We start from the raw sequence: 57,671 nt of genomic DNA on the forward strand, positions 1-57,671 counted from the left end.
TTCGGGTTTCATAAAACAAAGGTAAGCAAAGGTAGCTAATTTTAAAACTTAACAACCAGAAATTTCCGCTGAGCCATTTTTATTTCCTTTTCCTAATAATCCGACAATAATATTTCTTTCTTTGTCTTTTTTAATATCCTGCAATCTCTTTGTCAATGTTTCCAAACGTGGTCCGGAACCGGATGACAGGTAGGGAGTGGATGGCAGATAAAGTATAGAAATATCTTTGTCCTGTATGTTTTTTTGGTCAGGCAACTGCATGGCTATGAAAATATAGTCAATGGCTAGCTGCCGATAGAGGGAGGCATGTGCTGCATGCCGACAATCCAGAAGCGTTAGGTCGGGCTTTAACCAACGGAAATCATCTGGATAAAGTACGCAGTTGCTTATTCCTTTATCATATAGTACAGGCGTAAAAGCAGGGTTTGAGGTGTAGGTATAGTATACCTCTTGTTTCTTTTCCCGCAATATCCCTGCTAATTTGATGGTTAGCAATAACTGGCTTTTGTCCGGTGCTATGTCAAGAAGGAAATTCAGCATATATTATTGCGTTAATATGGATTTGTTTAATGAACTTTTTGGACAAATTATATTCATAGAAATTGGAACTTTCATGTTCCAATTTCTAATGAATCAAGTTAGTGGTTTAAGTATACTTTAGTTGGGTTATGAAAACAGGTCTGTCACTCTTTAGTGAAATATCCCGTTAAATGTCCGGAAGGTGTACCTGTTATTTCTAGTTTATATTCTTCTGCAGGGAAATTTGCAATAGAAATTGTGATGTAAGCGCTCTGTACTTCAGGAATATCATTTTCATAAACGACGCCCCCTTTTGCCATATCTGTGATGCGGATGGTCATATCACGGTCGGGTGACGCGTTCTTGAGGGTAAGGAGATAGCCATCGGTAAATACAGTTATGGGGCAATTGGTAGCAGCACTTCTAATAGGATCATCCCATCTGCCATCCAATTCTACATCTTTAACAGGAGTTTCTGTTGTATTGGCTTGTACAGGCAAAATACCTATTAATGTAGTTATGATAATAACTATACTCCATATCTTTTTCTTTATACTTTTTAACTTCATGACTTTATGTTTGTTTTAATTGTTTTGTTTGGGGCAAAGTTAGAGGATAAATCTTAAAAACGTGCAGATATCATGTGGACAAATGGAAAAAGGTAATAAGTTAATAACTAGCTTATTACCTTTTTTTATAGGAGGGCGATATAGACAATTGTTTATTTTTAGTATTCCATAAGCCATAAATCAAGGCTTTGATTTTCGCCTAATGAACCTATTTCTTGTACGATGCGTTCTTTTAATCTTAATTTTCTTTTGGACACAGATGTGGGCGAGATGGCTAACATATTGGCGATGTCACCGTTGCTGAACCGTAGTTTTATCAAACAGCATATTTGTATATCACCGTCTGTTAAGGAAGGTATCTGATGACATAGTCTTTTAGTATAGTTATCGAATAATAAATCTATTTTTTCTTTTATTTCTTGCCATAGTTTGTTGTCTATATACTTTGTTGTTTTTAGCTTATTGAATAATTCTGTCTGCTTAATGAGTTGGTTACATAAAAAAGCCTCGCGTTTATGTAGATACTGGTTTTCTTTTGATAGATGTTCCATAGCTTCCAGTTCTTTCGATTTTTCTTTTAATGACTGGGCATAATTGCTTATATGATTTTGCAGGTTATTGTTCTCCAGTTTCAGCGTTTCATTCTGTTGTTGTATTTCTTGTCGTATTTTATTTTGTTCTTTCCATTGTTCTTTTATCTCTAGGCTTCCTTCCATTTGGATCGTAAGTTCTTCTATCCGCATTTTGTTGCGGTTTATCAATGTCTCATTTTCATGTATTTTCATAGTGAAATAACGAATTTTTTCTTCTTTCTCCGATATCTCTTGTTTTTGAGAAACTATTTTTCGTTGGTATAGATAGTTTGTTATTGCTATGATGAAAGACAAAATGATTAAGGCAATGAGCACATTGCGTATGATCCGGTCTTTCTTTATTTGTGACAGATTATTTTCATTGATTATTTTTTGCTGATCATATTTTTCTTGCATCTCTATTAATGCTTTATTGCGATCTGTTTTACCTATTGAATCTTGATAGAACCATAGCTTATTACTGTATTCTACTGCCTTTTTGTAATCTTTTTCTTCTTGACTAATATAATATAGTGCTTGATAGGCGCTACGGGCTGTATGGATATTAGGTGACAGGCAAGCTTGGTTTAGGTAAAAATATGCAGAATCGTACATTTTTAAATAGCGATAAGTATCTCCCAATGAAAATATTCTTTGATCAGTCTTTTTTATTTTAATACAATCTTTTGCATACTGAAGAGCCTTTTTATTTTCTCCTGTTTTAAGAAATAAAAAACTGGTTTCGTTCATGGCGCTTGCCAATATGGTAGGATAGTTATTCACTTGTCCTATTTTTATAGCTTTTTCATAATATTCTATCGCTTTATTATATTGTTTTTTCTGTGAAAATGCTCTGGCGATATATATGAAAGAGAAAGCTATGTATGTTTGGTTGTCGGATAGTTCGGCATTATGATGTGCTTTTTCAAAATATTCCATAGCATAATCATTTAGTTTTCGATACAGATACATTAGTCCTACCTCTGAATTGATAAGAAAGCCTAATTGATAATCATTTGTTTTCTCTATTTCAGTCGCTGCTTCTAGATAAAATGACAATGCATCTTCGGCATGATGACTTTCATGGCGCAAGATACCTTTATAATATAGCGCCAATGCCTTTCTTTGTGCATTATCATGTTTGGTGAAATAAGAGTAAGCGATATTTATTAAAGAATCGGATTGTTCAATTTGGTTTTTATATTGAGCTTGTGTCATCAATAATGCCCATGTGGCATATTGTTCATTTTCAGAAGGAATGTCAGGTTGTATGCCCTGTAATATATGCAGTGCGCTGTCGGGATATCTGTACATCATTGCTTCTGCCTTTGCCAATTCGGGTTGGAAGGCTGTGGGGTAGTTCTTGTTGTGTGTACAGGATATCAGACTGATAATTATGCTAATTATTAGCCCTGCATATTTGAAACTGCTCATAGTAATCATTTCTATATTATTGGCGATAGGAATCTTATGGGATATGTTGCGTAAGTGAATGAATTGGTTGATTTTATAGGAAAAGTTTGAAGATTGATGTTTTCTGATTTATCCTGCCATGGTATAATATAAAGGGATGTGCCTGAATTATTTTAAATACGGAATAAAAAATCAGGCATGTCCCTTCATTATAGCTGGGGTAACCCTTTGAATTGTCTGTATACCATTTTTAAAGTAGTTAAAATCCTAACTTTAATTTTACAAACTGTTTGATGAATTGTACTGTTCCATCAATCCCCAATACGGACGAATCAATGCATAAGTGATAAGTTTCGGCAGCTCCCCACGTTTTGTAACTATAATAATTATAGTAAGCCGACCGTTTTTTATCTGCTTTTTCCATCAATTCTTCAGCGGCTTCTGTAGAAATATGATGGATATGCATCAATCTTTCGATGCGTGCTTCTTTGGAAGCAGAAACGAATATATTAACGCAACGGGGATGGTCACGCAAAATGTAGTCGGCACATCTGCCGACAAACAGACACGATTGTTTTTCAGCCAGTTCACGTATTACGTCGCTTTGTATTTTGAACAAAGCGTCATTGCTCAGACAACTGCCATAGGGAATGGCTCCGTCGCTGATAAAAGGAAAACGTGTTCCGAACAGACCGCCGATAATGCTTTGAGAAGCTTTTTCATCTGCTTTTTCAAAGAATTCCTTGCATAGGCCGCTCTCTTCCGAAGCTAGTTTGATTAATTCTTTATCGTAAAAGGCGATACCAAACTCTTGGGCCAGTTTTTCGCCTATCTCTTTTCCTCCACTGCCTAGTTGGCGTCCTAGGTTGATAACATAATGCTCGTTCATAGTCGTTGTCTATTGATTATGTGGGCAAATATAAGGAAACTAATTTTTAATTCTTAATTTTCAACTTTTAATTTGTTACCGTGGGTCTTAAAAATCTTGAACTGGCGGTAAAGCATGATTCCTGCGACAACACTTGCCGCCAAGTCTGATATTGGCATACTCCACCAAATTCCTGCTGATCCCCAGCAAAGAGGGAGCAGGATGATGCTGGGAAGCAAGAATAATAATTGTCGGGTTAATGACAGGAAGATGGCTTTACCGGCCATGCCGATACTTTGAAAAAAATTGGACGTTACCATCTGAAACCCGATAATGGGAAAAAATATGACTACAATGCGTAAGCCGGTAGCTGATAGCTGTATCAGTCCCTCATGAGTGGTAAAAGCGGATACGGCCAATTCGGGCATCAGTTCACCTACTAGAAAACCGGTTGTTGTAACAGCGGTGGCGCCATAAATGGTAAGTTTTAATACCTGGTTTACACGATGATATTGTTGGGCGCCAAAGTTATAACCGGCTATGGGTTGCATTCCTTGATTCAGCCCCATCACAATCATGACGAACAGGAAAACAATCCGGTTTACAATACCAAATGCGCCAATAGCCAGATCGCCATCATATTCTTTCAAACCTTTGTTAATGAAAATTACAATGAAGCATGCTGCCAGATTCATCAGGAACGGAGACATACCGATAGCGATGGTGTTTTTTACGATTGTACCGCGCAGTTTGTAAATGCCTCGGCGGAGATGAAGCAACTCGTTCTTGTTGGTGAAGGTCTTGAATTGCCACACCAGTGAGATGATTTGGGCCAGAATGGTGGCAATGGCGGCACCCTGGATACCCCAATGGAATAGATAGATAAAGATAGGGTCAAGGATGGTATTGATAATTACTGTGGTGATGGTGGCTGTCATTGCTTTTTGTGGATGCCCCGAAGCGCGTAGTAAGGCATTCAGTCCCAAATACATGTGGGTTATAACATTGCCTAGCAGGATAATGACCATGTAGTCTCGTGCATAGGAGATGGTATCCGGGCTTGCCCCGAAGAAGTAGAGAATAGGATCAAGGAAAAGCAAGGTTAATATACTGAATCCTATACCTATAATAAAGTTCAGCGTAACTACGTTACCCAAAATGTTTTGGGCGGTAGCATAATCTTTCTGTCCTAATTTTACGGAAACTAATGTGGAGGCACCCACACCGACCAGTGAACCGAATGCAGCCGCCAGATTCATCAGCGGGAAGGTGATAGCCAGTCCTGAAATAGCCAAAGGGCCTACACCGTGACCGATGAAGATGCTGTCTACCATATTGTATAGGGAAGATGCCGTCATAGCGATAATGGCGGGTATTGCATATTGTAAAAGTAATTTTCCGATTGGTTGTGTTCCCAATTCTGTGGGGGTTCCTGTTTTTGCCATACTTTATTTTCTGTCTTTTTACCTGTTTAACCTGAATTCGGCTGCAAAGGTACACAAAAAATGAGTGTGAGGGAAAAGTTTGTTTATCTTTGCATTTAAAAAAATAAACGGAATAGAATTAATGAATAGTCAAAAAGGAATAGTGGGCTGCTTGCTATTGGCATGCACCTTACAAATGTCGGCACAAGTAAAAACGTATAAGTATCGTGTAAACTTTCGCGATAAGGCGGAAACAACCTATGCATTGGACAAGCCTTCGGCTTATTTGTCCGAACGTGCTTTGGAGCGTCGCATGAAACAGGGATTGCCCGTTGATTCTACAGATATTCCTGTGTGCCGGAGCTATATAGATATGCTGGTTGGAAAAGGAGCACAGCTTGTATCCAAAAGTAAATGGAACAATACAGTGGTAGTGCAGGTATCCGACACGTCGGTTATTGATAAAGTGGCGGCATTGCCTTTTGTGACAGCTGTCCGGAAAGTGTGGACAGCTCCCGACAGTATTCCTGCCCGCAATGCCAACCGTAAAAAAGAGGTGACCAATAGGGTGACAAAGAGTAATAACTATTATGGGGATGCGTGGCGGCAGATTGCTGTTCATCATGGGGACAGTCTTCACGCTGCAGGTTTTCGTGGGAAGGGGATGCAGATAGCGGTCATTGATGCAGGTTTTTATAATGCTGATGAAATCAGTGTTTTCAAAGGAATGGACTTGTTGGGAACACGCGATTTTGTAAATTCTCACTCGGATATTTATGCCGAGAACTATCACGGCATGAAAGTGTTGTCTTGTATGGCTGCCAATAAGCCGAATGTATTGGTCGGCACGGCTCCCGAAGCTTCATATTGGCTTCTCCGTAGTGAGGATGATGATACGGAACAGCCTGTGGAAGAGGATTATTGGGCGGAAGCTTTGGAATTTGCCGATAGTGTGGGAGTGGATGTGGTTAACACTTCATTGGGATATTATGAGTTTGATGATACGACCATGAATTACCGGTACCGTGATTTGGACGGGCATTATTCATTGATGTCTCATTCCGCTTCTTTGGCTGCCGATAAAGGATTGGTGTTGGTATGCAGTGCCGGAAATTCGGGGCGTGGCACATGGAAAAAAATCACACCTCCGGGAGATGCGGAAAATGTTATTACAGTGGGGGCGGCGGACCGGAATCTGGTTAATGCTGATTTCTCTTCTGTAGGAAATACTACAGATGGCCGTGTAAAACCGGATGTGATGGCGGTGGGAGTTGCTTCGGCCGTAGCGGGTAATGATGGAACGGTTTCTCATGCCAATGGTACTTCTTTCGCATCGCCTACATTGTGCGGGTTGGTAGCCTGTTTCTGGCAGGCTTGTCCCTGGCTTACTGCCAAGCAGGTGGTGGAGGCAGTGCGGAATGCAGGAGACCGTAAAGAGTATCCGGATAATATTTACGGTTATGGTGTGCCTGATATCTGGAAAGCTTGTCAAATAGAATTAGAGAAGAAAAAATAATGGAAGAACATCCTCTTTCTTTATATGAACTGAATGCGTTGGTTAAGCGTAGCATTCATGCTTGTCTGCCCGATACTTATTGGGTTCAGGCAGAGCTGAGTGATGTACGTTCCAATTATTCCGGTCATTGCTATTTGGAATTTGTACAGAAAGAGCCACGGGGGAATAATCTGATAGCTAAGGCAAGGGGGACTATTTGGAGCAATGTCTACCGTCTGCTGAAGCCTTATTTTGAAGAGGAAACCGGGCAGGCTTTTGTTGCAGGTATTAAAGTGATGGTGAAAGTGGCTGTGGAGTTTCATGAATTGTATGGTTACTCGCTTACTGTGCAGGATATAGATCCTACTTATACATTGGGGGATATGGCGCGTCGCCGTCGCGAAATCTTGAAGCAATTGGAAGAAGAAGGTGTGCTGACTTTGAATAAGGAACTGGAGATTCCTTTGCTGGCGCAACGCATAGCCGTTATTTCCTCGGCTACGGCTGCCGGTTATGGTGATTTTTGTAATCAACTGGAACAGAATCCCTATGGTTTTGTCTTTTATCCGCGTTTGTTTCCTGCTATTATGCAGGGGGAACGGGTAGAACAATCTGTCATTACCGCATTGGATGCTATCCATGCCTGTCGTGATGATTGGGATGTCGTGGTTATTATCCGTGGCGGAGGCGCCACGTCCGACCTTTCGGGGTTCGATACATATGAGTTGGCGGCTAATTGTGCTCAGTTTCCTATACCTATTATAACCGGTATAGGGCATGAGCGTGACGATACGGTGTTGGACTGTGTTTCTCATACTCGTGTCAAGACACCTACTGCTGCTGCCGAGTATCTTATAAATCATTTGCACGACACTGCCAAGGTTCTTGAAGATTATGCATCGGCTGTACTTCATACTATCTCTACCCGTATGGAACGGGAAAATACTCGGCTGAACCGGATGGTAGAACGTATTCCCATGCAGACGCGGATGAGGCTGAAAGAGGAACATTATCGCCAGGAACGAATCATGAAACATTTGGAAGTAGGCCTGCAATCCCGTCTGACAAAAGAAACCCATTGTTTAAAAATGATGGAAACTCGGTTGGGCATCGTTTCACAGCGTCGTCTGGTAAAGGAAAAGCATCGGCTCCAACTTTTGGAGCAGGAATTGAAGGCGGCATCTCCCGAAAATTTGTTGAAAAGGGGATATAGTATCACGCTGAAAAATGGCAAGGCGGTGATCGATGCTTCTGTATTGCAGCCGGGTGATGAACTTACCACCCGTTTTGCCAAAGGAGAAATAAAGAGTATAGTAACTAAAAAATAAAACGAAGTATGGCAGCAAAGAAACAAACCTATGAACAGGCTATGAAACGTCTGGAAGAAATCGTATCACGCATAGACAGTAATGAGTTGGACATAGACTGTTTAGGTGTGAACCTGAAAGAGGCACAGGAATTAATCAAGTTTTGCCGGGATAAACTTTATAAAGCCGATGAGGAGATAAAGAAAATGTTGGATAATAATGTTTCAATGTGACAATATGCTAATGTGCCAATTGGCTGCGCTATATTCTGCATGGCATATTTGTACCTTAGCACATTGACATATTGGCAAATTATAAAAGCTATAAATAAAAAAGCTGTTTTGATTGGAATTTGCAAATATAAAACGTAATTTTGCTCTCATTCGTAAATAATAACATAATTAAGATACACTATGAAAGAGATTGATTGGGCAAATCTGTCCTTCGGCTATATGAAGACAGACTATAATGTACGTTGCTACTATCGTGACGGTGCATGGGGAGAGTTGGAACTTTGTTCGGAAGAAACGTTGAATATTCACATGGCCGCCACTTGTCTGCACTATGGGCAAGAAGCGTTTGAAGGGTTGAAGGCTTATCGTGGAAAAGACGGTAAAATCCGTATTTTCCGTCCTGAAGCCAATGCGGAACGTTTGCAAAGTACTTGTGACGGTATTCTGATGCCGGAACTTCCTACAGAAAAGTTTGTGGCCGCTATAAAGAAGGTGGTGAAAGCCAACGAGCGTTTCATTCCTCCATACGAAAGTGGTGCGGCTCTTTATATTCGTCCGTTACTGATTGGTACAGGTGCTCAGGTGGGGGTTCACCCTGCCAATGAATATCTGTTTGTGGTATTCGTAACTCCGGTAGGTCCTTATTTCAAAGGTGGTTTTTCTACTAATCCTTATGTTATTATCCGTGAGTTCGACCGTGCCGCACCTTATGGAACCGGACGCTTTAAGGTGGGCGGCAACTATGCTGCCAGCCTGCGTGCCAATAAGAAAGCCCATGATTTGGGATATTCCTGCGAGTTCTATCTAGACGCCAAGGAAAAGAAGTACATTGACGAGTGTGGTGCGGCTAATTTCTTCGGCATCAAAAATAATACTTACATTACACCAAAATCATCTTCTATTCTGCCTTCTATAACGAATAAGAGTTTGATGCAGCTGGCCGAGGATTTGGGTATAAAGGTAGAATGTCGTCCGGTTCCTGAAGAAGAACTGGAAACCTTCGAGGAAGCGGGGGCTTGCGGTACGGCGGCTGTTATCAGTCCTATCCAGCGTATTGATGATTTGGAAAACAAGAAATCGTACATTATCTCTAAAGATGGAAAGCCGGGTCCTGTTTGTACAAAATTGTATAACAAACTGCGTGCTATCCAGTATGGTGATGAACCTGATACACATAATTGGGTGACAATTTTAGACTAATAGAAAAATAGATTCTTATGAAAACAAATTCAGAATTGAAGAATCGGGCAATCGATGCGTTGACCGGTAATTGGGGACTGGGTGCGGTTATTACCTTGGTCTATGGACTGGTGATGAATGCCCCTACGCTGCCCTATCGTATTATGGAGTCGGTGGCTTCGTCTTCCTTTAGTCTCATCGCTTTGTTGCTTTTGCCATTGGGCTTCGGCTATACCGTCCTTTTTTTGGATGTGATTCGTGGAATAAAGCTGGATTTTGCCCGTCTTTTCGATGGGTTTAAAGACTATGGACGGATATTGGGTACAATGCTGCTGACTACAGTCTATACGTTCCTGTGGACGTTGCTGCTTGTCATTCCGGGCATCATGAAGTCCTATTCATATGCCATGACGCTCTTTATTCTGAAAGATTATCCGGAGTTGCAGTACGATGCTGCCATAGAGAAAAGTATGGCGATGATGTCCGGTCATAAGATGAAGATGTTCTTGTTGGATTTGAGCTTCATTGGTTGGGCTATTTTGTGCTGTTTTACTTTGGGGATCGGTTTCTTGTTCCTGGCTCCTTATGTAGAAGCATCACATGCTGCTTTCTATGAAGATCTGAAGAAAGAATTGGGAGAGTCCGTTGAGGCAATTTCTGAATAATATAGAAAATAGAAAGATAAGAAAAATAGACCTGCAAGTGAATTGCGGGTCTATTTTTTTTCTCTTTCACAGGATATTCCTACCTTTGCCTGTGGAAACAAATTAATGATAGACTAATTTTCATGGGAAAAGGAAAACTGGAGAAATTTGCTGATATGCGGGAGTATCCGCACGTGTTTGAATACCCTTATTCGGTGGCCGATAACGTTACGTTCGATATGAAGGGGAATTGGAACCGTGACTTTTTTAAGAACGATAATCCGATAGTTCTGGAACTGGGATGCGGACGAGGTGAATATACCGTAGGGCTGGGTCGTATGTATTCCGATAAAAATTTTATCGGTGTAGATATAAAAGGGGCCCGTATGTGGACCGGTGCGACGGAAGCGCTGAAAGATGGCATGACGAATGTGGCTTTTTTGCGTACCAATATCGAAATCATCGACCGTTTTTTTGCTCCGGGTGAGGTGAGTGAGATATGGCTGACTTTCTCTGATCCGCAGATGAAGAAAGCGACTAAACGTCTTACTTCCACATACTTTATGGAACGTTATCGTAAGTTTTTGAAGCCGGACGGACTGATTCATTTGAAGACCGACAGTAATTTTATGTTTACTTACACCCGCTATATGGTAGAGGAAAACAAATTGCCGGTAGAGTTTATGACCGAAGATTTGTATCATTCCGGTTTGGTGGATGACATACTAGGCATCCGTACCTATTATGAACAACAATGGTTGGATCGTGGTTTGAATATAAAATATATGAAGTTCCGTCTGCCGCAAGAGAAGGAGTTGCATGAACCCGATGTGGAAATAGAATTGGATGAGTATCGCAGTTACAACCGCAGTAAACGAAGCGGGTTGAAAACAAGTAAATAATAACAGAATGATGACTTTATATCCGAAATTGATTTTGGACGCCTTGGCAACAGTGCGTTATCCCGGAACGGGAAAGAATTTGGTGGAAGCGGAGATGGTTGCCGATAATCTTCGCATTGACGGTATGTCGGTAAGCTTTTCGTTGATTTTTGAGAAACCGACCGATCCGTTTATGAAATCTATGATAAAGGCTGCCGAAACAGCTATTCATACTTATGTTTCACCTGATGTACAGGTAGCTATTGTGACAGAGAGCCGTCAGGCGGCGCGTCCCGAACCGGGTAAGCTGCTTCCATTGGTAAAAAATGTCATTGCTGTTTCATCCGGAAAAGGCGGGGTGGGCAAGTCTACTGTGGCGGCCAATCTAGCTGTGGCCCTAGCTAAACTGGGATATAAAGTAGGTTTGCTGGATGCTGATATTTTCGGTCCTTCTGTGCCTAAAATGTTCCAGGTGGAAGATGCCCGTCCTTATGCTGAGCAGATTGACGGTCGTGATTTGATTGTGCCGATTGAAAAATATGGTATCAAGTTGCTTTCTATCGGTTTCTTTGTCGACCCTGATCAAGCTACTTTATGGCGTGGAGGGATGGCTAGTAATGCTTTGAAACAACTGATTGGAGATGCCGCATGGGGAGAACTGGATTATTTCATATTGGATACGCCTCCGGGCACCAGTGATATTCATCTGACTTTGGTGCAGACTTTGGCTATTACGGGAGCTGTAATCGTCAGTACACCTCAGCAGGTGGCTTTGGCTGATGCGCGCAAGGGAATCAATATGTATACCAATGATAAAGTAAATGTTCCTATTTTGGGATTGGTGGAGAATATGTCATGGTTTACTCCTGCGGAACTTCCTGAAAATAAGTATTACCTTTTCGGAAAGGAGGGTTGCAAACAGCTGGCAGAGGAAATGAATGTGCCTTTGTTGGGACAAATTCCTATTGTGCAGAGTATCTGTGAAAATGGTGATAAAGGAACTCCGGCTGCTTTGAATGAGGACAGCATTACCGGGCGTGCATTTATAGAGTTAGCTGAAAATGTTGTGAAGCAGACTGAGAAGCGTAATGAGGAACAGGCACCGACACACATTGTGGAGATGAAGAAATGATTTAGGAATATATTTTTAAGATGAAAAGAGACTGTTCGGAACAGCCTCTTTTCTGTTTTTATGCTCTTTATTGCAGTTTGAAAGTTACAGGAACAGTGTATCTGCAACGTACTGCTTTGTCTTTTACAGTTGCCGGCTTCCATTTTGGCATGGATTTTACAACCCGTGCTGCTTCAGCATCCAGTTCGGGGGTAATGCTGCGTACTATGCTTACATGGTCTACCGAACCATCTTTTTCAATAACCATCTGTACGATTACTTTACCTTGTGCTCCTTCCTTTTGCGCTGTTACGGGATATTTTATGTTGCGTGCCAAATATTGCAAGCAGGCTATCATACCTCCGGGGAATTCAGGCATATTGTCTGCTATCTGGTATACGGGGTGTTCTCCGACAAGAAGTAATCTCACCAGTTCCGGATTTTCCATATCTTTGATGGGGCAGAGTTCTTTTACCGTGAATTTTCCTTCTTGATAACCTTTATGGTTAATGGCAATGGTTTCGCCTACTCCTACTGTTAACTGAGCTTCTCCGTGAGCGTTTGTCGTGGCTTTGGCATTTGTTGAAGAAGAAATAAGTTCTACTCCTGCAAGTTGTTGGTTATCATTATTGGATATTTGTAACTTGATCCGTATTTGTTTGCCGGCTTTGATGTAGGCGGCAATATCATCATCGGTATCGAAAATGGCAGTGACATTCGGTTTGTTTGCTGAAAGTAGAAGTGATTGGTGGTTGGAACTTTTAGGAGAGGAAACGTCTAGGGAAACATACTTGGGAGTCGTCATATCCACTTCTATGGTAGCCTTTCCTTCTGCATTGGTCTTGAAAGTTTTTACTTCATTACCCGGTTTGATTTGCAGAGTAATATTAGGCTGAGGCTTACCTTCACTATTGGTTACGGTAATAGTGAAAGTCACCAGACCTTGTACTGTTGTGTTGACAAAAGATGCCACTTCTTCCCTTTCGGGGCGTGGGGTGCTTTCTTCCGTGGAATAGATTAACCTTTCGGCTGTCCGTGCCACGGTTTCAATGTTGCTGACCAAGAGTAGAGCAGCAGTCAGCGGTGCAAACAAGGCATATTTGATATGCCCTGTGGTGCGGGTTCTTTTTTTGTTCATCATTTTAATTCTGTTTTTTAAGTGTGATAAGTTGAAATTATTATATAAACCGGTTTGTCTGTTTTGGTTGGCTAATCCCAAAAGGTGATATTGATATGCTTTCTTATTTGTGCCGGATTCCATTACTTTATGATCGGCAAGGTATTCCAAATTGAGTCTGATCTCTGTTTTCAGCAGCCATGCAAAAGGATTCATCCAGCAAATGATATTTACTATTTCACTGATAATGACATCTATGGAATGCCATTGGCGGACGTGGGTCTGTTCGTGCGTCAGGATTTCTTGTTTTTCATCTTCTTTCAGTCCGGGCAGATAGATGAAAATCCATTGCCAGAAAGAGAATGGATTGGCAGGTTCTGATAGACTGCGTATGGATATTTGGTCTACATTTATACTCTTGCTTTTTAAGACAAGGCGGAAAATACTGCTTAGTTGGATCATAAATCGTGCGGATAATAAAAGGATTCCAATCCAATAGACGAACTTTATTATATCAAGCAGGTCGGGTGTGGGAATAGCAACAGGAGCTGTGACTACTGTGGCAGTGGAAGTATTTGTTTCTGTCAGCATCATCAGTGCGTAGTAATCTGCCAGTTCATTGATGGCAGGTTGTTCTTTCACCCATGCTTGCATATCCATCAGCGGATAAAGAAAAGAGAGGGCAAGAAAACTCAGCAGTGCGATACGACGCCACTGGAAGAAAGTGTCGCGACAGCAGAACAGCTTGTAGAAAGCATAGAATAAGGCGATGCCTATATTTACTTTCAGCATGTAGATGAGTTCGGGTGCTGTAGTTATCATAGTATTTGTGAATTTAGCAGGATTATTTATCTTCTTCTTTCTCTATCAAGTTGATAATGTCTTTCAAGTCGGCTGCGGAGATTTTTTGCTCTTTGGCGAAGAAAGATACCATTTCCTTGTATGAGCCAGCAAAATAGTTCCGGACCACACCACTTACAAATGTGCGTTTGTATTCGCTTTGTTTAACCACTGGGGTGTATTGATAAGTGTTGCCGAATCGTTTGGCCGTAACGTACCCTTTTCTTTTCAGGTTGTTCACTATGGATGCCACCGTAGTATAAGGCGGCTTGGGTTCGGGAAATTTAGCAACTATGTCTTTCACGAAACATTCTCCCATGCTCCAAATATGAAGCATCACTTCTTCTTCTTGTATCGTTAGCTTTTCCATAAGAAAATGAATTGATTACGATGTTTTCGCAAATCTACGAAAAAATCGTAATAAGCAAAAGGAATGGGAGTTAATTAGTGTGAATACAGATTGTGGGCAGATAAAAAAACAAAGTGAAGAATCCGGCTGTGATAGATTGAAGCGGACCCTTCACTTTGGCATGAAAATGACAGATGAAGTAAAGTTTATTTTTTGTGTAGAATATAATGGTCTGCTAACTCTCCTGTTATTGCCTGTTTGTCTTGATTGAGAGCGGTCAGGGTATTCTCACCGACTTTATAATATTGCTTATCCTCTCCATTAATTAAAGTTATGATATTACCTTCAACAGAGTAAGTTCCATATTCTTTGAAAGTAGCATCCTGCCGGTCAATATATTCTGATATCAACTCAAAAGTCTTGTCTTTTTTAATAGTCAGGGTCATGTTGATACCCGGACAGTCGGCAGCCGGAAAAGTTCCGGTGTAAGTACCGTCATAATCCAATGAGTTTTCTGCATTGTGCATATCCGTTGTTTCGGTGGAGGTTGCAGAATCGTTAGTGTTTTTGGAGTTGCTGTTACATGAAGTAATCAGCAGGCATACGCATGCCAGAATAAAAAGTTTTTTCATCATAAATAATTCATTTAGTTCTTAATTTATAAACAAATTCAGACGACATTTGTTCTGCGTCTTTTCTTAATCTCTTTTAATCTTTCGTATACATGTCTGCGGCTTAAGGTAATCTGACGACGGTATACGATGCAGGTGGTAAGGAAATAAACACCTGTTTGTATCCACAATACCCGGTACTCTGTCAGCACATCGGTCAGTGTGGCTCCCATATTGTTGATGCGTACAAAGCCGTTGATGCCGAAAGTGGAAGGGAACAGCCACGAAACCACCTCCCAGAATTTAGGAATGGCAGTACCTGGCCACGAAATGCCTGAGATAAATAGCAACGGTACTGAGGTAAATACATAAATCATCATACAGGCTTCCCGATGGTGAATAAAGATAGAACAAGTCATCGCGAAAAAGATGCATGCCAGTATATAGGGAAACATGAATGCCGCTAGGGTTCCGGCTTGAGCTATTTGTACCAGGCTGAACATTTTGGGAACAAGGCAGAGCATATAGGTAGCCATGACAGCATATATCATAAGGTAAGTCAGTGATTTGCCTAAAACAATGCGCAGCGTGCCATGATAATGGCGGCTCATGGGGATAAGGTCTCGAAAACGGTTGTTCTCACGAGCAGTTCCGGCAGATAGACCTACTCCTAGCAGTAAAGTTTGTTGGATAATCAGTATCAGTACGGCGGGTATCAGGAAGCTGGCAAAACCGTTCTGCGGATTGAAAATGGAAATATCCTCATACGCTATGGGAGACGTGCTCACTTCATCTTGTCGGATGGTTGTGTTGCCGGAGCGTTCTATCTTTATCTGTTTGTTCATTACCAGCGAGGCATTGGTGTTGGCTGTCAGCATGGCTTTGTAGTATAGCATACCGCTCATGTCACAGTAGATGGTGACATGGGTTTGAACTCCTTTAGTAATGTCGCGGCTGAAGCTTTCAGGAATATAGATGATGCCATACACTTTGCCGTTCTTCAATAAAGTTTTTGCTTCTTCCATATCACTGCAATGAGATACTATTTCCAAGTCGGCACCTGCATCTACCAGACGCAGGTATTCACGGCTGAGGCTGGAACGGTTGTTATCTACTACAGCAGCAGGGACTTCACGTACTGTTTCATTGGTATATATAAAGGTATAGAGAAGCGGATAGCCTAGTGGTACCAGAATGAAGAAGATAAGTACACCCTGATCCTTTACAACTGCTTTCAACTCTTGCCACCAGATGTAGAAAAGGTCCTTGGTTCCTTGTGAGATGATATCTTTGAGTTTATATGTTTTCATACCTGTTTGCCATTTTAGGGAATATATACATAATGTAATAGTACTGTGCGCAGTCTTTTCAGTATAAAGAAAGGCAACAGCATGAATAACATCAACGCGACTACTGAATGCCATGCGTAAATCAGCGGATATCCGTTAAGTGCCAAATCTACATAAATCAGGAAGTAGTGGCGTAACGGGAATAGATTGGCCAGTGCCTGTAATACAGGATTCATTGCCATAACCGGAAAACTCATACCCGATATGGAGAAAGAAATCACCCCCCATAGGGAGGCGGTGCTCAGTGCCAAGCGGACTGTTGTAAACAATCCGAACAGAAATACTCCGAAAGCCTGTGAAGCCAGTACTAGTAACAGACCGGCAAACAGCATGGGCAGTATACCGCTATTACAGGGATAGTGCAGGAAACCGTATAGATAAACATTATAGAAGGTGGCCATGACAAAGAAAACTACAGTCTGGGGCAGCAATTTGCCGGTCAGGGCTACGGTGATGGAATTGTCTGCCATGCCCATCCATTCTTTTTGGGTGTTGGTTTTCATTTCACTTCCAATGGTATAGACGGTGGTCATAAAGATAAGCAGCATCAGGATACCCGGTATGATGGTGTTACTCAAATATACAGAGTAATTGAGCCATGGATTGTTTAATACATGAGAGTCGATGACTATGGGCTGCAGGAATGCCATGGCCTGGTCTTCTGTAGCTCCTTTGGCATATAAGGTGGCACGGCCGATGGCTCCACCCGCCAGCTCGGACATGGTGCGCTGGTCTTTATAGAGTAATGAACCTGCTACCAGATAGGAGTAGTTGGTATAAAAGGAAACCTTGGGTTGACGGCTTGCTAATGCCTTCTCGGTAGTTCCTTTTGGAATATAGTAGAAAGCATAGATCTTTCCTTGCTGCATGGCTTTGCGGGCATCCGCGAAACTGGGGTAATGTGCTATGATTTTAGTCTGCTGAAAAGCGTCCAGATTACGGATGATGCTGCGTGTGGTAGCTGTGTTGTCCAAATCGACCACACCTGCCGGCATATCCGTAGGGAGTCCGTTCCACATTAATGTAGTGAAGAAGAGATAACAGAACAAGGGAGCTATGATCATGCAGAACAGATATAGCGGTCTTGTGGCGATGCGGAACACTTCACGCCGGGCTATGCGGAATATACGGTTATGGACAGTATTGTTCATTGTTTGTTATTTCTCGATGATGGCACTCATTCCCGGACGCAATCCGTCTGTTCTCTCTACAGGAACAGCTTTCACCTCGAAGGTCTTCAGGTCGAATTGTCCCGTAGTCTTGGTTGCTTTCCAGGCAGCATATGTACCCAGATCTTTCATATAAGTAACCTTGAATTTTATTTCTTTGTCAAAGGCAGGAATAAATGCGCTAATCTCATTTCCTACGGTAAAGTCTTTTAGGAAATCTTCGCGTACATTAAATGTTACCCACATGTCATTCAAGCGGGCCACGTTCATAATGGGGGCACCGGTACCTACCAGTTCGCCTGCTTTGGGAAAAATTTCGGTCACTTCTCCATCAGCTGACGCGGTCAGTATCGTTTCGTCTATGTAGGAGGAAACTTCGGCTACAGCACCTTTGGCACGTTCTACTTGGGCTGCGGCTGCTGCTTTGTCTTCACGTTGTGCACCGTTCTTTGCCATTTCGTATTGGGAGCGTGCTGCTTTTTCTGTAGCGGTCATGGCATCAAATTGTGCTTTGGCTTCATCACGTTTTTGCGCGGACATTACGCCTTGTTCAAAGAGCCGGTTGACACGGTTGTATGACTTTTCAGCAATTTCTACTCCGGCTTTGGCTTTCTGCCACATTTCGTAGGCAGCTTGCAGTTGCTCTTGGCGGGTACCTCGTTGTGCTTTTTCATTCAAGGCTTGTGCTGCTTGTTCGGCAGCTTGTGCTTGAGAAAGTTTGGCTTTTACATCGGGGGCTTCAAGGATAGCCAGTGTGTCACCGGCTTTTACTTTGTCTCCTTCCTTTACACGAAATTCCAGAATGCGTCCCGGCACTTTGCTGGATACACGGTATTCGTCGGCTTCTGCTTGCCCCTGAATGATTTCCGGACCTTTACCCAGTGTAAAGAAACCTATCAGTGACACTATGACAATGACTGCTGTCAGTGAAATAAATGCCAGCAAAATATTGCTGTGTTGTGATCTTTCTGCCATATCTTTTCGTTTTTAATCTTTAATTTTTATTTAAGCACTCCCATTGATTTGCGCAAATAGACTTCAGTCAGTTTTACATCAATCTGAGCGTCTATTTTGTCCGACTGGGCAGATAACCAAGCGGTTTGCGCTTCCAATACGTTACTGGTAGGAATGACTCCTTCCATGAATCCCAGTTTGGCATAGCGCAGATTCTCGTCTGCTTTTTCCAGATTTTTTTCAGCCATACTCAGGCGTTTGGCTGCTTCATTTACTTTATAGCTGGCTTGGCTTACCTGCAATTCTACCTTTTCTTTTGCATCTGCCAGTTGGTAGCGGGCAATGTTTGCTTCCGCCTTGGCAGCTTTTACCTTATACATTCCTTCGCCCCAGTTCCATATTGGAATTTGTACCATAGCGCCAACAGCCCACATGCCGCGGAATTTGCGTTCAAAGCCGTTTACTAATGAGGGATTGGTTACCATGTAGTTGGCGGTCAGAGCTACTGTAGGAAGAAATCCCGCGCGGGTGATATTGACTTTTTGGTCATAAATTTTATTAGCTAGATCCAAACTTCGTAATTCTTCGCGATTTGCCAAAGCGGTGGCTACATTATCACCTACATGATATTCAAGGAGAGTTAAGCTTTCTACGTCTTCATCTGCTAAACGTATTTCATCATTTAAAGGCAGACCGCATAATTGGCATAGTACCATTTTAGATAGGCTTAATCCGTTGTCTATTTGTGTGAGCTTCATTTCGGCTTCATTCACTTTTACTTTTACACTTAGTCCGTCGGCTTTGGTGGCGACACCTTCGGTTATCATTTTATCTACATCACTGTCCAGTTGGCTGACCAGTTGCAGATAGCTTTGGGCTAGTTTTTTCTTGTTTATCAGTGAGATGACTTGCCAGTAAGCTTGGTCGGTACTCAAAATGATATCCTGCATACCGGTGGCGTGCTGTGATTCGGCCAGTTGTTCAGCGTATTTGGTGATTTTATTGTAGGCAACGATTTTTCCTCCCATGAAGATGGGTTGGGTAAGGGTCACAGCTCCTGCATACATATTGCGTGTGTCGGTGCGCAGCGCATCTACCAAACCTTGTCCTACCTTGTTCAGTGCATTTCCAATACCTGGGATGAGGGGAGCAAGTGGTTGCAGTATTTGTGCGAGTTCGGGATTGGAAGCTGCCAGTTGTTGGAAAGTTTCCTGTATGGAGCCTTGGGCGGTAGTCCCTATCTGACTGATAGCTCCCTTTTGTTCGTCACTTAATAAAGAGATTTCTTTCTGAGTGCGCATATAGGTTCCTATAGCCGCAATCTTAGGAAGATAATTGGTAAAAGCCGCTTTCTTTTCATAATGTGCAGCTGTTATCTTTTCAGCTGAAATGCGCAACTCTTTATTGTTGGATAATGCTAAAGCACGACAACTATCTAAGGTGAGTGTGCTTTGGGCTGAAATACTATCTAAAACACCGATAAATAGGATAAAAGCTGCAATCTTTTTCATTATAGTGTTCTTGTTTTGTTGTTTTTAAGTTGTTTATGCAACAAAAATAAGACAAATCTTCAAGAAAGCCATATTCTGGATGTTATTTTAAAATATTTTTATAATTCTGCAATCTGTATGTTTACTGCTTTTGCTTGGTGGAGAAAAAAACAGCCGGTTCGTTTCCAACCGGCTGTTTTTTTATTAAATATATTGGAGGGGAGAATGTTCCTTGTTATTTCATGCTGAAAGCTTGTTGTCCTATCATGGTTCCATCAGCGAAAATATAAACATGATAAGTTCCGGCAGGCAAATATTCCTCTACGTCCCAATATACGGTTACATTTTGTTCTTCTCCGGTGTATTCTATGTATTTCTTGATGGAATAAACCAAATTACGGTTTTCGTATGGGAATGTGTTTGAAGCGTTTTTGGTTAGTATGTCATTGTCTGGTTTGGCAATACGTATATATAAAGTACGTTCACCTGTTTTGGCGGTAATATTCTTGACAATGGTGAACGAGATGGCTATCTTTTTCACATCTTTTACTTTCTTGGCTGTTTTACCACGTTTATTTCTAGGCTCTACGCTAATTCCTGTGGCATCCAATTGGGCTGCCAAGGTGACCTTTTCATTCAGATTCTTTTTCTCTTGCGATAAATTATTGATTTGACGGGTTGCCTGCGTATATTTTTGTTTTACTTCTTGGTTTTCTTCAGCTAGTGCTTGGTTGAGTTTGTTCAGTGAATCTATTTGGATAACATAGGTGCGTAGTACGGCACGTACTGTTTTCAGTTCTTTCTTCAAACGCATGATCTCAGCTGCGTTACTGGTCTTTACTTGTCGTAATTCTTCTAGCAGCCGCTGTGTTTTCAGCTTCTCACTCTCCAGCTTTTCGCGCAAGGAATCATTGTTTATCTGTATCTGAAGTTCATCATATTGGGTGGCGAAAGTGGTATATTCGTTTTCCATTTCCAGTTTTTCCACAGCGAAGAGTTCGCTCATTTCCTTATTCTCTTTTGCTTGATGAAAAGCATAAAAAGAAACTCCGCCGATAATCACAACCAGCAGAATAATGACAATAATCAGTTTTTTGCTCTTATCCATAGTGTTACATTGAATTTTGGACAAAAGTACAATAATTTATGTAGACTGCTCGAAAAATATTATGGAAATTTTTCTTTAATTCGGAATATCATTGTAACTTTGCGGTGCTTTTAAGAAGGCGATTTTATTATCAACTTTAAACAAAATATAGAGATTATGTCAAAAGTAACCGTAGTAGGCGCAGGTAACGTAGGTGCTACATGTGCAAATGTTCTTGCTTTTAACGAAGTAGCAGACGAAGTAGTAATGCTGGACGTTAAAGAAGGCGTATCAGAAGGTAAGGCAATGGATATGATGCAGACAGCTCAGTTGTTGGGCTTCGACACAAACATTGTAGGTTGCACTAACGATTATGAAAAAACAGCTAACTCTGACGTTGTGGTTATCACTTCAGGTATTCCCCGTAAGCCGGGTATGACCCGTGAAGAACTGATCGGTGTTAATGCAGGCATCGTTAAGTCAGTTGCTCAGAATATCTTAAAGTACTCTCCTAATGCTATCATCGTAGTTATCTCTAACCCGATGGATACTATGACTTATTTGTCATTGAAAGCTTTGGGCTTGCCTAAGAATAGAATCATCGGTATGGGTGGTGCTTTGGATAGCTCACGTTTCAAATATTTCTTGTCTCAAGCCTTGGGTTGCAACGCTAATGAAGTGGAAGGTATGGTTATCGGTGGTCACGGTGATACTACTATGATTCCTTTGACTCGTTTTGCTACTTACAAAGGTATGCCTGTTTCTAACTTCTTGTCTGAAGAAAAATTGCAGGAAGTTGCTGCTGCTACTATGGTAGGCGGTGCTACTCTGACTAAGTTGCTGGGTACTTCTGCATGGTATGCTCCGGGTGCAGCTGGTGCATTTGTTGTTGAATCTATCATCCACAACCAGGGTAAGATGGTTCCTTGTTCAGTTTATTTGGAAGGTGAATACGGTGAATCAGATATTTGCTGTGGTGTGCCTGTAATCTTGGGTAAGAACGGTATTGAAAAGATTGTTGAATTGCCTTTGAACGAAGAAGAAAAAGCTAAATTTGCTGCAAGTGCTGCTGCTGTTCGCAAGACTAACGCTGCTTTGCATGAAGTAGGTGCTCTTTAATAAGAACAAGCTATAATTTTATATAAAAAGCCGTTTTTTCAGTGAAATGAGAAAGCGGCTTTTAATTTGTACAGAATCCCTGAAAAAGTAAGTTCACTTACTTTTTCAGGGATTCTGAAATGAAAACGGCAGGAAGATTTTCTCCTCCATCAGTCCATCGGGTAAAGGGGTAACCGGGATAAAGGGTAGGAGCTGTTTCATCTATCCATTGGTTGAGAAGCCGGTAGATGGGAATGTCTTCCTTATTCATAAAAGTACCTGTGTATTGGGCATTTTTAGACAACTGATTACCATCGTCATTTTTTCCGATAAAGGTTATTTTTGCATTATCATAGTAGTTGTGGATAAAGAAAGAGTTGGCAGCTATACCTGCGAATAATCCTTTGGTCGTAATTAGATCTATGTTATAGACATAACAATTTTCAATGTGCGCTCCATCCGAAGCTTTCCCGCATATTCCACCATTGTAACTCTCTCTGTTCTTTATTATGTTGTTGGCAGAATAGCAGTTTGCTATCAAACCTTGGGCCTGGCTGGAACCTGCTATTCCACCGGCTGGTCCTGCTTTTATTTTTGAATTTGCGTCATAAATGATTTGGGTGTTGGTAACATAGCAATTGGTGATTTCCCCTGTTGAAGTTCCTGCTATGCCTCCTGTATTGGCTGATTGGTTCGTTTTGGTTGGATTGGCTGCAATTTGGCACTCCTTAACGCAACAATTTAGTATTTTGCCTTTATTGCGTCCGACTAAAATACTTGTACCTTCTGCTGTGCTCTTGCTTTTTGATGTGATAGATACTTTGCTGGATTCTATATGGAGATTTTTAACTATGCCGGTGATATTGACGGCTCCGAATACACCTGTGGTGCCATTGCTGGAATTGATAGGTATATTGTAAAGGGTGTGATTTTGTCCGTCAAAGGTTTGGGAAAAGTAATAGTTTGTTTGGGCGTATCCTATTTGTTTTAACTCAGTACAATCCACATCTTTAAAATCAATGTCATTCAATAGATAATAAGTGGTTATTCCATTCATCGTTTCTCCGAAATCGTCCAATGTTTTTCCTTTGTATTGGGTAAATGTATTGCTATTGATAAGTTGACTGAATGCAATCCAATCTTCGGCAGTCATAATTCCCGGAGTTTTTTCAGATATTTTTAAGTGATAAGTATATTCTTTGTTACCGGTAAAAGACTTTGTTTCTAGTTGTGTTGTATATTTCTTTCCATTTGTTACCATATTTATGGCGATGACCATGTTTCCGACAGGAGGGACTATAAACGAATAATTTCCGGAAGGAGAAACTTGGGCAATAGTAGTCGTATGTGTTCCGTTATCCGCTAGAACTATTTCAGCGGATTTTGGGATAATAGAGGAAACAGCAGGACATGTTACCTCTATTTTCTGAAAATAGGTTTGTAAATTTCCCTCCAAATGCAGTGTCAGAAGAGAAAATAAATGTTTGAACTGTAAATGGATGGAATTTCCGGCCGGAAATTCATCCTTGACATACAGTATGTCTTCCAACGAATTGTTTTTATAAAGATTTTCTTGGACATAGTCCAAATCGGGATAGACAGGATATACTGCCGTAACATTTGTTTTTCCTGTTAGGTCACTCCAGCTAAATTCATTTTCTGCTTTCCATTGGTTGTCCATATAAGTCAGAATTCTGTTGTCTATCTGAAGACTGCCGGAAGCATTCAGCAGGATTTGATTGCCGGAGTTAAAAGTGGAAACAGGGGAGCTTTCTGTGAAAGCTGCTTGGTATGTATTGCCTGTGAGTACTACCTCGATATCGGTCCCTGTATAAACAAGATTGTCGGTGCAGCTTTGCAAAGCCAGGACCGACAATCCTATTATTAATGAGTTATATTTCAACTGAATAATGTATTAATGAAAATTGCTTTATGGTTCAGGTATTGTGAATTCCCTGTCAGCAAAGAGTTCCATTAGGCCGGATATCTGTTTGAGTCGTAAAAGTTCGTCGGCATCCATGCCAATATTCTTTTTTATCCATTCGTCACTCATTCCGGCTTTGGTCAGTTCTGCCACGATATCTACCATCAGTTCAATGCTGTGAGTGCCGCGGGCGCGGTTGTGGCGGATAGTGCTTGCCATTCTGTTTGAAAGGTCTTTTTCTATAACGACCACGGGAAGTAAACCTTTTTCTCGTTCAAACACACGTTTTGAAGTTTTAAGCACACAATAACGATGATATCCGTCTACCAGTTCATATATATCTTCATCGGGAATATAATAACATACACAAGGCATAGTATAGCCATCTTCCCAAATGCTTAATTCCAGCAATTTCATTTCAGGAGCGGCTACGTGGTTTGGATTATAACTGTTGGCACGTACCTTTTCCACCGGTACTCTGTGCACGTGATACACAGGACTTTCGAATTCTTCTTTCATTTGATAATGTTTTTATATTTCTGCATCACTCTGTCTCTTCTTAACTTTTCTTTTTTAGTTAGGGCAAATCCCATATATTTACATACATGGTCATTTTTCAGAATGCAAATACACATACGTTTATAAGTGGGGATTTCTTTAAACTCTGCGATGTCTATATCGTCTAGATAATCCATTTGGACAGGAAGTTTGTCTGTCTTGTAGTTTGTTTTCTTTTGTACGTAGAATTTTATGCCCAAATCAGTTAATTTACGTATGGTTGATAAATCCAGGCATCCTCCCTTGTATTTCCAGAACTCCCGGCTTACTCTTAGTTTTTCCAAGTAAGACTGTTTGGTTTCTTCGGGTAACGTATCTAACAGGAAATACATATACTCTTTCCATGTGTAGCCTTCTGGTAATTTGATGTTTTGCCATCCCATGGCACGGGTTCCACCATAGATTCCGGTAAAGTTTACTCCGTTTACTCGGCCTAACATTCTCCCCCAAGTATTAGGATCGATGGCTTTGTATAATTTCAAGGTTTCCTGTGCTGTGCTGAGGAACGGACTGGCTACACGTTGTCTGTCCAAAGGTACTCCGGCTTTATAATAAAGTTCGTACATTTGGTTGAATGGCCATTTGAAACGGGCGTATGCTGTCCATATATCTTCGGTAGTCCAGTCATAGATAGGGTAGGCATTGTATAAATCGTATCCTAGTCTGCGGGTCCACATCAGGTTGTGATAGCTGTTCAGGCGATTGTTACCGTGAATAGTTCTCCATCGGTCCAGGCTCTCTTGAGTTCGGATGCCGACCAGGCAGCAAGTGCGTACTGCATCATGCTTTTTATGGTACCACGATGCAAATGAATTCTGGAAAGTGTAGTCCCACATTTCCTCATTGTAGAATGGGAAATCTTCTTTCTTATAACAGTTTTTAGGCATAGGCCTTACCCAGTGGGCGTGCATACTTTCGTCCCAAGGGCGCCAATAGGTTTGAAACATAGAAGCACAAGTCACTACTTTGAAAGGGACACAGACATGGTAGATTTCCAATATATCCTGATTTTCTCTGAACGTCTGTTCCACATACTCTGTAGTCATTTGATACTGTGCTTCATAGTCCATGTGGTATACTCCGATTTTCCTGTCCAGATTATGCTCTCTGATATATTGAATACATAAGTTGAGCAAGACACCGCTATCTTTTCCTCCAGAAAAAGAAACATAGATATTATCAAATTCGTTGAATAAGAATTTGAGTCTCTTTTGAACGAGTTGATAAACATTTTCCCCTTTAGTTCTTTTATTGTTCATTTTTGTTCGTGTTGTAAATCATTTTAATATAATTAGTCCAACGGTGTTCGGTTTGAAAACCACAGTTGGAAAAAATAGCTTCGTGTTTGGTTTGAACAATTGCATATAAATTGTTTTTAGGCTTTACTGCTCCCAACAATTCAACCAGCACTTCCTGATCATCGTTATGGACATAGTAGTTGTTAATGACATAACCGCCACTTTTCTGCTCTACAGGGACAAAACCGGTTACGTCATTATCTTCGACGGCAATGTACCATTGAAAACGTTCGGTCGTTTTGAAGGGATAATTGTTATTAGCCCTTAGGACTTTAGGATTCATAGCCAATGGTCCAATTAAATTAAATAATTGAGGTTCAAGGCCATCTAGTTGTAATATTTCCATAACTTAATTTTTACATACGTTTACTTGAAGCTACAAATGTATAAAAAAGATTGGATATACCATAAAAAAACGCTGCCATACCTTCACAGGCGGGCAGCGCAAGCTACAATACAAAATACAAATACAACTAAACGAGATATTTTTATGCTAATAGAATGCCTTTAAACAATTCCTTGAGCCATCATGGCATGGGCTACTTTCATAAAGCCTGCAATATTTGCTCCTTTCACATAGTTGATATATCCATCAGGTTCAGTACCATATTTCACACATTGTTCATGAATACCATACATAATTTGATGTAACTTATCATCTACTTCTTGTGCACTCCAACTCATATGCATTGCATTTTGGCTCATTTCCAAACCTGAAGTAGCTACACCTCCGGCATTTACGGCTTTACCCGGTGCATACATTAGTTTATTTTCAATAAACGCATCAATTGCTTCCGGGGTACAACCCATATTAGAAATTTCTCCAATGCAAAGAACGGAATTTTTTATTAAATTACAAGCATCTTCGCCATTTAATTCGTTTTGAGTCGCACACGGAAGCGCAATATCTACTTTAACTTCCCACGGACGACGTCCGGCAACGAATGTTGAGTTAGGATATTTCTCTGCGTATGGAGCTACGATATCATTGCCTGACGCACGTAATTCCAACATGTAATCAATTTTATCACCACTTACACCGTCCGGATCATAGATATAGCCGTCGGGTCCGGAGATTGTGACTACTTTTGCACCTAATTCAGTTGCTTTAGTCACGGCCCCCCAAGCTACATTACCGAAACCGGAAACAGCTACCGTTTTGCCTTTAATATCAATTCCTTTTGCTTTCAGCATTTGGTTTACGAAGTAAAGACCACCAAAACCGGTTGCTTCAGGACGAATCAACGAACCTCCAAATTCCAAGCCTTTGCCAGTGAAGGTACCTGTAAATTCACGGGTTAACTTTTTATACATACCGAACATGTATCCTACTTCACGGCCACCTACACCGATGTCACCGGCAGGAACATCCATATCAGGACCTACGTGGCGCCACAATTCAAGCATGAATGCTTGGCAGAAACGCATGATCTCAGCATCGCTCTTACCACGTGGTGAGAAATCGGAACCACCTTTACCACCGCCCATAGGCAATGTGGTCAGTGCATTTTTGAATGTTTGCTCAAATCCTAAGAATTTCAAAATGGAGAGGTTTACAGAAGCATGAAAACGGATACCGCCTTTGTACGGGCCGATCGCATTATTGAATTGAACGCGGTAACCTAAGTTTACCTGTACTTTTCCTTTATCATCTACCCAAGGCACCTTAAATGTAAAGATACGGTCGGGCTCTACCAATCTCTCAATCAAGGACGCTTTCTCAAATTCCGGATGTTGATTGTATATATCCTCAATAGAAAGCAGGACTTCTTTTACAGCCTGCAAGTACTCTGATTCACCAGGGTGTTTTGCCTCCAGGGAGGTCATGATTTGATTAATATCCATAACTATTATGCATTTAAGGTTTTGACAAAATGAAAATCATTTCTGATGCAAAGGTATGTTTTTTGGTGAATTGGCAAAATATTTTTGGCTAAATTTTAGTTTGGTGGTGATAAAAAGTTAATCGTTGTGGTAAGACCTCTCTACCCAAAAGTTCTTTTTTATTGCGAATAAGTTGCATAAAACAATATTATTGACGTATTTTGCTATTACATTATCCATGTAAATCAAATAACCATGCTCAGCAAGTTAAAATTAAATCAGTTGTATTTCAAGGATACTTCGTTTGTAAACCTCATGACCAAACGGATTTTTAATGTTCTTTTGGTAGCAAATCCGTATGATGCTTTTATGTTGGAGGATGACGGGCGTATAGATGAGAAGATATTTAATGAATATATGAACCTCAGTCTTCGCTATCCGCCACGTTTCACACAAGTTTCTACTGAGGAAGCTGCCTGGAAGCAATTGGAGAACACTACATTTGATCTGGTGATTTGTATGCCCGGATCTGATAACAGTGATACATTTGAGATTGCACGCAGCATAAAAGAACAATACCCTCATATTCCGCTGGTGGTACTGACCCCGTTCTCGCATGGTATTACGGCACGTATGGAGCATGAGGATCTGAGCATCTTTGAATATGTGTTCTGCTGGTTGGGGAATACGGACCTGTTAGTGTCTATCATCAAGCTGATAGAAGATAAGATGAATTTGGAACATGATATTAAAGAGGTGGGAGTGCAGATGATTTTATTGGTGGAAGATTCCATCCGGTTCTATTCTTCCGTGTTGCCTAACTTATATAAATTTGTGTTGAAGCAAAGTCAGGAATTTGCCACAGAGGCTTTGAATGCTCACCAGCGTACATTGCGTATGAGGGGACGTCCCAAAATTGTATTGGCACGTACTTACGAGGAGGCGATGGATTTATATAATAAATATCAGAATAATGTATTAGGTGTGATTACGGATGCACGTTACCCGCGTGGTGGTGTGGTGGATCCAATGGCAGGTATTAAGTTGCTGGCGGAGGTACGTTCCAGGGATCCGTTTGTTCCTCTTATTTTACAGTCGGCCGAGGTAGACAACAAGGTGTATGCTTCCCGGTATGGTGCTAGCTTTGTGGATAAGAATTCCAAGAAGATGAATATAGACTTGCGTGAAATTGTGTCTGATGATTTTGGTTTCGGGGATTTCATTTTCCGTAATCCCGATACATTGGAAGAAGTGGCCCGTGTTCATAATTTGAAGGAATTACAGAATGTTATTTTTGCTATTCCTAAAGAATCTCTCCTTTACCATATCAGTCGTAATCACGTATCCCGCTGGCTGTATTCTCGTGCCATGTTTCCACCTGCCGAGTTCTTAAAGCAGATAACTTGGGAGTCTTTGCAGGATATTGATGCTCATCGCCGTATAATCTTTGAGGCTATTGTGAAGTACCGTAAGATGAAGAATCAAGGTGTGGTGGCTGTGTTCCAACGTGATCGTTTTGACCGTTATTCTAATTTTGCCCGTATCGGTGAGGGGTCATTGGGGGGAAAAGGACGTGGTCTGGCTTTTATAGACAATATGGTAAAGCGCCACGTGGAATTTGATGAGTTTGAAAATGCGACGGTGGTCATTCCTAAAACGGTGGTGCTTTGTACGGATATCTTTGATGAATTCATGGATGCCAATAGCCTATATCAAGTAGCATTGAGTGATGCGGATGATGACACGATATTGAAAGCTTTTCTTCGTGCCAAGTTGCCCGACCGTCTGGTGGAAGATTTCTTTGCTTTCTTTGATGTGGTGAAATCGCCTATAGCCATCCGTTCTTCTAGCTTGCTGGAAGATTCTCATTATCAGCCTTTTGCTGGGATATATTCTACTTATATGATTCCTTATTTAGATGATAAATATGAGATGCTCCGTATGTTGAGCGATGCCATAAAAGGGGTGTATGCTTCTGTTTTTTTCAGAGACAGCAAGGCGTATATGCAGGCAACCAGCAATGTGATAGACCAGGAGAAGATGGCTGTTATTTTACAACAGGTGGTCGGCACACAGTATGGTGACCGTTTCTATCCTTCTATTTCGGGGGTGGCACGTTCGCTCAACTATTACCCCATAGGAGATGAAAAAGCCGAAGAGGGAACTGTAAGTCTTGCTTTGGGGTTGGGTAAATATATTGTAGACGGAGGTCTGACTCTGAGGGTGTGTCCTTATCATCCTAACCAAGTGTTGCAGACCAGTGAGATGGAAATTGCTCTTCGTGAAACGCAGACTCAGTTTTATGCGCTTGATTTGAAGAATACGGGGCATAACTTTTCTTTGGATGACGGCTTTAATTTGTTGAAGCTTCCGGTGAAAGAAGCTGATAATGATGGAGCCTTAACTTTCATTGCTTCCACGTATGATCCGTATGATATGATTATCCGTGACGGAATTTATCCGGGAGGCCGGAAAGTGATAACATTTGCCAATGTGTTGCAACACGATGTATTTCCTTTGCCCCGTATTTTGCAGTTGGTACAGGAATACGGGCAAAGTGAGATGAGGCGTCCTGTTGAGATAGAGTTTGCTGTGACATTGAACCAGCAAAAGAAGAATGGTACTTTCTATTTATTGCAGATTCGTCCGATGGTCGATGTGAAAGCCAATCTTGAGGAGGATTTGAACCTTATTAAGGATGAGGATGTTCTTTTAAAGAGTAATAATTCACTGGGGCATGGCATTATGGAGGACATTCAGGATGTGATTTATGTGAAGACAGATGGTTATACTGCTTCCAATAATCCGACCATTGCTTATGAAATAGAAAAGATGAACCGTAAATTCTTGGATGAAGGGAAACATTATATATTGGTAGGTCCGGGACGCTGGGGAAGCAGCGATTCGTGGCTGGGCATTCCTGTGAAGTGGCCCCATATTTCGGCTGCACGTGTCATTGTGGAGGCGGGGCTGACTAATTATCGTGTGGACCCTAGTCAGGGAACTCACTTCTTTCAGAATCTGACTTCTTTCGGAGTCGGTTATTTCACAATTAATGCCTATATGAAGGATGGTATCTATAACCAAGAGGTACTGGATACCCGGCCGGCTATTGAAGAAACCAGGTTCATCCGTCATGTGCGGTTTGATAAACCATTGATAGTGAAGATGGATGGAAAGAAGAAGCTGGGGGTAGTGATGTTGCCGGAATAATGTTCTAAATTACGTAAAATGTGTCCTAAATTTCGATAAAAATAGTTATACGCTTAACTTTTTATTATATTTGCACGATTTTTCGAGTATAAATTAAATTAACTAAACAATGAAAAAGAATCTTTTTTATTATTTGTTCGCAGTGATTTGTTCTGTGGCATTATTCACATCGTGTAGTGACGATGATGATAAAATTGTTAGCCCTGTTGGTGAAACGACATTTACTGATGCCAATGGATTGCAATTGACTTATAGTGGGGCTACAATGTTAGGTAAAAAAGTAACCTTTTCCCCAAACGCGGCGGATGCTACTAAAGCAACTTTGACTTTGGCAGGCGAATTGGATTTGTCATCTATGATCAACCGTTCAACTGGAGCTTCACCTCAGGCTCCTGGTGTAATTCCAGGTGAAATTACTACTGTATTAAATGTTGAAAATATAGTAATTGATGGAGATAAAGTGAAGTTTAAAGGTACTGATGAAAAAAATGGTCGTACAATTAATTATGATGGTGAAGCAACATCCAGTTTCTTGAAGTTGAATTTAACAGTTTCATTGCCTGCAAATGCATTGGCCGGAACTGCTTTTACTACGATTGAAGATGGAGGTTTGGGATCTCTTTACTATAAATGGGATGCAGCTGAATTTCCTTATTTTGGTGGAACTTGGGATATAAATTCAGCAATTGGTTTGATTATATCATTTACTCAAATTGATGGAAAAACTATTCCCGCAATGCTAGCAGGAATTTTACATAAAATTACTTTTCTTCCAGATGGAAATATTCAGGCTGAATATAAAGATGAGTTGACAGATGCAGAATGGAAAACTTCAGATCTGAACATTGCAACGTATACTGTGGACGGTGATAAGATTTATTTATACTTGAATCCCTCTCAGATAGCTGCAAGTGTAAATCGTTCCATCGGGGTTGATGATATTTTAGGTAATTTAATTCCGGCTGTATTACCTATGTTAAGCAATGGTATTCCTTTGTCTTATTCGGTAGATTCAGATGGCAATGTAACAGCTTATTTGGATACAGCTACATTATTACCTATATTAAAGTTAGTGGCTCCTATGTTTGAAGACGAGGAATTTGTTAATAGCTTGATTCAAATGTTAACAGAGCAAGCTGGTGATATGGGATATTTAGTAGGTATGTTGAAACCTGTTTTAGTTGCAATGCCTCAAATCATTGAAACGACTGAAGTTGTTCAATTTGGTCTTAAATTAGCACCTGTGAAATAAAGAAGTTGAAAAATGACAAAAGCGAAAATCTCAGTATGAAGAATTTTCGCTTTTTTAAATTTTATAGGGATATTCAGTAAATGTCCCTATAAAATAAGATGGCATATGAAGATGATAGGGTATGCCCACTTCATATGCCATTCTTATTGCTATTTTTCTGTGCTTTCTCACATAATTCTATCCGACAGGATATGACGTTCCGGAAGAAGTCTGATGACCTCTTCTGATTCTGTGAGTAAAATCATATCATGCAGCTTTAGCTGTTTTGTTCCTGATTTTTTCTATCATCAGTACGGCATTTGCCGTATGTATTCCAAAGAAAATCCACAGTATTTCCGTCTTCCTGTTTCTGGCTTTTATCCTGGAGAGCGAGTAATGTTGTTTCTGAGTACCTTTCTCAATAACTCATCCTTTGCCGCCCTTCCCTTACGCACAAAGGAAGTAGATATCCCATATTTCGTGCAGAACTTTCTGTTGGCATTATTGGCGTATATGGAACCTGCGGCCACACATCTTACCCTCACATTCATGAGTTTCTGCTGCATACGGATACAGTCCTTAAGCCGTATACCCTCATTGAAAGTCTTGAAGGAGATGTGTTCGATAAACGATATGCCGTCTATCTGTATGTTGCCAGCCTTTGCTTCGAATTCAACAGATTTGGTTTCTTTGCCTCTTACAATGGGGCGTATATAATGACGGTCAATGCTGAAGATACAGTCACTAACCTTCTTTCCTTCAAACATTTCCTTTTTCTGTACAAGAACCTTTCTGATGATGGAAAGACGCTTTTGGTAATCCTGTGTATACTGGAGTGAGATTCCGTACTCCTTATGGATTTCATCCCACTGTATGAGGAGTTTTTCAAGAAGTCTGATCATACGGCGCTTGAGCATCCTTGTCCTTGAAGCCTTCCTTTTTCTTTTCTTGCAGTAGGACAGATAGGACGCTGACACATTCTTGTATTTGTTACGGGGACGTCTTATGCCAAGCTCCCCGCAATGTTTGCAGATATATTTGTAGGCCATTCGAGGCTTTCCCAAAGGGAGTTCATGTCTGTAGGAAAACGCGCATGTGGCTCTCGTAGTATGTGACATCAGTTATACAGACGTGAAGGTTTTCAAGATGAGGTTTCCAGTGTGAAGCCAGGACCTCCTGAAGGGAATCAATCTCAAGACGGGATGCTATCTCATTACGGATGGCACTGACTATCTTGAAGTTGGTTATGGGAAAAGACGGGTCTATCATGATTCCGCAGAACATCTGGTAGTGTATGTTACCGTTGAGATATTCCACTAGCTGTCTGTCGGAGAATCCGGTGTAGGCCTTCAGGACCATAAGAACTATCTTTGTACAAGGAATGAAAATGTTCCTGCGGCCCAGACGCTGTTCCGACAGACCTGCGGCTTTTGCCATACACTCAAACAGGAACACCGAATGAAGCCTGCTAAGCTCACTCTCATGAAAACTCTTACGATATTTCTCCAGAATATCAAATTTTGTAAAGCCCAAAGTAGGGTGAATTTCTGAAATATTTTGTATCTTAGCCATATCTTTCTTGGGGAATTTCCCCCGTTTTGACTGACGAAACGAAACCTAAAGATACAAAAAAACCAACTAATTCGCAATACTTTATATATGAATTAGTTGGCTAATTTTATTCTATTTACTGAATGTCCCTTTATAATTTTTAGAATGCATATCCGAACCCTACATTCAAATAAACCGGATACATAGCAAATGTAATAGTATTAAAGTCTTTTTGGAAGATATCGTTTAATCCCCATGTTAGGTCTGCATAAACATTAAGGTGCTTGAATGCTCTCCATTCTCCTCCTAATTGTAATCCCCATTGAAATTTGCGTAGGTCATTAGTAAAATCATAACTAGCACTCTTTCCATTGGTGAATTCTACTTTTTCACCTGTCGGTTCGTTTTCGCGTAAGTAACCATCGTATACGCTACCGGAGAAGTCTTTATCAATCAAGTATGAAACATAAGGACCTAACATGATATTCCAACGTTTGGTTAATTTGTAAGTTGCTAATATAGGAATTGTAAGGTAAGAGTTTTTCACTTTAGTGTTGACACCTCCTGTCCAATAGCCTTTTAGGCGTTCACCGCCATCACCTATAATTTCCATTCCATAATTTTTAACGGTGGCATCAGTTTTCATTGATTTGTTTTCCAGTCGTATTCCTACTGTTACTCCCCAATTCTTATTGGTGTCAAACCACTTCCGTGCATATCCTTCTAAGGCGATAGCAATGGTAGGATTGTAGCTGTCAATGGAACGAATTTCTTCCGGGAATGGTATTGGAAGAGTTCCTCCAATGCTTACTCCAGCTTTTACACTGTATTCCAATCCATGTAGTGAAGACCAAACGATTCCATGATTGCGATCTTCTTGAGCATGTATGGATATGGCAGAAAGACAAACTAAAAGTGCTGTCAGAATAATATTTTTTTTCATAAGTGTTGTTATTCGTTTGATTTATAAATCAATTCTACTTCATCTATGTAAAGAGTGCTACCAATAGCTCCATTGAAATTTCCTCCGTCTTTGCTTGAAGAAAAAACAATAGCAACATTGTATCCGCCTTTCTTTAATTTTTCTTGATCGATGGTCTTGCCTGGCTGCATGATAAATGGAATGTAAAATGATGTCCATTGTTCTGTTTCTTTAGGGTTGTTGATACGGGCTATAGAAACTAAATTAGGGCTGGTGAAATTATTTGTTCCATCTAGCATTTTAGTATCTTTGTCTGTTTCGTAGAAAATGGCATAGATATCACATTCGTCTTTCTTTCCAGAAACATTCACTCCATTTTCAGAAAATATTTCTCCTGCTTTATATTTATAGTATCCAGTTATATATAATGGCTCATATTCAAAAGGCATACCAAATTGTGTCGCTTTTAGAGCATTACTGACTGCTGTAAGTGCATTGAAAGTACCCATGAATAAGTTTCCAGCTGCTATAGGCATTTTTAAATCAGCCCCAAATTTACCTGTAGATAATGTTGTTAATTTGACGCATTTTCCTTTCAAACCATTATTGTCTGATACTGTAGGAAAATCTTTAGGTGCACTAGGTACGCCTGTAAGAGAGTAACCAGGATTTCCGCTGGCCCAAGTCATTGTTTCTTTTCCGTTCTTATCTACTTCATATAAAACATCGTATTTTCCACTTTGTCGCACATTTTCGAAATGATATTGGGTGCTTAATCCGGCAATGATATAAGTAACCTCATATTTCTTTTTCCATTTTCCATCTTCAGAAGTGACGGTATAATACTGTGGAGCGGTAAAGTCACGCATTGTACCACTTGCCGGTTCAATAGTCGCTCCTTCAGTTAAAGTGAATTGTGGTGCTTGTTGGGTTAAATCTGTTTCAGCTTTAACCATTAAACTTATGCGGTCATTTTCAATAATAGGATCTCGTCTTAATATGTCCTCAGGCACAATGCATGACAGGATATCTGCTTCAGCATTAGGTGCCTCATCTTTGATACATGATGTGCAGAAAAGTAATCCTGTTATTGTACAAGTCAGTAAGTCTTTTAGTTTCATGAATTGATGGTTTTATTAGTTTCTTGAAATTAGAATAAAGATATTCGCAACAAAGTTACTGTTTTTTTGTGAAAAGTCTCTTATCATTTTGCTAAAATGAAATATTCTCTTTTCCGTATTTTGTAACTTCATTAAAAAAATATAGGATTAAAGTACAAGATTATTGAGAATCAACACCATCAAATTTTATTTTAAATAAATGTTTGGCGTTTTTTTATATCTGCCAAATAAAAGGGGGAGTACAGAAAAATTATTTTCCGTACTCCCTTAATATGATATAATAATAAAGGAATGGTTTTTATTAAACAATACCTTGAGCCATCATAGCTTTGGCTACCTTCATGAATCCTGCTACATTAGCACCTTTCACATAGTTTACATAACCATCGGCTTCAGTACCGTATTGTACACAAGCCTCATGAATATTTTTCATGATACTTTTCAATTTTTCGTCTACTTCTTCTTGACTCCAGCCCAGTTTGATAGAATTTTGAGTCATTTCCAATCCAGATACAGATACGCCGCCTGCATTGGCTGCTTTGCCCGGGGCATACAGGATTTTGGCTTCTTGGAATACGCGGATAGCTTCAGGGGTAGAAGGCATGTTTGCACCTTCGCTGACAGCTATGACACCATTGGCAACCAATTGTTTGGCTTCATCACCGTTCAATTCGTTCTGAGTGGCAGAGGGTAATGCGATATCACCTTTCTCACCCCAAGGACGAGCGCCTGCTACATATTTGCAGCCATATTTTTCTGCATATTCACGGATACGTCCACGGTATAAATTTTTCAGTTCCATGATGAAATCCAATTTTTCGCGGTCTATTCCATCCGGATCATAGATGTAACCATCTGAATCGGACATGGTAACTACTTTACCACCCAGCTCGATTACTTTTTCTACCGTGTATTGAGCTACGTTACCTGAACCTGAAACCAAACAAGTTTTTCCCTTCAGGTCTGTGCCTTTGGTTTTCAGCATTTCCATCAAGAAATAGATGTTACCATATCCGGTTGCTTCAGGGCGAATCAGAGAACCACCGAATTCGCGGCCCTTACCGGTCAGTACACCGGAGAATTCATGAGAGAGTTTTTTGTACATGCCGAACATGAAACCTACTTCACGACCACCTACACCGATATCACCTGCAGGTACGTCAGTCTCAGGACCGATATGGCGCCATAATTCCAACATGAATGCCTGGCAGAAACGCATTACTTCGGCGTTTGATTTGCCACGCGGAGAGAAGTCGGAACCTCCTTTGCCACCACCCATCGGAAGAGTAGTTAGTGAATTTTTGAATGTCTGCTCGAAGGCAAGGAATTTCAAAATTCCCAAGTTTACAGAAGAGTGAAAACGGATACCACCTTTGTAAGGACCAATGGCATTATTATGTTGTACGCGGTAACCCATATTTGTCTGGATGTTACCTTTGTCATCCATCCACGTTACACGGAATTGATACACACGATCAGGAATACACAAACGTTCAATCAGGTTCACCTTGTCAAATTCGGGATGTTTGTTGTATTCTTCTTCGATTGTACTTAACACTTCCTCTACCGCTTGATGATATTCAGGCTCATTGGGGAATCTTCTTTTCAAATCTTCTAATACCTTAGCTGCATTCATAATCTACTTCTTTTTATAATTGTTAATTAATTCTTCTTGTTTCTTTTGATGGTGCAAAAATATAGATAAGAATTGAAATATGCAACAAATTATAAAGAAAATGCGTGTAAAAATATCAATATGTACAAAATGTAAGCTAAAAAGCGGATAAAAGATTATTTTCCTCTTTCCTTGAGATATTTTAATAGTGGAATAAAGACTAAAGCTCCCGAAATGATAATGGATAGTATTAAAGGCCCGTCAATATGTTCGCTCCCTGTTAGAATAATATAGCAAATGGCAATCCATAAAAGGGCTAAGGTTACGATTTGTGGGAGGGAAAGCGGTTTTCTTCTCATAGTATTGTTTTAATGAATTGAATATATTTCACCACAAATAGCCTTGATTTACACAGATAGAATTTGCTGGTACTAACAAGCATGATTAATAATCTGTGTAAATCTATGCAATCTGTGGTGAAAGTTATTTATTTTTCTTTCTTTTTCTTGTCAACGATGGCATCAATAACCGCAACCGCAGTGATGTTTACAATATCGCGTACAGAAGCTTCACAATCAGTGAAATGAATAGGTTTGTTCAATCCCATTTGTATCGGGCCGATTACCTCGGTTTCACTCATAGACTGAATGAGCTGGTAAGTAGCATTGGCAGAACTTAGGTTCGGGAATACTAACGTGTTTACTTCTTTACCTTTCAAACGTGTGAAGGGATATTTCTCATCACGTAATTTAGTGTTCAGTGCAAAATTGACTTGCATTTCACCATCTATAGCCAGTTCCGGATATTCTTTCTGCATATAGTCCACCGCATCATGTACTTTAGCCGGGCTTCCTTCTGTATCTGAACCGAAGTTGGAGTAAGACAGCATGGCCATTGTCGGAGTGTGATTAAAGAACTCTACCGTTTTCTTCGACAATTTAGCGATGTCAATCAGTGTGTCGGTGTCCGGGTGACGGTTAATCAGGGTATCGGCTACAAAATAAGTACCTTTCTTTGAATTCAAGATATGCATTGTACCGAAATGTTTGTATTCCGGTTGGATACCGATAACTTCTTTCGCTACCTTGATTGTGTTGGAATATTTGGTATATAGACCGGTGATGAATGCATCGGCCTCTCCGGTTTCAACCATCATCATACCAAAATAGTTGCGCTCGAACATTTTGTCGTTGGATTCCTGAAGGTTGGCTCCTTGGCGTGCGCGTTTTTCCGAAAGGATGCGGGCATAACGCTCACGACGTTCAGCTTCACGGTCATGACGGAGGTTGATGATTTCAATTCCTTCCAAGCTCAGATCCAGTTCTTTTGCCAGTTTTTCAATGCGTTCGTCATTACCTAATAGGATAGGATGACAGATACCTTCGGCTTTGGCTTCTACGGCAGCTTTTAACATGGTAGGATGGATACCTTCGGCAAATACCACCCGCTGTGGGTCGCGACGGGCTGTTTCGTAAAGTTGACGGGTCAATTTGCTTTCTTGTCCCATCAATTCGCGCAGCCGGGTCTTGTAGGCTTCCCAGTCGGTGATGTTTTTGCGTGCCACTCCTGATTCCATTGCTGCTTTTGCCACAGCCATGGAAACTTCGGTAATCAAACGAGGGTCAACCGGTTTCGGAATGAAATAATCAGGACCGAAAGTAAAATTATTCACATGATAGGCTTCGTTCACTACGTCGGGAACAGGTTGTTTTGCCAAATCGGCGATAGCATGCACGGCAGCCAGCTTCATTTCTTCATTGATAGCTTTGGCCTGAGTATCCAGAGCTCCGCGGAAAATATAAGGGAAACCGATTACATTATTGATCTGGTTAGGATAGTCTGAACGTCCGGTAGACATCAGTACATCGGGGCGGGATGCCATGGCGTCTTCGTAAGAGATTTCCGGAGTCGGATTGGCTAATGCGAATACGATAGGATGATCTGCCATACTGCGGACCATATCCTGAGTCAGCACATTACCTTTTGATAGTCCTAAAAATACGTCTGCACCTTTAATGGCTTCTTCCAGTGTATGTACATCGCGACGGTCAGTAGCAAAAAATTTCTTACTTTCTGTCAAGTTAGGACGGTCACTGGTTATCACGCCTTTGCTGTCTAGCATTAAAATGTTTTCTTTCCGTGCTCCTAATGCTACATACAGTTTTGTACAGGAAGTGGCGGAGGCTCCGGCACCGTTTACTACGATTCTTACATTTTCAATTTTCTTTCCGGCAACTTCCAATGCATTTAATAAACCGGCGGATGAAATGATGGCTGTACCGTGTTGGTCGTCATGCATTACTGGGATATCCAGTTCTTCTTTCAGCCGGTTTTCTATCTCGAAACATTCGGGAGCCTTGATGTCTTCCAGGTTGATACCTCCGAAAGTGGGAGCGATGGCTTTTACTGCCTGAATAAATTTTTCGGGGTCTTTCTCATTCACTTCAATGTCAAAAACATCAATACCTGCATAGATTTTGAAAAGTAATCCTTTACCTTCCATGACAGGTTTTCCGCTCAATGCACCTATGTCGCCTAGTCCTAGAACGGCTGTACCATTGGAAATAACGGCTACTAAGTTGCCTTTCGCAGTATAGTCGTATGCAGTTTGCGGGTCTTTCTCTATTTCCAGACAAGGCTCAGCTACTCCGGGAGAGTAAGCCAGTGACAGGTCTGTTTGTGTGCTGTACGGTTTTGTCGGTACAACTTCAATTTTTCCGGGCTTGCCTTGCGAGTGGTATAGCAAAGCAGCTTCTTTGGTAATCTTGACCATAATCTTTTTCCTTATAATTAGATATCGTTTTAAATTGGTGGCAAAAATATAAATAAAATTATAATTTGAAGCCTAAATACTGTAAAATGATGTCGAATTGATGATTTTTTAAGTGTTGATTTTGACCAATGTGAAAATCAGATTTCATTCTTTCGTATTTTGCTGGACAAAGATAGCGAAAAAATAGTTTCATTCATGTCCGTATCATGTATGAGTTGTAATATGGTTTGCTTGTTTAGATCTGGAAACAGATTGAATATATATGGAATATATTTTACATAATTAATATCCTTCTATATGCGCACGTTATTTATAGTTAAAGCTAATGGGCTAAGCGAACAAATGCCGGAAAAATGACTAATTTTGCGGCAGTAAAAACTAATTGGGTTTAAAAAGTTTTCTATAAACATCTGTTAATTCGACAAATAAGTAAAGTTCAATAATATTAGTTATGAAAATGACAGTAAATAGTATGAAATGTATTTCATGGAGCCGCCTCGCGATATTTACGGCGGCAATGACCGTTTTAAGCAGTTGTGGAGGCGGTCAGAGCGGTATGAAGTTGGGTGATGACGAATTTACCGTCGTGGCTGTACAGTCTACAGCCAGCCAGCAGTCTACTTCTTATCCCGCAACTATCAAAGGTGTTCAGGATATCGAGGTGCGTCCTCAGGTTTCCGGCTTTATCGTAAAGCTTTGTGTGGACGAAGGTGCAACGGTAAAGAAAGGCCAGGCGCTCTTTCAGATCGATCCTACACAGTATGCGGCTGCCGAACGTCAGGCAAAAGCTGCTGTAGAGATGGCAAAATCGAATGTCAATACGCTATCTTTGAACGAACAACAGAAGAAAAATTTGTATGATAAGAAAATTATCAGCGATTTTGAGTATCAAAGCGCAGTAGACCAATTGCTTTCTGCAAAAGCCAGTTTGGCACAGGCTGAGGCTCAGTTGACCAGCGCTCGTCAGAATTTGGGCTTCTGCACAGTGACCAGCCCTTCAGATGGAGTGGTGGGTACATTCCCGTATCGTATTGGTAGTTTGGTGAGCCCTTCGGTAACACAACCGTTGACTACCGTGAGTGAAATCGGTGAAATGTATGTGTATTTCTCTATGACTGAAAAGCAGTTGTTGGGTTTGACAAGAGCCGGTGGCACACTGAAAGAACAACTGGAGAAGATGCCGGCTGTAAAATTGGAATTGGCTGACGGTACAATGTATACTGAAGAAGGTAAGATTGACGCTGTAAGTGGTGTTATTGACCAGACTACCGGTTCGGTAAGTATGCGTGCCGTTTTCCCGAACAAACAGCTTGTATTGCGTAGTGGTGGTATGGCTAATGTAATTTTCCCTTATACTATGGAGGATATTATTTTGATTCCTCAGTCGGCTACACAGGAAATTCAGGATAAAAAGTTTGTTTATGTGCTTCAGTCGGATAATACATTGAAGCATACTGAGATCAAAGTGTCGAATTTGAGTGACGGTAAGAATTATATTGTTACCAGTGGTTTGAAGCCCGGCGATAAAATTGTAGTTGAAGGTGTACAGACGTTGAAGGACGGACAGACAATTACTCCGATTACTCCGGAACAGAAAGAGGCGAAATATCAACAACACCTGAAAGACCAGAAGGAAGGGAATATTGCCACGGCCTTTAAATAATCAGTATAAAATAAACAGATTAACTTCGTTTATATAAATAAGGTATATAGAGAATGAAACTAGATAGATTTATTAACCGTCCGGTGCTATCAACGGTAATCTCCGTCTTGATAGTTATTCTGGGTATCATCGGACTTGCTACATTGCCGGTTACGCAATATCCGGATATTGCACCTCCTACGGTGCAGGTACGTGCCACCTATACCGGTGCGAACTCCACAGCTGTATTGAATTCGGTCATCGCGCCGTTGGAAGACCAGATAAACGGTGTGGAGAACATGATGTATATCCAGTCATCAGCATCCAATAACGGTGCTGCCGATATTAACGTTTACTTTAATCAGGGAACAGATCCGGATATGGCGGCTGTTAATGTGCAGAACCGTGTTTCTATGGCACAAGGATTGCTGCCTGCTGAAGTAACCAAGGTGGGTGTGACTACTCAGAAACGCCAGAACTCCATGTTGATGGTCTTTTCATTGTATGATGAAACCGACTCGTATAATATTGAGTTCATTGAAAACTATGCTAATATTAACTTGATTCCTGAAATCAAGCGTGTAAAGGGGGTAGGTGATGCTAATGTGTTGGGACAGGATTATTCTATGCGTATCTGGTTGAAACCGGATGTGATGGCGCAGTACAAACTGGTTCCTACTGATGTTTCGGCAGCATTGGCCGAACAGAATATTGAGGCGGCTCCGGGACAGTTCGGTGAACGTGGTAATCAGACTTTCCAATACACGATCCGTTATAAAGGACGTTTGCAGCAAACGACTGAATTTGAAGATATTGTTATCAAGGCCTTGCCGGATGGTAATGTACTTCGTTTGGGAGATGTGGCCGATATAGAATTAGGTCGTCTGGCTTATACATTCAATAATATGGTAAATGGTCACAAGGCTGTATCTTGTATCGTCTATCAGATGGCAGGTTCTAATGCTACCGAAACTATTTCCGATTTGGAGAAAGTGCTTGCAAAGGCACAGGAATCACTGCCGACAGGTTTGAATATCAATATCGCCCAAAATGCCAATGACTTCTTGTTCGCTTCTATCCATGAAGTAATCAAGACGTTGATAGAGGCATTTATCTTGGTGTTTATTGTGGTATATATCTTCTTGCAGGATATGCGTTCAACGCTGATTCCGGCTATTGCCATTCCGGTGGCGTTGGTGGCTACTTTCTTTGTACTGAAACTGATTGGCTTCAGTGTGAACCTGCTGACTCTTTCGGCGATGGTGCTTGCCATTGCGATTGTGGTCGATGATGCCATTGTCGTCGTCGAGGGGGTTCATGCCAAGTTGGATCAGGGATACAAGTCTTCCCGTGAGGCTTCTATTGATGCCATGAGTGAACTGGGTGGAGCTATCGTTTCTATTACGTTAGTCATGATGTCTGTGTTTATTCCGGTAAGTTTCATGGGAGGTACTGCCGGTACATTCTACCGTCAGTTTGGTATCACCATGGCGATCTCTATCGGTTTTTCAGCTTTGAATGCATTGACTTTGTCACCGGCACTGTGCGCAATTTTCTTGAAACCGCATGATGAGGGACATGGAGCAAAGAAGATGACCCGTGTAGAACGTTTCCATACAGCCTTTAATGCGGCTTATGATTCTATATTGAAGAAGTACAAGAAGCATGTAGTATTCTTTATCCATAAGAAATGGTTGTCATTCGGGCTGGTTGCCGCTTCTATCATTTTGTTGGTATTCTTTATGAAGGTTACTCCGACGGGTATGGTGCCCAATGAAGATACCGGTACCATTATGGGTGCGGTGACACTGCCTCCCGGTACTTCACAGGAACGTGCAATGGAAATCTTAAACCGTGTAGACAGCTTGGTGGCTGCCGAACCGGCTGTAGATTCCCGTACGGTGATTTCCGGTTTCGGCTTTATTGGTGGTCAGGGACCTTCTTACGGTTCTATCATTATTAAGCTGAAAGATTGGGAAGAACGCTCCATGATGCAGAATTCGGATATTGTGGTAGGTACGTTGTTTATGCGTGCGCAGAAGATCATCAAGGATGCGCAGGTATTGTTCTTTGCTCCTCCTATGATTCCGGGTTATTCGGCATCCAGTGATATCGAGTTGAATATGCAGGATAAGACCGGTGGAGACTTGAATCATTTTTATGATGTAGTTTTGGACTATATGGATGCGTTGAAGGCACGCCCTGAAATTAATTCGGCCCAGACTACCTTCAATCCGAGTTTCCCCCAATATATGTTGGATATTGATGCTGCTGCTTGTAAGAAGGCAGGAATCAGTCCTAGTGATATTCTGACTACCATGCAGGGATATTTCGGTGGTTTGTATGCTTCTAACTTCAACCGTTTCGGTAAGATGTATCGTGTTATGATTCAGGCGGAACCCGAAGCGACCAAGAATCTGGAATCCTTGAATAGTATCAAGATACGTAATGGGAATGAGATGGCTCCTATTTCCCAGTTCGTTTCTGTCAAGAAAGTATATGGACCGGATGTTATCGGCCGTTTCAACCTTTATACGTCTATCAAAGTGATGGTGGCTCCTGCCAGTGGCTATACTTCCGGACAGGCTTTGCAGGCTATTGCGGAAGTTGCTAAAGAGAATTTGCCTACCGGTTACGGTTATGAGTTGGGAGGTATGGCTCGTGAAGAGGCATCTACCAGTGGCAGTTCCACAGGTATCATCTTCATTCTGTGTTTTGTATTCGTTTATTTGTTGCTGAGTGCACAGTATGAAAGTTACATTCTGCCGTTGTCCGTATTGCTTTCAGTACCGTTCGGTCTGTTGGGTAGCTTCCTGTTTGTAAACGGATTTGCAGCATTGGGAAATATTCCGGCTTTGAAGATGATTTTAGGAACCATGTCAAATGATATTTATATGCAGATTGCATTGATCATGTTGATGGGATTGTTGGCGAAGAATGCCATTCTGATTGTAGAGTTTGCTTTGGATCGCCGTAAGCAGGGAATGAGTATTTCCTGGGCTGCGGTTTTGGGTGCGGCAGCCCGTTTGCGACCGATCTTAATGACCTCATTGGCCATGATTGTAGGTTTGATTCCGTTGATGTTGGCTATGGGAGTTGGTGCTCATGGTAACCGTACTTTGGGAGCTTCGGCTATTGGTGGTATGTTGATTGGTATGATCTTCCAGATCTTTATCGTACCCGTATTGTTTGTGGTATTCCAATGGTTACAAGAGAAATTCAAACCGATTGAATGGGAAAGTGTGGACAATACAGAGGTTGAACCCGAAATTGAACAATACACCCGTAAATGAACAGAAGAACAATGAAAAAGATAATAGGATTATGTTGCGCGACGTTTTTATTAAGCGGTTGCCACATCTATAAATCATACGATCGTCCCGAGTCGATAGATGCCACTGGCATCTATCGTGACCCGGTTGCCGCCAACGATACATTGGCTGCTAACGATACAACCAATATGGGTAACTTGTCATGGAAGGAAATTTTCCGTGATCCGAAATTGCAGATGCTGATTGAAGAGGGATTGGCAAACAATGTAGATATGCAGGCTGCTATCCTGCGTGTAAAGGAGGCCAAGGCGTTATTGACATCAGCTCGTTTGTCTTATCTCCCTTCTTTGGCCCTTGCTCCACAAGGTTCGTTGACTAGTGTGGACAAAAGTACTCCTGTTAAGAACTATACTTTACCTGCTTCTGCAAGCTGGGAAGTTGATTTGTTCGGCAAATTGCTGAATGCCCATCGTGGCCAGAAAGCTTCTTATTTGCAAAGTAAGGCCTATCAGCAGGCAGTGCGTTCACAGTTGATTGGTGGTATAGCCAATGCTTATTATTCTTTATTGATGCTAGACCGTCAAGTCAGTGTGACCGAACAGAATGTGGCGTTAATGAAAGAAACAGTGCGCACTATGGAAGCTATGAAGGAAGCCGGTATGACTACCGAAGCTGCTGTGGCACAGAGTAAAGGGGCTTATCACCAGACGGAGGCTTCATTGGCTGACTTGAAACGCCAGGTGCGTGAAACTGAGAATTCTATCTCCGTATTGTTGGCAAAGGCTCCTCAGAACATAGACCGTGGAACATTGGAGGAACAAGTGATGCCGGCTGATTTGGCGGTGGGAGTTCCTTTACAGTTGCTTGAGAACCGGCCCGATGTAAAAGCGGCAGAATTGGCATTAGCCGACGCTTATTATACTACCAATCAGGCGCGTTCCGCTTTTTATCCCAGTGTTAATATTACAGGTACTCTGGGATGGACTAATGGTTCCAATGGTACAGTGATTTCTAATCCTGCCGTTATGCTTTGGAATGCTATCGGCTCATTGACGCAACCCATTTTCCAGCGTGGAAAATTGATTGCCAACTTGAAAGTATCGAAAGCGGAAGAACAGATTGCCAAGATGAATTATCAGCAGACTATTTTGGAAGCTGGTAAGGAAGTAAGTGATGCTTTGTTCCTGTATGATACGGCAGACAAAAAGTTGAGCGAGCACCAGGCACAGGTTTCTGAAATGCAAAAAGCGGTGGAGATGAACAATGATTTGTTTCAGGCGGGAAAGGCCACTTATCTGGAAATCATTACTGCACAACAGTCATTGCTGAGTGCCCAGTTGAACGAAGTATCCGATACTTTCCAGCGTATGCAGGCTGTTATCAATCTGTACAGCGCATTGGGCGGTGGACGTGAATAATTAACCTTAAAAATAATATGAATATGATTAGTCCGTTAGCTTATGTAGACCCGTCTGCAAAAATCGGGAAAAACGTAACTATTCACCCGTTTGCCTACATTGATAAGAATGTGGAGATAGGTGATGATAATGTAATTATGCCCAACGCCAGCATTATGAGCGGCGCACGCATCGGTAACGGAAATACCATTTATAACGGAGCTGTAATTGCTGCTACTCCGCAAGATTTTAAATATACGGGTGATGATACCATCGCCCGTATAGGTAATAATAATACCATCCGTGAGAATGCGGTTATTATTCGTGCCACTTTCGCCGGAGATGAAACTGTGGTAGGAAGCGGTAACTTTATTATGCAGGGAGCACGTATCTCACATGATGTGACCATCGGTAATAACTGTATTATTGGTAACGGTTCGCAGGTGTCAGGTTGTTGTGTAGTCGAGGATTATGCTATTCTTACTTCCAATGTACTGATGCAGGGAAAGACTCGTTTGGGGACTTATGCCGCCGTACAGGGCGGGTGTCGTTTTACCAAGGATATTCCTCCTTATTGTGTGGCAGCCCATGAGCCTACGGCTTTTTACAGCATCAATACCACCGTGTTGCAACATGAAGGTTTTTCGGAAACGGTTATTAAACATATAGCGCATGCTTTCCGTATATTGTATAAAGTGAATACATCTACAGAGGATGCATTGCGTCGTATTGAAGAACAGGTTCCGTCTAGTCCTGAAATTGTACATCTGATAGAGTTTGTCAGAAGTTCTAAGTTGGGTATTATAAAATAAATGTATCTTTGTCTCCCTTTATGTTAAGAATGAATAGCGTCAGGAAAAAAAGAATGGATAAAACGGTAGTGAAGGAACACATTGTTTTGGCAGCAGCGAAATCATTTGCCCAGAAAGGTGTCAAAACAGTGAGAATGGATGATATTGCTGCCGGATTATCTATATCTAAACGTACGCTTTATGAATTGTTTCATGACAAAGAGGATTTATTACTTGATGTCATGAAGTTACATCGGGAGGAGATGCAGGAATATATGACTCAAGTGGCTTCCAAAGCAGAAAATGTTTTGGAAGTCCTCTTGAAGTTTTTTCAAAGAAGTGCCCAGGATTTTCAGAATACAAACAGGAAATTCTTTGAGGATATTGAGAAATATCCCAAGGTAATGCGTTACATTGACGAAAGCCGGAAGGAGAATTTGGATTCGGCTATGGAATTTTATCGCAAAGGAGTGGAACAAGGCATTTTTAGAAATGATGTAAATTATAATATTGTACGCGCTATGGTATGTGAGCAGATGGATTTGTTGTTGCATTCGGAAATATGCAAGTCCTATTCGCTTGGTGAAATTTATGAAACAGTTGTATTTATGCATATGCGTGGCATTTCCACTGAAAAGGGGTTGAAGATTGTGGATAATTTTTTATTGAATTTAAAAGGAAACGAACATAATAAGTATGGTTAGAAATTAAATAAGTCACTAAATAAAGAATAATAGTTAATGAAATTTTATTGCAAACCTACGTTAACCTTGTTTTTGCTGCTTTATGTAGCAATACAAAGTGCACAAGCACAAGACACATTGAGGATTACCTTACAGGACGCAGTCCGGATAGCATTGAGCGACAATCCCACCATTAAAGTCGCCGGTCAGGAAATCCTGTTAAAGAAAGAAGCCCGTCGGGAAGCTTATGCCGGTCTTTTCCCAGAAGCCAGTTTGGTGGGCAGTTATTCACGAGCCATAAAAAAGCAGTCATTCGCCATGATGGGAGAGGTGATTGAAGTCGGTACAGATAATACTTATAGTGGTGGTCTGTCTGTTAGTCTGCCTGTCTTTGCTCCGGCTCTTTACAAAAGTATCAGTTTGACAAGTACAGATGTGAACCTGGCGGTAGAGAAATCACGTGCTTCACGTCTGGATATGGTAAATCAAGTGACCAAGGCATTTTTTCAGTTGCTTTTGGCACAGGACAGTTATGAAGTGCTGCTTAAAAGTTATAAGCAGAGTGAAGATAATTATAATGTGGTGAAAGCTAAATATGAACAGGGGACTGTCAGTGAATATGATAAGATTAGTGCGGATGTGCAGATGCGCAGCTTGAAACCGACCGTGGTGTCTGCCCGTAACGGAGTGAATTTGGCAAATTTGCAATTGAAGGTCTTGATGGGAATGGAGTCTGATGTAAAGGTAGCGGTTGAAGGCAATCTGAAGGATTATGAAATGTCTATGTTTACTCGTCAGGCAATGCCTCGTCCAGACAATTTGACAAATAACAGTACGTTGAAGCAATTGGAACTGAATGCATTGCAATTAAAGCAGACGCTGAAGTTGCAGTATACCAACTTTATGCCGACCCTTTCTGCCAGTTTCCAATATATGTATACTTCAATGAATGATAATTTCAAGTTCAAGGAATACGATTGGAGGCCCTATTCTACTATCGGCCTGAATCTAAGCATTCCTTTGTTCAAAGGAAGTAATTTTACTCAATTGAAACAGACCCGTATCCAGATGAAACAACTGGAAGAGAACCGTATCAATACAGAGCGGCAACTCACTATGCAAGCTACCGGTTATTTGGATAATATGGCCGCTAGTACGGAACAGGTGGTAAGTAATAAAGAAGCTGTCTTTCAGGCGGAGAAAGGGCGTACTATTGCCGAAAAAAGATATGAAGTTGGAAAAGGAACTATCTTGGAATTGAATAGTTCGGAAGTGGCTTTAACAGAGGCCCAACTGACTTATAACCAGTCCATCTATGACTATCTGGTAGCTAAAGCTGATTTGGATTTAGTCTTAGGCATTGATGAAGTAACGGAACAATAACACATTAACATAAAGATAACAGTATGAGAAAATATTTTCAATTCGCAGCTTGGCTGGTGGTAACTATGCTGGGGGCATGTTCAGGTGGAACGGAGAGTAAGGAAGCTGCTGATACCGCTATGGAGGACAAACCGGTAGTCCGGCTTGCTTCCGTAACTTCCCGCGATGTAGATCAGATAGAGGAATATACTGCCACTGTTGAAGCGGAAGCGAAAAATAATATAGCTCCGACCTCTCCCGGGCGTATAGACCGTATTTTTGTTGAAGTGGGAGACCATGTATCCAAAGGACAGAAATTAGTACAGATGGATGCGGCAAATCTGAAACAAATGAAATTGCAATTAGAAAATGAAGAAACGGAATTCAGACGTATGGATGAACTGTACAAAGTGGGTGGAGCTTCCAAATCTGAATGGGATGCAGCAAAAACAGCTTTAGATGTACGTCGTACTTCCTATAATAATTTGTTGGAGAATACGCAGTTGTTAAGCCCTATTCATGGAGTGGTTACAGCACGTAATTTTGATAACGGTGATTTATATTCTTCCGCTTCCACTCCTGTGTTGGTCATTGAACAGATCACTCCGGTTAAACTGTTGATCAATGTATCCGAACCTTATTTCCCGAAAGTGACTAAAGGTATGATTGTAAAGGTGAAATTTGATGTGTATGGTGATGAGGAGTTCGAAGGGAAAGTTAGTTTGGTGTATCCTACTATTGATGCTGCTACTCATACTTTTCCTGTAGAGGTAAAATTGGCTAATACCCGTCAGCGTATACGTCCGGGAATGTTTGGCCGTGTGACTGTGAGCTTTGGTACATTGCGGCATGTGGTGGTTCCTGATCAGGCTATTGTGAAACGTGCCGGTTCGGGCGACCGTTATGTATATGTCTACAAAGACGGTAAGGTTTCCTATAATAAAGTAGAATTGGGACGTCGGATGGGAACCGAATATGAATTGATTTCCGGGGTGGAGGATAATTCGCAGGTGGTGGTTGCCGGTCAGACCCGTTTGGCCGATGGTGTGGAAGTGGCAGTAAATTAAAAATTGAGAATTAGTTGATAATACTCCATATTTATTTACCTATATATGATTTTTTAGTTCTTAATTTTTAATTTAACAAACATGAGTTTATACGAAGGAGCGGTTAAAAAACCGATTATGACCTCGTTATGCTTTTTGGCCGTAGCGATCTTTGGTCTGTTCTCATTGTCGAAACTTCCGGTAGACTTGTATCCCGATATTGATACCAATACCATTATGGTTATGACATCTTATCAGGGTGCCAGTGCTTCCGATATAGAGAACAACGTAACCCGTCCGTTGGAAAATACGTTGAACTCGGTTAGTAATTTGAAACATATTACATCCAAGTCTTCAGAAAATATATCAGTTATCACTTTGGAATTCGAATATGGCTATGATATTGATGTGTTGACTAATGATGTGCGTGATAAATTGGATATGGTGAGTTCGGAGCTTCCCGATGAAGTCAATACTCCGATTATCTTTAAGTTCAGTACGGATATGATTCCTATCCTGCTGTTGTCCGTTCAGGCAGAAGAAAGTCAGCCGGCTTTGTATAAGATATTGGATGATAATGTAGTAAATCCTTTGGCTCGTGTTCCCGGTGTGGGAACGGTGTCCATTGCCGGTGCGCCGAAGCGTGAGGTGAATATTTATTGTGATCCCAACAAACTGGAAGCATATGATCTGACGATTGAGACCATCAGTTCCATTGTCGGGGCTGAAAATAAGAATACTCCGGGTGGAACTTTCGATGTGGGCAGTAATACCTATTCCTTGCGTGTGGAAGGAGAATTCAAGGACCCGAAAGAAATGGAGAATATCGTAGTGGGTATACGCAATGGTGCTTCGGTGTATTTGCGTGACGTGGCAACGGTAGTCGATTCTGTAGAAGAACGTGCTCAGGAAACCTATAATAACGGGGTGCAGGGAGCCATGATTGTTGTACAGAAACAATCGGGAGCAAACTCAGTGAACATTTCCCGGAAAGTAATGGATCAGTTGCCTAAGTTACAGAAGTCACTGCCCAGTGATGTGAAACTGGGGGTTATTGTGAACACTTCGGATAATATTTTGAATACCATCGACAGTTTGACGGAAACTATTATGTATGCCATTCTGTTTGTGGTCTTGGTGGTATTTGTTTTCTTAGGTCGTTGGCGTGCTACGGTGATTATCTGTATCACTATCCCCATGTCATTGATTGCCTCCTTTATTTATTTGGCTATCACGGATGGGGGATCTCTGAATATTATTTCTTTGTCGTGCCTTTCTATTGCGATTGGTAATGTGGTGGATGACGCTATTGTTGTTTTGGAAAACGTAACGACCCATATCGAGCGTGGCTCCGAGCCGAAACAGGCGGCTATCCATGGAACAAATGAGGTGGCAATTTCTGTTATCGCATCCACATTGACCATGATTGCGGTATTCTTCCCGTTGACGATGGTCAGTGGTATGTCGGGAGTTTTGTTCCGTCAGTTGGGCTGGATGATGTGTGTCATTATGACTATTTCTACTATCTCGGCTCTGTCATTTACTCCGATGATGTGTGCGCAGATGCTTCGCTTGCAAAAAAAACAAAGTAAGTGGTTTGTCACATTCTACAAACCGATAGAACGTGCGTTGGATGGATTGGATAACTGGTATCAGAAACGTTTGAACTGGGCTGTCCGTCACCGCAAGACCATTATTGCCGGTTGTTTCGGGTTCTTTCTGCTGAGCCTGATTTGTGCGAAAGGAATTGGTACAGAGTTTTTTCCGTCACAAGACAACAGTCGTATTTCTGTTCAATTACAATTGCCTATCGGAGCTCGCGTAGAGCGTGCCCAGGCATTGGCCCAGGAGCTGACCGAAAGGTGGCTGAAGAAATATGAAGGGGTGATGCGTATCTGTAACTATACTGTGGGACAGGCTGATGCGGATAATACTTGGGCTTCTATTCAGGATAATGGTAGCCATATCATTTCATTCAATATCAACCTTTATAATCCCGATCAGCGTTCTGTTACGTTGGCAGAAGTCTGCGATGGTATGCGTGAGGATCTGAAAGCCTATCCCGAACTGGATAAAGCCCAGGTTATCTTGGGTGGTAGCAGTGGAGGCATGGGTGGACAGGCCACTGCCGATTTTGAAATCTATGGATATGATTTTACAGAAACAGATAAGGCAGCCGCTGAATTGAAAGAAGCTTTATTGAAAGTGAACGGTGTGTCTGAGGTGAATATCAGCCGTCAGGATTATCAGCCGGAATATCAGGTGGATTTTGATCGTGAAAAACTGGCTTTACATGGTTTGAATCTTTCTACAGCAGCTTTGTATCTGCGTAACCGTGTTAATGGTGCTTTATCTTCTTACTATCGGGAAGATGGTGACGAATATGATATCAAGGTGCGTTATGCTCCCCAGTTCCGTACCAGTATTGAAAGTTTGGAGAATATTCTGATTTATACCAATGAAGGTAAAGCAATTCGGGTGAAAGATATCGGCACGGTAGTGGAGCGTTCAGCTCCTCCTACTATTGAACGTAAAGACCGTGAACGTATTGTAACAGTATCTGCTGTGATTTCAGGTGCGCCTTTAGGTAGTGTGGTGGCAGCGGGTGAGTCTATTATTGATAAGATGGATTTACCTGGCGGTATCAGTATCCAGGTGGCAGGGTCTTATGAGGATCAGCAGGATTCATTCAGCGATCTGGGAACTTTGGCTGTTTTGATTATTATATTGGTATTTATTGTAATGGCTGCCCAGTTTGAGTCTCTGACCTATCCGTTTATCATTATGTTCTCTATTCCGTTTGCATTCAGTGGGGTATTGATGGCATTGTATGGAACGGGGACTACATTGAATGTCATGAGTTTGTTGGGAGGTATCATGTTGATTGGTATCGTAGTGAAGAATGGTATCGTGCTTATTGATTACATTACCTTATGTCGTGAGCGGGGTATGTCTGTTATTCATTCGGTCGTTGTTTCGGGCCGTAGTCGTTTACGTCCGGTTTTAATGACCACTTTGACCACTATTCTGGGCATGGTGCCGATGGCGATAGGAGGAGGGGAAGGTTCTGAAATGTGGCAGCCTTTAGGGGTGTCCGTAATCGGTGGTTTGACTGTATCTACCGTGCTCACCTTGATTTTGGTTCCGGTGCTCTACTGTTCATTTGCGGGTACAGGTATCAAGCGTAACCGTAAGAAGATGAAAGCTTCCCGTGAACTGAATGACTATTATCAAGCACATAAGACGGAGATGACCAAAGGCAAAAAAGAATAATTAATATAGTTGTTATCCGGATTGAAATGAATAGGAGACCGGATGACAGAACTTAAAATAAAAAATGGAATAATGAAATCAGTTTTCATCACTTTCGACCAAGCTTTTTACGAACGTATTCTGGCGTTGTTGGACCGTCAGAATTGTCGTGGATTCAGTTATTGGCAGCAGTTGCAGGGGCGCGGCTCTGTAAAAGGAGAACCGCATTATGGCAGTCACGCGTGGCCCAGTATGTGCTCGGCCATTATGACAGTGGTAGATGATACCAAAGTGGAGCCTTTATTGGACGCTTTGCATAAAATGGATAAGGAAACCGAACAATTGGGATTACGTGCTTTTGTGTGGAACATAGAAAAGACGATTTGAATCTGTCTTTTCATCATTAAAGAAAAAGACTGTTGCCCTCTTTCTGGCGCAGTCTTTTTTCTTTTTTTAGCCTCTATCATGAAGTACTCCGTCTAAAAAATCACTACTTTTGCGGTTAATTTACAAATATAGCAATATGAAAAACTATATACCGGCCACTTTTCTTCTCACTCTTATTGTAGTAGGAGTGTTAATGGGGCTGTATTTCCTCCCCTCCATGTCGGTGGGCGGCAAACCGTTGCGCAAGGTGGACCTGCTGGCTGATATCCGTCCGGATGTGGAAGAAGAAGTATGTGATTCCGACACCATTGTCCTTCCTCCTCCTGTAAAACCTATTTTTGTGGATACATGTAAAACGGGTATTACCTGTATTGAGGATTATTCGGATTCCACCATGCGGGGAATGAAACATTTTTATGAGGCACTTTCCAAAGTGAAAACCATGAAACGCCCTGTGCGTATCGCTTACTTCGGTGATTCTTTTATAGAAGCTGATATTTTTACTGCCGATTTGCGCGAAATGCTTCAACAAGAATTTGGTGGTTGCGGAGTGGGATATGTTCCTGTAACCTCTTCCATCAGCGGTTACCGTCCTACGGTACGCCATACTTTTGGGGGATGGAGCAGTCATTCATCCAATGACTCCGTTGGTTTTGATAAAATGCAGCAAGATATTTCCGGACATTATTTTTTTCCTCGTGAAGGTGCTTATGTACAGTTGAAAGGACAGAGTAAATACGCTTCCCGACTGGATACCTGTGAGGTTTCTACTTTTTATTTCCTGAATAAAGGTTTTGCCGCTGTCCGTTCTAAAGTGAATAATGCTGCGGAAGGAGAGTTACATGAGGAAGTAGGAACAGGAGGTGTGCAGGCTGTTTCGGTGAGAGGAAGGATAGGACAAGTACGGTGGAGTGTGGAACAAGCTGATTCTGTTACTTTCTATGGAGTGGCTATGGACGGCAGGCAGGGAATATCTTTGGATAATTTTAGCGTACGTGGTAGCAGTGGGCTTCATTTACGTAGTATTCCTTTACATACGCTTTGCGATTTCCAACGTCTTCGTCCATACGATTTGATTGTGGTCCAATATGGTTTGAATGTGGCTACGGAACGGGGAGTAAAATACGATGGCTATAAGAAAGGGATGCTTTCGGTGATAGAACATTTGAAGACTGCTTTTCCTGAAACCAGCATTTTACTGGTCAGTGTGGGTGACCGTGAATATAAAAACGAGAATGGAGATCTCCGCACCATGCCCGGAGTCAAGAATCTTATCCGTTATCAACAGTCCATTGCGGCTGATAGCCATATCGCTTTTTGGAATATGTATGAGGCAATGGGAGGTCAAGGAAGCATTGTCGATATGATCGGGCAAAAAATGGCGAATCTTGATTATACCCATATCAATTTTAAGGGAGGCAAGCATTTGGCAGGTATCTTATTTGAAACATTGATGTATGGCAAAGAGCAATATGAAAGACGGAAAGCTTATGAGGAGGAATAACAGATTTCCTGGTCTGTCCGGTATAGCAATGGTATTGTTCCTGTTCTTGCTGTTTCCATGTCTTTATGCTCGGGATGCTATTCCGGCATTGTCCCGGCCGTTGGAGCCGCTTCGCATACCCGGTGAAACAAAGGAAATGCATCGGGGTATGCGGCTGATAACAGTACATGATTCACTTCCGGCGAGTTTTACTCATTCTTTGGATAATGTGATAGAAGATGAGAACCGTTCGCTTTCTCCTTTCTTTCAAAAGTTGAATGATATGACAGGACCGGTACGGATAGTCCATATAGGTGATTCTCATGTGCGGGGGCATCTTTATCCATTAATAACCCGTCGTCGTCTGGAACATGATTTTGGTGCTGAGGCTGTTTATCCTGATGTTATTTCATATCGTACCGGTGGGTTGGCACATGAAACGGGCGAACCGGGTATTGTTTATCATATGATTGGCATTAATGGAGCTACTTCTGTTACTTTTTCTGATGATGAAAAAATAAAAGAAATAGCTTCTTTGCATCCCGATCTGATTATTGTTTCTTTTGGAACCAATGAGGCACATAGCCGCCGTTATCTGGCTCAGGCTCACAAAATGCAGATAGGCAGACTGTTGGGTATGTTGAAAGCAGCCTGTCCTGAAGCGGCTTTTTTACTGACTACACCTCCCGGAGCATACGTGGGACGTCGTCGTGCACGTACCATTAATCCGAGAACCGTAACGGCGGCGCGTATTATAAAGGAGTATGCACAAGAGAATAAAATGGCAGTTTGGGATATGTATAATATAGTAGGAGGAAAGACAGATGCTTGTCGTAACTGGACGAAGCACCACATGCTTCGTGCGGATGGCATTCATTTCACTCCCGATGGATATCGTTTACAAGGTAATTTATTACATCAGGCACTGATTAAAGCGTATAATGAATATGTGGCAACTGGATTGGAGTAAACTGGCTGAGGTATTGACTTATAATGCCAAGCAACCGATGATTTTTAGCAGCGGCTTGTTTTTGTTTCTGTTTTTAGGCTTTAGCCTGATTTATATGTTATTGCAGAAGAAGGATACGGCACGCATCCTGTTTGTAACGCTGTTTTCTTATTATTTTTATTATAAGAGTAGCGGTTTTTATTTTTTCTTGCTGGGGGTGGTGACAGTGACGGATTTCTTGCTGGCAGGGCGTATGGCGAATACCGAAACTCAATGGAAACGGAGGGTTTTGCTGCTGGCAAGTCTGGGAATAAATTTAGGATTGCTCTGTTATTTCAAGTACACCAATTTCTTTTATCAGATACTGGCTCCTTTGTGGAATGGGAAATTCCAGCCGTTGGATATTTTCTTGCCGGTGGGAATATCGTTCTTCACTTTCCAGTCTTTAAGTTATACCATAGATGTTTACCGTCGTGAGCTGGTTCCTTTGAACAGGTTGCTGGATTATACATTTTATGTGTCTTTTTTTCCGCAGCTGGTAGCGGGGCCTATTGTACGTGCCCGCGATTTTATTCCTCAAATCAGGCAACCGCTGTTTGTTTCCTCGGAGATGTTTGGCACTGGTGTTTTCTTTATCATCAGCGGATTATTCAAGAAAGCTGTAATCTCCGATTATATCAGTGTAAATTTTGTGGAACGTATTTTTGATAATCCGGCTCTTTATTCCGGGGTTGAGAATTTGTTTGGTGTATATGGGTATGCTTTACAGATTTATTGTGACTTTTCCGGATATAGTGATATGGCTATCGGGTTTGCTTTGCTGTTGGGTTTCCGTTTCCCTATGAATTTTAATTCGCCTTATAAAGCCGATAGTATAACCGATTTCTGGCATCGTTGGCATATCTCTCTTTCTACATGGTTGCGGGATTATCTTTATATCTCATTGGGGGGAAACCGCAAGGGGAAGGTACGTACTTATATTAATTTGTGCCTTACTATGTTGTTAGGTGGTTTGTGGCATGGTGCATCTTGGAATTTTGTGATATGGGGAGGATTTCATGGAATAGCACTGGCTGCACAGAAATTCTGGCGTAACTT

The 57,671-nt window shown here is 41.4% G+C and carries 44 protein-coding genes and 2 pseudogenes (1 of these 46 running past the window's edge); 22 read left to right on the forward strand and 24 right to left on the reverse strand.

The annotated features are described in order from the left end of the window. Positions 1–75: 75 nt before the first annotated feature. The 5 genes and pseudogenes from AB5062_RS16145 to AB5062_RS16165 all read right to left on the reverse strand — a co-directional run. Positions 76–540, reverse strand: a pseudogene (locus AB5062_RS16145) (hypothetical protein); the annotation flags it as partial. A gap of 143 nt (positions 541–683) precedes the next feature. Next, positions 684–1,088, reverse strand: coding sequence for a DUF3244 domain-containing protein (locus tag AB5062_RS16150; RefSeq protein ID WP_011964684.1), 405 nt, complete (start codon positions 1,086–1,088; stop codon positions 684–686). Between the two features lie 158 nt (positions 1,089–1,246). Beyond that, positions 1,247–3,103 (reverse strand): tetratricopeptide repeat protein, encoded by a 1,857-nt coding sequence (locus tag AB5062_RS16155; protein ID WP_005853058.1) that lies wholly within the window; start codon positions 3,101–3,103, stop codon positions 1,247–1,249. Positions 3,104–3,332: 229 nt separating this feature from the next. Next, a complete protein-coding gene (locus AB5062_RS16160) occupies positions 3,333–3,962 on the reverse strand; it encodes an AAA family ATPase (protein ID WP_005845633.1) in 630 nt (209 codons plus the stop codon). 53 nt (positions 3,963–4,015) lie between these two features. After that, positions 4,016–5,386: an MATE family efflux transporter gene (locus AB5062_RS16165; RefSeq protein WP_005845631.1), complete on the reverse strand. Its 1,371-nt coding sequence runs from the start codon at positions 5,384–5,386 to the stop codon at positions 4,016–4,018. Positions 5,387–5,507: 121 nt separating this feature from the next. Here AB5062_RS16165 and AB5062_RS16170 point away from each other — a divergent pair, with 121 nt between their 5' ends. The 7 genes from AB5062_RS16170 to AB5062_RS16200 all read left to right on the forward strand — a co-directional run bounded on the left by AB5062_RS16170 (position 5,508) and on the right by AB5062_RS16200 (position 12,236). Then, the gene (locus tag AB5062_RS16170; protein WP_005853060.1) at positions 5,508–6,881 is read left to right on the forward strand and encodes a S8 family serine peptidase; all 1,374 of its coding nucleotides are present in this window, start codon (positions 5,508–5,510) and stop codon (positions 6,879–6,881) included. Then, on the forward strand, positions 6,881–8,188 hold the full coding sequence (gene xseA, locus AB5062_RS16175) for an exodeoxyribonuclease VII large subunit (RefSeq protein ID WP_005845625.1): 1,308 nt from the start codon (positions 6,881–6,883) through the stop codon (positions 8,186–8,188). The genes AB5062_RS16170 and xseA overlap by 1 nt, the downstream gene beginning before the upstream one ends. An 8-nt stretch (positions 8,189–8,196) precedes the next feature. Next, entirely contained in the window at positions 8,197–8,400 is a 204-nt protein-coding gene (gene xseB / locus AB5062_RS16180; protein ID WP_117616217.1) for an exodeoxyribonuclease VII small subunit, read from the forward strand. A gap of 180 nt (positions 8,401–8,580) precedes the next feature. Beyond that, the gene (locus tag AB5062_RS16185; protein WP_005845621.1) at positions 8,581–9,600 is read left to right on the forward strand and encodes a branched-chain amino acid aminotransferase; all 1,020 of its coding nucleotides are present in this window, start codon (positions 8,581–8,583) and stop codon (positions 9,598–9,600) included. 17 nt (positions 9,601–9,617) lie between these two features. Continuing rightward, positions 9,618–10,244, forward strand: coding sequence for a DUF975 family protein (locus tag AB5062_RS16190; protein WP_005845619.1), 627 nt, complete (start codon positions 9,618–9,620; stop codon positions 10,242–10,244). A 122-nt stretch (positions 10,245–10,366) separates the two neighbouring features. After that, the gene (gene trmB, locus AB5062_RS16195; RefSeq protein WP_005845616.1) at positions 10,367–11,125 is read left to right on the forward strand and encodes a tRNA (guanosine(46)-N7)-methyltransferase TrmB; all 759 of its coding nucleotides are present in this window, start codon (positions 10,367–10,369) and stop codon (positions 11,123–11,125) included. Positions 11,126–11,135: 10 nt separating this feature from the next. Further along, positions 11,136–12,236 (forward strand): Mrp/NBP35 family ATP-binding protein, encoded by a 1,101-nt coding sequence (locus AB5062_RS16200; RefSeq protein WP_011964682.1) that lies wholly within the window; start codon positions 11,136–11,138, stop codon positions 12,234–12,236. A gap of 67 nt (positions 12,237–12,303) precedes the next feature. On the opposite strand, the gene AB5062_RS16205 is transcribed toward AB5062_RS16200, so the two are convergent. The 8 genes from AB5062_RS16205 to AB5062_RS16240 all read right to left on the reverse strand — a co-directional run bounded on the left by AB5062_RS16205 (position 12,304) and on the right by AB5062_RS16240 (position 21,202). Then, entirely contained in the window at positions 12,304–14,154 is a 1,851-nt protein-coding gene (locus AB5062_RS16205; protein WP_117794926.1) for a M56 family metallopeptidase, read from the reverse strand. A gap of 22 nt (positions 14,155–14,176) precedes the next feature. Further along, positions 14,177–14,542, reverse strand: a complete 366-nt coding sequence (locus tag AB5062_RS16210; RefSeq protein ID WP_117616219.1) for a BlaI/MecI/CopY family transcriptional regulator — start codon at positions 14,540–14,542, stop codon at positions 14,177–14,179. Between the two features lie 185 nt (positions 14,543–14,727). Beyond that, positions 14,728–15,153: a copper resistance protein NlpE gene (locus tag AB5062_RS16215; protein WP_171030623.1), complete on the reverse strand. Its 426-nt coding sequence runs from the start codon at positions 15,151–15,153 to the stop codon at positions 14,728–14,730. Positions 15,154–15,191: 38 nt separating this feature from the next. Further along, on the reverse strand, positions 15,192–16,442 hold the full coding sequence (locus AB5062_RS16220) for an ABC transporter permease (RefSeq protein WP_005853065.1): 1,251 nt from the start codon (positions 16,440–16,442) through the stop codon (positions 15,192–15,194). 14 nt (positions 16,443–16,456) lie between these two features. After that, positions 16,457–17,632 (reverse strand): ABC transporter permease, encoded by a 1,176-nt coding sequence (locus AB5062_RS16225; protein WP_008667803.1) that lies wholly within the window; start codon positions 17,630–17,632, stop codon positions 16,457–16,459. 6 nt (positions 17,633–17,638) lie between these two features. Then, on the reverse strand, positions 17,639–18,625 hold the full coding sequence (locus AB5062_RS16230; protein WP_005845601.1) for an HlyD family secretion protein: 987 nt from the start codon (positions 18,623–18,625) through the stop codon (positions 17,639–17,641). A gap of 26 nt (positions 18,626–18,651) precedes the next feature. Beyond that, positions 18,652–20,115, reverse strand: coding sequence for a TolC family protein (locus AB5062_RS16235; RefSeq protein WP_005845598.1), 1,464 nt, complete (start codon positions 20,113–20,115; stop codon positions 18,652–18,654). Positions 20,116–20,329: 214 nt separating this feature from the next. After that, positions 20,330–21,202, reverse strand: coding sequence for a hypothetical protein (locus AB5062_RS16240; RefSeq protein ID WP_005845594.1), 873 nt, complete (start codon positions 21,200–21,202; stop codon positions 20,330–20,332). A 156-nt stretch (positions 21,203–21,358) separates the two neighbouring features. On the opposite strand from AB5062_RS16240, the gene mdh reads away from it, so the two are divergent. Continuing rightward, positions 21,359–22,300 (forward strand): malate dehydrogenase, encoded by a 942-nt coding sequence (gene mdh, locus AB5062_RS16245; RefSeq protein ID WP_005845592.1) that lies wholly within the window; start codon positions 21,359–21,361, stop codon positions 22,298–22,300. Positions 22,301–22,397: 97 nt separating this feature from the next. On the opposite strand, the gene AB5062_RS16250 is transcribed toward mdh, so the two are convergent. The 5 genes from AB5062_RS16250 to gdhA all read right to left on the reverse strand — a co-directional run bounded on the left by AB5062_RS16250 (position 22,398) and on the right by gdhA (position 27,904). Next, the gene (locus tag AB5062_RS16250; protein ID WP_032939075.1) at positions 22,398–24,182 is read right to left on the reverse strand and encodes a GLUG motif-containing protein; all 1,785 of its coding nucleotides are present in this window, start codon (positions 24,180–24,182) and stop codon (positions 22,398–22,400) included. 27 nt (positions 24,183–24,209) lie between these two features. After that, positions 24,210–24,722 (reverse strand): ParB/RepB/Spo0J family partition protein, encoded by a 513-nt coding sequence (locus AB5062_RS16255; RefSeq protein ID WP_005845588.1) that lies wholly within the window; start codon positions 24,720–24,722, stop codon positions 24,210–24,212. Then, complete coding sequence (locus tag AB5062_RS16260) at positions 24,719–26,020, reverse strand: DUF3440 domain-containing protein (protein ID WP_008667807.1); 1,302 nt, start codon at positions 26,018–26,020, stop codon at positions 24,719–24,721. The genes AB5062_RS16255 and AB5062_RS16260 overlap by 4 nt, the downstream gene beginning before the upstream one ends. Continuing rightward, positions 26,010–26,405: a hypothetical protein gene (locus AB5062_RS16265; protein WP_011964677.1), complete on the reverse strand. Its 396-nt coding sequence runs from the start codon at positions 26,403–26,405 to the stop codon at positions 26,010–26,012. The genes AB5062_RS16260 and AB5062_RS16265 overlap by 11 nt, the downstream gene beginning before the upstream one ends. A gap of 161 nt (positions 26,406–26,566) precedes the next feature. Next, positions 26,567–27,904, reverse strand: a complete 1,338-nt coding sequence (gene gdhA / locus AB5062_RS16270; RefSeq protein ID WP_005845584.1) for an NADP-specific glutamate dehydrogenase — start codon at positions 27,902–27,904, stop codon at positions 26,567–26,569. A gap of 234 nt (positions 27,905–28,138) precedes the next feature. Here gdhA and AB5062_RS16275 point away from each other — a divergent pair, with 234 nt between their 5' ends. Together AB5062_RS16275 and AB5062_RS16280 are read left to right on the forward strand one after the other, a co-directional pair. Then, complete coding sequence (locus AB5062_RS16275) at positions 28,139–31,096, forward strand: PEP/pyruvate-binding domain-containing protein (protein ID WP_146264919.1); 2,958 nt, start codon at positions 28,139–28,141, stop codon at positions 31,094–31,096. Between the two features lie 109 nt (positions 31,097–31,205). Continuing rightward, positions 31,206–32,348 carry a DUF4925 domain-containing protein gene (locus tag AB5062_RS16280; protein ID WP_146264918.1) on the forward strand — a complete coding sequence of 381 codons (1,143 nt, stop codon included), beginning with the start codon at positions 31,206–31,208 and terminating at the stop codon, positions 32,346–32,348. A gap of 246 nt (positions 32,349–32,594) precedes the next feature. On the opposite strand, the pseudogene AB5062_RS16285 reads toward AB5062_RS16280, so the two are convergent. The 6 genes and pseudogenes from AB5062_RS16285 to AB5062_RS16310 form a co-directional block, all read right to left on the reverse strand. Next, positions 32,595–33,899, reverse strand: a pseudogene (locus AB5062_RS16285) (transposase). Between the two features lie 139 nt (positions 33,900–34,038). Beyond that, on the reverse strand, positions 34,039–34,821 hold the full coding sequence (locus AB5062_RS16290) for a porin family protein (protein ID WP_005853083.1): 783 nt from the start codon (positions 34,819–34,821) through the stop codon (positions 34,039–34,041). Positions 34,822–34,829: 8 nt separating this feature from the next. After that, positions 34,830–35,921, reverse strand: coding sequence for a PCMD domain-containing protein (locus AB5062_RS16295; RefSeq protein ID WP_005853085.1), 1,092 nt, complete (start codon positions 35,919–35,921; stop codon positions 34,830–34,832). Positions 35,922–36,222: 301 nt separating this feature from the next. After that, on the reverse strand, positions 36,223–37,557 hold the full coding sequence (locus AB5062_RS16300; protein WP_005845574.1) for an NADP-specific glutamate dehydrogenase: 1,335 nt from the start codon (positions 37,555–37,557) through the stop codon (positions 36,223–36,225). Positions 37,558–37,712: 155 nt separating this feature from the next. Further along, a complete protein-coding gene (locus tag AB5062_RS16305) occupies positions 37,713–37,895 on the reverse strand; it encodes a hypothetical protein (protein WP_005845572.1) in 183 nt (60 codons plus the stop codon). Between the two features lie 128 nt (positions 37,896–38,023). Then, positions 38,024–40,309, reverse strand: a complete 2,286-nt coding sequence (locus tag AB5062_RS16310; protein ID WP_005845569.1) for an NADP-dependent malic enzyme — start codon at positions 40,307–40,309, stop codon at positions 38,024–38,026. A gap of 451 nt (positions 40,310–40,760) precedes the next feature. Here AB5062_RS16310 and AB5062_RS16315 point away from each other — a divergent pair, with 451 nt between their 5' ends. From AB5062_RS16315 to AB5062_RS16370, 12 genes are all read left to right on the forward strand, one after another. Further along, positions 40,761–41,972: an efflux RND transporter periplasmic adaptor subunit gene (locus tag AB5062_RS16315; protein WP_005853090.1), complete on the forward strand. Its 1,212-nt coding sequence runs from the start codon at positions 40,761–40,763 to the stop codon at positions 41,970–41,972. A gap of 53 nt (positions 41,973–42,025) precedes the next feature. Further along, positions 42,026–45,244, forward strand: a complete 3,219-nt coding sequence (locus tag AB5062_RS16320) for an efflux RND transporter permease subunit (RefSeq protein ID WP_005853091.1) — start codon at positions 42,026–42,028, stop codon at positions 45,242–45,244. 11 nt (positions 45,245–45,255) lie between these two features. Continuing rightward, positions 45,256–46,641 (forward strand): efflux transporter outer membrane subunit, encoded by a 1,386-nt coding sequence (locus tag AB5062_RS16325; protein ID WP_008667826.1) that lies wholly within the window; start codon positions 45,256–45,258, stop codon positions 46,639–46,641. Between the two features lie 23 nt (positions 46,642–46,664). Further along, positions 46,665–47,432 (forward strand): acyl-ACP--UDP-N-acetylglucosamine O-acyltransferase, encoded by a 768-nt coding sequence (lpxA, locus tag AB5062_RS16330; RefSeq protein WP_005853095.1) that lies wholly within the window; start codon positions 46,665–46,667, stop codon positions 47,430–47,432. 29 nt (positions 47,433–47,461) lie between these two features. Further along, positions 47,462–48,115, forward strand: a complete 654-nt coding sequence (locus AB5062_RS16335; protein WP_008782083.1) for a TetR/AcrR family transcriptional regulator — start codon at positions 47,462–47,464, stop codon at positions 48,113–48,115. Positions 48,116–48,151: 36 nt separating this feature from the next. Continuing rightward, on the forward strand, positions 48,152–49,477 hold the full coding sequence (locus tag AB5062_RS16340) for a TolC family protein (RefSeq protein WP_005845557.1): 1,326 nt from the start codon (positions 48,152–48,154) through the stop codon (positions 49,475–49,477). A 23-nt stretch (positions 49,478–49,500) separates the two neighbouring features. Then, a complete protein-coding gene (locus tag AB5062_RS16345; RefSeq protein ID WP_005845555.1) occupies positions 49,501–50,523 on the forward strand; it encodes an efflux RND transporter periplasmic adaptor subunit in 1,023 nt (340 codons plus the stop codon). Positions 50,524–50,604: 81 nt separating this feature from the next. Continuing rightward, positions 50,605–53,775 (forward strand): efflux RND transporter permease subunit, encoded by a 3,171-nt coding sequence (locus tag AB5062_RS16350; RefSeq protein WP_005853103.1) that lies wholly within the window; start codon positions 50,605–50,607, stop codon positions 53,773–53,775. Positions 53,776–53,847: 72 nt separating this feature from the next. Next, entirely contained in the window at positions 53,848–54,141 is a 294-nt protein-coding gene (locus tag AB5062_RS16355) for a PG0541 family transporter-associated protein (RefSeq protein WP_005845549.1), read from the forward strand. A 136-nt stretch (positions 54,142–54,277) separates the two neighbouring features. Continuing rightward, positions 54,278–55,645 carry an SGNH/GDSL hydrolase family protein gene (locus AB5062_RS16360; protein ID WP_011964672.1) on the forward strand — a complete coding sequence of 456 codons (1,368 nt, stop codon included), beginning with the start codon at positions 54,278–54,280 and terminating at the stop codon, positions 55,643–55,645. Then, on the forward strand, positions 55,632–56,594 hold the full coding sequence (locus tag AB5062_RS16365) for an SGNH/GDSL hydrolase family protein (RefSeq protein ID WP_368326917.1): 963 nt from the start codon (positions 55,632–55,634) through the stop codon (positions 56,592–56,594). The genes AB5062_RS16360 and AB5062_RS16365 overlap by 14 nt, the downstream gene beginning before the upstream one ends. After that, positions 56,566–57,671: the 5' portion of an MBOAT family protein gene (locus AB5062_RS16370; protein ID WP_005845544.1), read on the forward strand. Its footprint extends 382 nt past the window's final position; 1,106 of the gene's 1,488 nt are visible here — the first part of the coding sequence; its start codon is at positions 56,566–56,568; the stop codon falls past the right edge of the window. Before AB5062_RS16365 ends, AB5062_RS16370 begins: the two co-directional genes overlap by 29 nt.

Source organism: Phocaeicola sp. RTP21359st1_B8_RTP21360_211022 (assembly GCF_040911965.1).
In the GTDB taxonomy this organism is placed as follows: domain Bacteria; phylum Bacteroidota; class Bacteroidia; order Bacteroidales; family Bacteroidaceae; genus Phocaeicola; species Phocaeicola vulgatus.

Bases quoted from the DNA above. Each gene is read 5' to 3' on its own strand.
- AB5062_RS16150 (WP_011964684.1), bottom strand. From the start codon at position 1,088: ATGAAGTTAAAAAGTATAAAGAAAAAGATATGGAGTATAGTTATTATC.
- AB5062_RS16155 (WP_005853058.1), bottom strand. From the start codon at position 3,103: ATGATTACTATGAGCAGTTTCAAATATGCAGGGCTAATAATTAGCATA.
- AB5062_RS16160 (WP_005845633.1), bottom strand. From the start codon at position 3,962: ATGAACGAGCATTATGTTATCAACCTAGGACGCCAACTAGGCAGTGGA.
- AB5062_RS16165 (WP_005845631.1), bottom strand. From the start codon at position 5,386: ATGGCAAAAACAGGAACCCCCACAGAATTGGGAACACAACCAATCGGA.
- AB5062_RS16170 (WP_005853060.1), top strand. From the start codon at position 5,508: ATGAATAGTCAAAAAGGAATAGTGGGCTGCTTGCTATTGGCATGCACC.
- xseA (WP_005845625.1), top strand. From the start codon at position 6,881: ATGGAAGAACATCCTCTTTCTTTATATGAACTGAATGCGTTGGTTAAG.
- xseB (WP_117616217.1), top strand. From the start codon at position 8,197: ATGGCAGCAAAGAAACAAACCTATGAACAGGCTATGAAACGTCTGGAA.
- AB5062_RS16185 (WP_005845621.1), top strand. From the start codon at position 8,581: ATGAAAGAGATTGATTGGGCAAATCTGTCCTTCGGCTATATGAAGACA.
- AB5062_RS16190 (WP_005845619.1), top strand. From the start codon at position 9,618: ATGAAAACAAATTCAGAATTGAAGAATCGGGCAATCGATGCGTTGACC.
- trmB (WP_005845616.1), top strand. From the start codon at position 10,367: ATGGGAAAAGGAAAACTGGAGAAATTTGCTGATATGCGGGAGTATCCG.
- AB5062_RS16200 (WP_011964682.1), top strand. From the start codon at position 11,136: ATGACTTTATATCCGAAATTGATTTTGGACGCCTTGGCAACAGTGCGT.
- AB5062_RS16205 (WP_117794926.1), bottom strand. From the start codon at position 14,154: ATGATAACTACAGCACCCGAACTCATCTACATGCTGAAAGTAAATATA.
- AB5062_RS16210 (WP_117616219.1), bottom strand. From the start codon at position 14,542: ATGGAAAAGCTAACGATACAAGAAGAAGAAGTGATGCTTCATATTTGG.
- AB5062_RS16215 (WP_171030623.1), bottom strand. From the start codon at position 15,153: ATGAAAAAACTTTTTATTCTGGCATGCGTATGCCTGCTGATTACTTCA.
- AB5062_RS16220 (WP_005853065.1), bottom strand. From the start codon at position 16,442: ATGAAAACATATAAACTCAAAGATATCATCTCACAAGGAACCAAGGAC.
- AB5062_RS16225 (WP_008667803.1), bottom strand. From the start codon at position 17,632: ATGAACAATACTGTCCATAACCGTATATTCCGCATAGCCCGGCGTGAA.
- AB5062_RS16230 (WP_005845601.1), bottom strand. From the start codon at position 18,625: ATGGCAGAAAGATCACAACACAGCAATATTTTGCTGGCATTTATTTCA.
- AB5062_RS16235 (WP_005845598.1), bottom strand. From the start codon at position 20,115: ATGAAAAAGATTGCAGCTTTTATCCTATTTATCGGTGTTTTAGATAGT.
- AB5062_RS16240 (WP_005845594.1), bottom strand. From the start codon at position 21,202: ATGGATAAGAGCAAAAAACTGATTATTGTCATTATTCTGCTGGTTGTG.
- mdh (WP_005845592.1), top strand. From the start codon at position 21,359: ATGTCAAAAGTAACCGTAGTAGGCGCAGGTAACGTAGGTGCTACATGT.
- AB5062_RS16255 (WP_005845588.1), bottom strand. From the start codon at position 24,722: ATGAAAGAAGAATTCGAAAGTCCTGTGTATCACGTGCACAGAGTACCG.
- AB5062_RS16260 (WP_008667807.1), bottom strand. From the start codon at position 26,020: ATGAACAATAAAAGAACTAAAGGGGAAAATGTTTATCAACTCGTTCAA.
- AB5062_RS16265 (WP_011964677.1), bottom strand. From the start codon at position 26,405: ATGGAAATATTACAACTAGATGGCCTTGAACCTCAATTATTTAATTTA.
- gdhA (WP_005845584.1), bottom strand. From the start codon at position 27,904: ATGGATATTAATCAAATCATGACCTCCCTGGAGGCAAAACACCCTGGT.
- AB5062_RS16275 (WP_146264919.1), top strand. From the start codon at position 28,139: ATGCTCAGCAAGTTAAAATTAAATCAGTTGTATTTCAAGGATACTTCG.
- AB5062_RS16280 (WP_146264918.1), top strand. From the start codon at position 31,206: ATGAAAAAGAATCTTTTTTATTATTTGTTCGCAGTGATTTGTTCTGTG.
- AB5062_RS16290 (WP_005853083.1), bottom strand. From the start codon at position 34,821: ATGAAAAAAAATATTATTCTGACAGCACTTTTAGTTTGTCTTTCTGCC.
- AB5062_RS16295 (WP_005853085.1), bottom strand. From the start codon at position 35,921: ATGAAACTAAAAGACTTACTGACTTGTACAATAACAGGATTACTTTTC.
- AB5062_RS16300 (WP_005845574.1), bottom strand. From the start codon at position 37,557: ATGAATGCAGCTAAGGTATTAGAAGATTTGAAAAGAAGATTCCCCAAT.
- AB5062_RS16305 (WP_005845572.1), bottom strand. From the start codon at position 37,895: ATGAGAAGAAAACCGCTTTCCCTCCCACAAATCGTAACCTTAGCCCTT.
- AB5062_RS16310 (WP_005845569.1), bottom strand. From the start codon at position 40,309: ATGGTCAAGATTACCAAAGAAGCTGCTTTGCTATACCACTCGCAAGGC.
- AB5062_RS16315 (WP_005853090.1), top strand. From the start codon at position 40,761: ATGAAAATGACAGTAAATAGTATGAAATGTATTTCATGGAGCCGCCTC.
- AB5062_RS16320 (WP_005853091.1), top strand. From the start codon at position 42,026: ATGAAACTAGATAGATTTATTAACCGTCCGGTGCTATCAACGGTAATC.
- AB5062_RS16325 (WP_008667826.1), top strand. From the start codon at position 45,256: ATGAAAAAGATAATAGGATTATGTTGCGCGACGTTTTTATTAAGCGGT.
- lpxA (WP_005853095.1), top strand. From the start codon at position 46,665: ATGATTAGTCCGTTAGCTTATGTAGACCCGTCTGCAAAAATCGGGAAA.
- AB5062_RS16335 (WP_008782083.1), top strand. From the start codon at position 47,462: ATGAATAGCGTCAGGAAAAAAAGAATGGATAAAACGGTAGTGAAGGAA.
- AB5062_RS16340 (WP_005845557.1), top strand. From the start codon at position 48,152: ATGAAATTTTATTGCAAACCTACGTTAACCTTGTTTTTGCTGCTTTAT.
- AB5062_RS16345 (WP_005845555.1), top strand. From the start codon at position 49,501: ATGAGAAAATATTTTCAATTCGCAGCTTGGCTGGTGGTAACTATGCTG.
- AB5062_RS16350 (WP_005853103.1), top strand. From the start codon at position 50,605: ATGAGTTTATACGAAGGAGCGGTTAAAAAACCGATTATGACCTCGTTA.
- AB5062_RS16355 (WP_005845549.1), top strand. From the start codon at position 53,848: ATGAAATCAGTTTTCATCACTTTCGACCAAGCTTTTTACGAACGTATT.
- AB5062_RS16360 (WP_011964672.1), top strand. From the start codon at position 54,278: ATGAAAAACTATATACCGGCCACTTTTCTTCTCACTCTTATTGTAGTA.
- AB5062_RS16365 (WP_368326917.1), top strand. From the start codon at position 55,632: ATGAGGAGGAATAACAGATTTCCTGGTCTGTCCGGTATAGCAATGGTA.